The sequence below is a fragment of the Clostridium sp. N3C genome, from assembly GCF_900095445.1.
In the GTDB taxonomy this organism is placed as follows: Bacteria; Bacillota; Clostridia; order Clostridiales; family Clostridiaceae; genus Clostridium_AU.
Genome location: NZ_FMJL01000011.1, coordinates 1 through 57,671, shown reverse-complemented (window position 1 = coordinate 57,671; position 57,671 = coordinate 1). Strand labels below are relative to the sequence as shown.

The 57,671-nt window shown below is 32.5% G+C and carries 61 protein-coding genes and 3 riboswitches (1 of these 64 running past the window's edge); of the genes, 43 read left to right on the top strand and 18 right to left on the bottom strand.

Going from position 1 to position 57,671, the window contains the following annotated elements:
- Positions 1-431, top strand: the 3' portion of a protein-coding gene (locus tag N3C_RS05335; protein ID WP_074365030.1) for a DUF438 domain-containing protein. 781 nt of this gene lie to the left of the window's left edge; only the last 431 of its 1,212 coding nucleotides appear in the window; its start codon lies beyond the left edge, outside the window; the stop codon is at positions 429-431.
- 241 nt (positions 432-672) lie between these two features.
- Here the strand turns inward: N3C_RS05335 and N3C_RS05330 are convergent, their stop codons facing one another.
- A complete protein-coding gene (locus tag N3C_RS05330; RefSeq protein WP_242944046.1) occupies positions 673-1,323 on the bottom strand; it encodes a Crp/Fnr family transcriptional regulator in 651 nt (216 codons plus the stop codon).
- A 213-nt stretch (positions 1,324-1,536) separates the two neighbouring features.
- Between N3C_RS05330 and N3C_RS05325 the strand changes: the two genes are divergently transcribed.
- Positions 1,537-3,057 carry a DUF445 family protein gene (locus N3C_RS05325; RefSeq protein WP_074365028.1) on the top strand — a complete coding sequence of 507 codons (1,521 nt, stop codon included), beginning with the start codon at positions 1,537-1,539 and terminating at the stop codon, positions 3,055-3,057.
- Between the two features lie 42 nt (positions 3,058-3,099).
- Here the strand turns inward: N3C_RS05325 and panD are convergent, their stop codons facing one another.
- From panD to panB, 3 genes are read right to left on the bottom strand one after another with little or no spacing between them, the layout of a single operon-like run.
- Entirely contained in the window at positions 3,100-3,486 is a 387-nt protein-coding gene (gene panD / locus N3C_RS05320) for an aspartate 1-decarboxylase (RefSeq protein ID WP_074365027.1), read from the bottom strand.
- A 14-nt stretch (positions 3,487-3,500) separates the two neighbouring features.
- The gene (panC, locus tag N3C_RS05315) at positions 3,501-4,346 is read right to left on the bottom strand and encodes a pantoate--beta-alanine ligase (RefSeq protein WP_178377775.1); all 846 of its coding nucleotides are present in this window, start codon (positions 4,344-4,346) and stop codon (positions 3,501-3,503) included.
- Between the two features lie 8 nt (positions 4,347-4,354).
- The gene (gene panB, locus N3C_RS05310; protein ID WP_074365025.1) at positions 4,355-5,182 is read right to left on the bottom strand and encodes a 3-methyl-2-oxobutanoate hydroxymethyltransferase; all 828 of its coding nucleotides are present in this window, start codon (positions 5,180-5,182) and stop codon (positions 4,355-4,357) included.
- Between the two features lie 240 nt (positions 5,183-5,422).
- On the opposite strand from panB, the gene N3C_RS05305 reads away from it, so the two are divergent.
- Positions 5,423-5,836, top strand: a complete 414-nt coding sequence (locus N3C_RS05305; RefSeq protein WP_074365024.1) for a starch-binding protein — start codon at positions 5,423-5,425, stop codon at positions 5,834-5,836.
- A gap of 34 nt (positions 5,837-5,870) precedes the next feature.
- Here N3C_RS05305 and N3C_RS05300 read toward each other — a convergent pair whose 3' ends face one another.
- Entirely contained in the window at positions 5,871-6,068 is a 198-nt protein-coding gene (locus N3C_RS05300) for a cold-shock protein (protein ID WP_074365023.1), read from the bottom strand.
- A gap of 236 nt (positions 6,069-6,304) precedes the next feature.
- On the opposite strand from N3C_RS05300, the gene N3C_RS05295 reads away from it, so the two are divergent.
- The 9 genes from N3C_RS05295 to N3C_RS05255 all read left to right on the top strand — a co-directional run bounded on the left by N3C_RS05295 (position 6,305) and on the right by N3C_RS05255 (position 14,062).
- Entirely contained in the window at positions 6,305-7,078 is a 774-nt protein-coding gene (locus N3C_RS05295; protein WP_074365022.1) for a TatD family hydrolase, read from the top strand.
- 265 nt (positions 7,079-7,343) lie between these two features.
- A complete protein-coding gene (locus N3C_RS15415; protein WP_178377772.1) occupies positions 7,344-8,384 on the top strand; it encodes a 3D domain-containing protein in 1,041 nt (346 codons plus the stop codon).
- 91 nt (positions 8,385-8,475) lie between these two features.
- On the top strand, positions 8,476-9,030 hold the full coding sequence (gene rnmV / locus N3C_RS05285) for a ribonuclease M5 (protein ID WP_074365020.1): 555 nt from the start codon (positions 8,476-8,478) through the stop codon (positions 9,028-9,030).
- A gap of 1 nt (position 9,031) precedes the next feature.
- A complete protein-coding gene (gene rsmA / locus N3C_RS05280; RefSeq protein ID WP_074365019.1) occupies positions 9,032-9,868 on the top strand; it encodes a 16S rRNA (adenine(1518)-N(6)/adenine(1519)-N(6))-dimethyltransferase RsmA in 837 nt (278 codons plus the stop codon).
- Between the two features lie 75 nt (positions 9,869-9,943).
- The gene (locus tag N3C_RS05275; protein ID WP_074365018.1) at positions 9,944-11,344 is read left to right on the top strand and encodes a DUF7922 domain-containing protein; all 1,401 of its coding nucleotides are present in this window, start codon (positions 9,944-9,946) and stop codon (positions 11,342-11,344) included.
- An 83-nt stretch (positions 11,345-11,427) separates the two neighbouring features.
- Entirely contained in the window at positions 11,428-12,018 is a 591-nt protein-coding gene (locus N3C_RS05270) for a PsbP-related protein (RefSeq protein WP_074365017.1), read from the top strand.
- 122 nt (positions 12,019-12,140) lie between these two features.
- Entirely contained in the window at positions 12,141-12,974 is an 834-nt protein-coding gene (locus N3C_RS05265) for a YhfM domain-containing protein (RefSeq protein ID WP_074365016.1), read from the top strand.
- Between the two features lie 15 nt (positions 12,975-12,989).
- The gene (locus tag N3C_RS05260; protein WP_074365015.1) at positions 12,990-13,826 is read left to right on the top strand and encodes an Mrp/NBP35 family ATP-binding protein; all 837 of its coding nucleotides are present in this window, start codon (positions 12,990-12,992) and stop codon (positions 13,824-13,826) included.
- Between the two features lie 47 nt (positions 13,827-13,873).
- On the top strand, positions 13,874-14,062 hold the full coding sequence (locus N3C_RS05255; protein ID WP_074365014.1) for a ferredoxin: 189 nt from the start codon (positions 13,874-13,876) through the stop codon (positions 14,060-14,062).
- Between the two features lie 43 nt (positions 14,063-14,105).
- On the opposite strand, the gene thiT is transcribed toward N3C_RS05255, so the two are convergent.
- From thiT to N3C_RS05240, 3 genes are all read right to left on the bottom strand, one after another.
- A complete protein-coding gene (gene thiT, locus N3C_RS05250) occupies positions 14,106-14,816 on the bottom strand; it encodes an energy-coupled thiamine transporter ThiT (protein WP_083604432.1) in 711 nt (236 codons plus the stop codon).
- Positions 14,817-14,884: 68 nt separating this feature from the next.
- A riboswitch (TPP riboswitch) is annotated at positions 14,885-14,988 on the bottom strand.
- A gap of 35 nt (positions 14,989-15,023) precedes the next feature.
- Entirely contained in the window at positions 15,024-15,203 is a 180-nt protein-coding gene (locus tag N3C_RS05245) for a hypothetical protein (RefSeq protein WP_074365013.1), read from the bottom strand.
- Positions 15,204-15,273: 70 nt separating this feature from the next.
- Positions 15,274-16,365, bottom strand: a complete 1,092-nt coding sequence (locus N3C_RS05240; protein WP_074365012.1) for a DUF3048 domain-containing protein — start codon at positions 16,363-16,365, stop codon at positions 15,274-15,276.
- A gap of 291 nt (positions 16,366-16,656) precedes the next feature.
- On the opposite strand from N3C_RS05240, the gene nrdD reads away from it, so the two are divergent.
- From nrdD to N3C_RS05225, 3 genes are all read left to right on the top strand, one after another.
- A complete protein-coding gene (gene nrdD / locus N3C_RS05235; protein WP_074365011.1) occupies positions 16,657-18,765 on the top strand; it encodes an anaerobic ribonucleoside-triphosphate reductase in 2,109 nt (702 codons plus the stop codon).
- Positions 18,766-18,784: 19 nt separating this feature from the next.
- Complete coding sequence (gene nrdG, locus N3C_RS05230) at positions 18,785-19,300, top strand: anaerobic ribonucleoside-triphosphate reductase activating protein (RefSeq protein ID WP_074365010.1); 516 nt, start codon at positions 18,785-18,787, stop codon at positions 19,298-19,300.
- 215 nt (positions 19,301-19,515) lie between these two features.
- Entirely contained in the window at positions 19,516-21,423 is a 1,908-nt protein-coding gene (locus N3C_RS05225; protein ID WP_178377771.1) for a peptidoglycan D,D-transpeptidase FtsI family protein, read from the top strand.
- A gap of 173 nt (positions 21,424-21,596) precedes the next feature.
- Here N3C_RS05225 and asnS read toward each other — a convergent pair whose 3' ends face one another.
- Positions 21,597-22,988: an asparagine--tRNA ligase gene (gene asnS / locus N3C_RS05220; RefSeq protein WP_074365008.1), complete on the bottom strand. Its 1,392-nt coding sequence runs from the start codon at positions 22,986-22,988 to the stop codon at positions 21,597-21,599.
- A 157-nt stretch (positions 22,989-23,145) separates the two neighbouring features.
- Between asnS and N3C_RS05215 the strand changes: the two genes are divergently transcribed.
- From N3C_RS05215 to N3C_RS05190, 6 genes are all read left to right on the top strand, one after another.
- Positions 23,146-24,060, top strand: a complete 915-nt coding sequence (locus N3C_RS05215; protein ID WP_074365007.1) for a permease — start codon at positions 23,146-23,148, stop codon at positions 24,058-24,060.
- A gap of 11 nt (positions 24,061-24,071) precedes the next feature.
- Positions 24,072-24,839, top strand: coding sequence for a TIGR03943 family putative permease subunit (locus N3C_RS05210; RefSeq protein ID WP_074365006.1), 768 nt, complete (start codon positions 24,072-24,074; stop codon positions 24,837-24,839).
- A gap of 76 nt (positions 24,840-24,915) precedes the next feature.
- Positions 24,916-25,395 (top strand): PTS sugar transporter subunit IIA, encoded by a 480-nt coding sequence (locus tag N3C_RS05205; RefSeq protein ID WP_074365005.1) that lies wholly within the window; start codon positions 24,916-24,918, stop codon positions 25,393-25,395.
- An 86-nt stretch (positions 25,396-25,481) separates the two neighbouring features.
- Entirely contained in the window at positions 25,482-26,222 is a 741-nt protein-coding gene (locus tag N3C_RS05200; RefSeq protein ID WP_074365004.1) for a tRNA1(Val) (adenine(37)-N6)-methyltransferase, read from the top strand.
- Complete coding sequence (gene rsmI / locus N3C_RS05195) at positions 26,200-27,072, top strand: 16S rRNA (cytidine(1402)-2'-O)-methyltransferase (RefSeq protein WP_074365003.1); 873 nt, start codon at positions 26,200-26,202, stop codon at positions 27,070-27,072. Before N3C_RS05200 ends, rsmI begins: the two co-directional genes overlap by 23 nt.
- Positions 27,073-27,278: 206 nt before the next feature.
- Positions 27,279-28,445 (top strand): C40 family peptidase, encoded by a 1,167-nt coding sequence (locus N3C_RS05190; protein WP_074365002.1) that lies wholly within the window; start codon positions 27,279-27,281, stop codon positions 28,443-28,445.
- Between the two features lie 103 nt (positions 28,446-28,548).
- Here the strand turns inward: N3C_RS05190 and N3C_RS05185 are convergent, their stop codons facing one another.
- A complete protein-coding gene (locus N3C_RS05185; protein WP_074365001.1) occupies positions 28,549-28,794 on the bottom strand; it encodes an AbrB/MazE/SpoVT family DNA-binding domain-containing protein in 246 nt (81 codons plus the stop codon).
- Between the two features lie 812 nt (positions 28,795-29,606).
- Between N3C_RS05185 and N3C_RS05180 the strand changes: the two genes are divergently transcribed.
- Both N3C_RS05180 and N3C_RS05175 read left to right on the top strand, forming a co-directional pair.
- Positions 29,607-30,290: a DUF624 domain-containing protein gene (locus N3C_RS05180; RefSeq protein WP_074365000.1), complete on the top strand. Its 684-nt coding sequence runs from the start codon at positions 29,607-29,609 to the stop codon at positions 30,288-30,290.
- A gap of 114 nt (positions 30,291-30,404) precedes the next feature.
- Positions 30,405-30,998, top strand: a complete 594-nt coding sequence (locus tag N3C_RS05175) for a DUF1836 domain-containing protein (protein WP_074364999.1) — start codon at positions 30,405-30,407, stop codon at positions 30,996-30,998.
- Positions 30,999-31,081: 83 nt separating this feature from the next.
- Here the strand turns inward: N3C_RS05175 and N3C_RS05170 are convergent, their stop codons facing one another.
- Complete coding sequence (locus N3C_RS05170) at positions 31,082-31,372, bottom strand: iron-sulfur cluster assembly accessory protein (RefSeq protein ID WP_074364998.1); 291 nt, start codon at positions 31,370-31,372, stop codon at positions 31,082-31,084.
- A 112-nt stretch (positions 31,373-31,484) separates the two neighbouring features.
- Here N3C_RS05170 and N3C_RS05165 point away from each other — a divergent pair, with 112 nt between their 5' ends.
- The 5 genes from N3C_RS05165 to asnA all read left to right on the top strand — a co-directional run bounded on the left by N3C_RS05165 (position 31,485) and on the right by asnA (position 37,064).
- Positions 31,485-33,869, top strand: a complete 2,385-nt coding sequence (locus N3C_RS05165) for an ATP-dependent DNA helicase (protein ID WP_074364997.1) — start codon at positions 31,485-31,487, stop codon at positions 33,867-33,869.
- A 98-nt stretch (positions 33,870-33,967) separates the two neighbouring features.
- Positions 33,968-34,705, top strand: a complete 738-nt coding sequence (locus tag N3C_RS05160) for a polysaccharide deacetylase family protein (protein ID WP_074364996.1) — start codon at positions 33,968-33,970, stop codon at positions 34,703-34,705.
- A 14-nt stretch (positions 34,706-34,719) separates the two neighbouring features.
- The gene (locus N3C_RS05155) at positions 34,720-35,337 is read left to right on the top strand and encodes a DNA-3-methyladenine glycosylase (RefSeq protein WP_074364995.1); all 618 of its coding nucleotides are present in this window, start codon (positions 34,720-34,722) and stop codon (positions 35,335-35,337) included.
- Between the two features lie 83 nt (positions 35,338-35,420).
- Complete coding sequence (locus N3C_RS05150; protein WP_074364994.1) at positions 35,421-35,954, top strand: hypothetical protein; 534 nt, start codon at positions 35,421-35,423, stop codon at positions 35,952-35,954.
- 93 nt (positions 35,955-36,047) lie between these two features.
- On the top strand, positions 36,048-37,064 hold the full coding sequence (asnA, locus tag N3C_RS05145; RefSeq protein WP_074364993.1) for an aspartate--ammonia ligase: 1,017 nt from the start codon (positions 36,048-36,050) through the stop codon (positions 37,062-37,064).
- Between the two features lie 74 nt (positions 37,065-37,138).
- On the opposite strand, the gene ispF is transcribed toward asnA, so the two are convergent.
- Both ispF and N3C_RS14985 read right to left on the bottom strand, forming a co-directional pair.
- On the bottom strand, positions 37,139-37,615 hold the full coding sequence (ispF, locus tag N3C_RS05140; RefSeq protein WP_074364992.1) for a 2-C-methyl-D-erythritol 2,4-cyclodiphosphate synthase: 477 nt from the start codon (positions 37,613-37,615) through the stop codon (positions 37,139-37,141).
- Positions 37,616-37,794: 179 nt separating this feature from the next.
- The gene (locus N3C_RS14985) at positions 37,795-37,968 is read right to left on the bottom strand and encodes a hypothetical protein (protein ID WP_178377770.1); all 174 of its coding nucleotides are present in this window, start codon (positions 37,966-37,968) and stop codon (positions 37,795-37,797) included.
- 230 nt (positions 37,969-38,198) lie between these two features.
- Between N3C_RS14985 and N3C_RS05135 the strand changes: the two genes are divergently transcribed.
- The 3 genes from N3C_RS05135 (at position 38,199) to N3C_RS05125 (ending at position 39,970) form a co-directional block, all read left to right on the top strand.
- On the top strand, positions 38,199-38,810 hold the full coding sequence (locus N3C_RS05135) for a class D sortase (RefSeq protein WP_074364991.1): 612 nt from the start codon (positions 38,199-38,201) through the stop codon (positions 38,808-38,810).
- Positions 38,811-39,263: 453 nt separating this feature from the next.
- Positions 39,264-39,461: a hypothetical protein gene (locus tag N3C_RS05130; protein ID WP_074364990.1), complete on the top strand. Its 198-nt coding sequence runs from the start codon at positions 39,264-39,266 to the stop codon at positions 39,459-39,461.
- 65 nt (positions 39,462-39,526) lie between these two features.
- On the top strand, positions 39,527-39,970 hold the full coding sequence (locus tag N3C_RS05125) for a hypothetical protein (RefSeq protein WP_074364989.1): 444 nt from the start codon (positions 39,527-39,529) through the stop codon (positions 39,968-39,970).
- Positions 39,971-40,096: 126 nt separating this feature from the next.
- Here N3C_RS05125 and rluF read toward each other — a convergent pair whose 3' ends face one another.
- Positions 40,097-40,903, bottom strand: a complete 807-nt coding sequence (gene rluF / locus N3C_RS05120) for a 23S rRNA pseudouridine(2604) synthase RluF (RefSeq protein ID WP_373432797.1) — start codon at positions 40,901-40,903, stop codon at positions 40,097-40,099.
- Between the two features lie 185 nt (positions 40,904-41,088).
- Here rluF and N3C_RS05115 point away from each other — a divergent pair, with 185 nt between their 5' ends.
- Complete coding sequence (locus N3C_RS05115) at positions 41,089-41,316, top strand: glutaredoxin family protein (RefSeq protein ID WP_074364988.1); 228 nt, start codon at positions 41,089-41,091, stop codon at positions 41,314-41,316.
- Between the two features lie 56 nt (positions 41,317-41,372).
- Here the strand turns inward: N3C_RS05115 and N3C_RS05110 are convergent, their stop codons facing one another.
- The gene (locus N3C_RS05110) at positions 41,373-42,392 is read right to left on the bottom strand and encodes an anti-sigma-I factor RsgI family protein (protein WP_074364987.1); all 1,020 of its coding nucleotides are present in this window, start codon (positions 42,390-42,392) and stop codon (positions 41,373-41,375) included.
- A gap of 260 nt (positions 42,393-42,652) precedes the next feature.
- Here N3C_RS05110 and N3C_RS05105 point away from each other — a divergent pair, with 260 nt between their 5' ends.
- Positions 42,653-43,849, top strand: coding sequence for a zinc ribbon domain-containing protein (locus N3C_RS05105; RefSeq protein WP_074364986.1), 1,197 nt, complete (start codon positions 42,653-42,655; stop codon positions 43,847-43,849).
- 31 nt (positions 43,850-43,880) lie between these two features.
- Here the strand turns inward: N3C_RS05105 and N3C_RS05100 are convergent, their stop codons facing one another.
- Both N3C_RS05100 and metA read right to left on the bottom strand, forming a co-directional pair.
- On the bottom strand, positions 43,881-44,327 hold the full coding sequence (locus N3C_RS05100) for an RrF2 family transcriptional regulator (protein WP_074364985.1): 447 nt from the start codon (positions 44,325-44,327) through the stop codon (positions 43,881-43,883).
- Between the two features lie 184 nt (positions 44,328-44,511).
- Positions 44,512-45,417: a homoserine O-acetyltransferase MetA gene (gene metA, locus N3C_RS05095; protein ID WP_074364984.1), complete on the bottom strand. Its 906-nt coding sequence runs from the start codon at positions 45,415-45,417 to the stop codon at positions 44,512-44,514.
- A gap of 139 nt (positions 45,418-45,556) precedes the next feature.
- Positions 45,557-45,652, bottom strand: a riboswitch (SAM riboswitch).
- Between the two features lie 235 nt (positions 45,653-45,887).
- On the opposite strand from metA, the gene N3C_RS05090 reads away from it, so the two are divergent.
- The 5 genes from N3C_RS05090 to N3C_RS14980 all read left to right on the top strand — a co-directional run bounded on the left by N3C_RS05090 (position 45,888) and on the right by N3C_RS14980 (position 50,420).
- A complete protein-coding gene (locus N3C_RS05090; RefSeq protein WP_074364983.1) occupies positions 45,888-46,427 on the top strand; it encodes a hypothetical protein in 540 nt (179 codons plus the stop codon).
- A 281-nt stretch (positions 46,428-46,708) separates the two neighbouring features.
- On the top strand, positions 46,709-47,644 hold the full coding sequence (cysK, locus tag N3C_RS05085) for a cysteine synthase A (protein ID WP_074364982.1): 936 nt from the start codon (positions 46,709-46,711) through the stop codon (positions 47,642-47,644).
- Between the two features lie 167 nt (positions 47,645-47,811).
- A complete protein-coding gene (locus tag N3C_RS05080; RefSeq protein WP_074364981.1) occupies positions 47,812-48,945 on the top strand; it encodes a cysteine desulfurase family protein in 1,134 nt (377 codons plus the stop codon).
- A 1-nt stretch (position 48,946) separates the two neighbouring features.
- On the top strand, positions 48,947-50,095 hold the full coding sequence (gene thiI, locus N3C_RS05075; protein ID WP_074364980.1) for a tRNA uracil 4-sulfurtransferase ThiI: 1,149 nt from the start codon (positions 48,947-48,949) through the stop codon (positions 50,093-50,095).
- Between the two features lie 178 nt (positions 50,096-50,273).
- Positions 50,274-50,420 carry a hypothetical protein gene (locus N3C_RS14980; protein ID WP_178377769.1) on the top strand — a complete coding sequence of 49 codons (147 nt, stop codon included), beginning with the start codon at positions 50,274-50,276 and terminating at the stop codon, positions 50,418-50,420.
- Between the two features lie 94 nt (positions 50,421-50,514).
- Here the strand turns inward: N3C_RS14980 and N3C_RS05070 are convergent, their stop codons facing one another.
- The gene (locus N3C_RS05070) at positions 50,515-51,357 is read right to left on the bottom strand and encodes a hypothetical protein (RefSeq protein ID WP_074364979.1); all 843 of its coding nucleotides are present in this window, start codon (positions 51,355-51,357) and stop codon (positions 50,515-50,517) included.
- A 2-nt stretch (positions 51,358-51,359) separates the two neighbouring features.
- Positions 51,360-51,484: riboswitch (cyclic di-AMP (ydaO/yuaA leader) on the bottom strand.
- Positions 51,485-51,690: 206 nt separating this feature from the next.
- Between N3C_RS05070 and N3C_RS05065 the strand changes: the two genes are divergently transcribed.
- From N3C_RS05065 to hcp, 5 genes are all read left to right on the top strand, one after another.
- Positions 51,691-52,953, top strand: a complete 1,263-nt coding sequence (locus N3C_RS05065) for a DNA polymerase Y family protein (RefSeq protein WP_373432796.1) — start codon at positions 51,691-51,693, stop codon at positions 52,951-52,953.
- Between the two features lie 111 nt (positions 52,954-53,064).
- Positions 53,065-53,967, top strand: a complete 903-nt coding sequence (locus N3C_RS05060) for a DUF2156 domain-containing protein (protein WP_074364977.1) — start codon at positions 53,065-53,067, stop codon at positions 53,965-53,967.
- A 17-nt stretch (positions 53,968-53,984) separates the two neighbouring features.
- Positions 53,985-54,530 carry a GNAT family N-acetyltransferase gene (locus N3C_RS05055; RefSeq protein ID WP_074364976.1) on the top strand — a complete coding sequence of 182 codons (546 nt, stop codon included), beginning with the start codon at positions 53,985-53,987 and terminating at the stop codon, positions 54,528-54,530.
- A gap of 103 nt (positions 54,531-54,633) precedes the next feature.
- The gene (locus N3C_RS05050) at positions 54,634-56,007 is read left to right on the top strand and encodes a citrate/2-methylcitrate synthase (protein ID WP_143312601.1); all 1,374 of its coding nucleotides are present in this window, start codon (positions 54,634-54,636) and stop codon (positions 56,005-56,007) included.
- A gap of 323 nt (positions 56,008-56,330) precedes the next feature.
- Positions 56,331-57,626, top strand: a complete 1,296-nt coding sequence (gene hcp / locus N3C_RS05045) for a hydroxylamine reductase (protein WP_074365056.1) — start codon at positions 56,331-56,333, stop codon at positions 57,624-57,626.
- Positions 57,627-57,671 lie beyond the last annotated feature (45 nt).

Here is a 57,671-nt window from a genome sequence, read left to right as displayed (position 1 = left end):
AACATAAAATAGGAGAAGAAAATGATAAGGGATATATAAAGTTTGACACAGGAATTTTAAAGGTTAATGAATTAAGTTCTATGCTTAATACCTTACCCTTTGATATAACCTTTGTAGATAAGAATGGGATTGTTAAATATTTCTCTAACAGTAGTGAAAGAATTTTTGCTAGAACTAAGGCGGTTATAGGAAGAACCGTAGCTAATTGTCATCCGCCAGCTAGTGTTCACGTAGTAGAACAGGTGGTGGAAAATTTACGCAGTGGTAAAAAGGACCATGAGGATTTTTGGATTAAAATGGGGCCTAAGTATGTGTTGATTAGATACTTTGCAGTAAGGGATGAAAAGGGTGAATTTTTAGGGGGTTTAGAGGTAACTCAAAATATTCAGCCTATACAAGAGATAAGCGGAGAAAAACGTTTAGTTGATTAAAAGGAAAAGGATGTTCTGGTGAAGTATGCGAATGAACATCCTTTTTTTGATAAAGCATGCAGAAAAGTTTACACTTATTTCATTAGGAATGGGGTGAAACAATGAAATGCTTAACTGCATGACCTTATAACTAATAATGGTTTAAAAAAATGTGAGATTGTTAAAAAAAAAACTATCCTTACAGATAGTTTAGCATAATTTAATGAAAATTAAAAGGAAGATTGCTAAATTTTTTGAAAAATCACATCTTTTTTAAGGCGGAAAAATCTAAAATGGATATGGTATCTTTATCATAATCTATAATTCCTTCTTCTTTCATTTTTATTAATTCCCTAGATAATGAAGGCCTTTGTACACCTAGCTTATCAGCCCATTCTTTTTTTGACATACCCAATTTTATGGTGCTTTCACCACTGCTTATATATTTATTGTGTAAAAATTCACAAATTTGCTGTCTAATAGTTTTTAAAGTTACTTGCTTTAGTTTTGAGCTTAAATTAACTGCTCTATTAGAAAGAGTTCTCAAATATTGATATAAAAAGGAAGAACTTTTTTGACATAATAAGGCTACAGAATCTTTAGGAATATGCAATACAGTAGATTTGGTTTTTGATATCACTGTCATAGGGTAGGTATTTTTATCACCAAAGATCAGATTTTCGCCAAAGGTATCACCTTTTTTAAAATGAGCCACTGTAAGAACCTTTCCATTGGAATCTATTTTTTGAATTTCTACTTCACCTTCTAATACAATGCTTAGATTAGTGCAAGTTTCATCTTCTACAAATATAATATCTTCTTTTCCGTAAGGCTTTATAGAATAGTCGGTGGAGGAAAAAAAGTCTACTAATTCATCTCTATTAAAGTCTCTAAATAAATGATGTTCTACCAAGTAATTAATATATATTTGAATACTTATATTAATCCACTCCTATCTATTAAACTAATTGAAAATAATTATTATTTATAATACAGTATTTTTTAATATATTACAATAGAAGTGCTATAAATCTAATATTCACCATTGTAAATTTGATTTAATATTGATAATGTATATGTGTAAAAATATAATAAAATTAATTAGGGAAAGTGAAGGGAAAGAAAGATGGAATATATCATATCGATTACCGTTGGAGCTATTATAGGTTATGTAACAAATTGGCTAGCAATAAAGATGTTATTTAGGCCACGAAAGGAAATAAGGATTGCAGGAAAAAGAGTGCCCTTTACGCCTGGACTTATACCTAAAGAAAGGACACGAATTTCTGCCAGTGTGGGAAAGGCTATTGGTGAACATATATTGACCAAGGAAACCTTAATAGAAGCACTAGATAATGATAGAGTAAAAAAACATATAAATGATTGGATTGGGGAAAAGGTTAAGGAGTTTCAAAGTAAGGCTAATTCTTTAGAAGAATTATTAAAAAAACTTTTAGCTCAAAGATATACTAGAGTTAAGGAAAAGGTAAGAAGTATATTAGTAACTAACATAGTACAGTTCATTAAGGCTGAGGAAAATAAAGATAAGTTCACAGAAATTACTAGGAGATTTATTAAGAAGTCCTTAATGGCAGCGCCAGAAAGTTTAGTTAGTAGTGAATACTTAATAAAGACGAAAGAATTTACTATAAGTAAGTTAAAGGAGCTTAAATGTTCTAAAGGTTTTAAGGCTAAGTTACACATTTATATTGAAAAGAACATCGGATTATTAGAGCAGTCGGAAAAATCTTTGCAGGATATATTGCCTAATGGAATTATAGCTTCAGTTAAGTCCTACATATATAACTCTAGAGAAGAAATTTGCCAGGGAATAAGCAAGATTTTAAAAGAACCCAATGTAAGTAATAGGCTAAAAGTTGCAATAGGATCTATGATAAGCAATAACCTTAATCCTTTAGTGGCGGCCTTTATAAAAACAGATACAGTTTATAATAAACTTACCGTTGCTATGGATGATTATTTTAAGGAAGATGAAAATCAAAAAAATGTTGCTATGATATTAAATGATAGTATACAAAGGCTTTTAGAAGATAGGATAGGAGATCTGTTAAAGAAGATATCTGAAGAAGATAGGGCTACCTTAACCAAAGCATTAGTTGATATGTTAGCAGAAAATGTTCTTACAGATACTGTAATAGATAATGTTTTTGAGGAATTGGAAAAGGGCTTTTTAAAATATGCTTCCTTGGATCAAATGCTTACTAATATTAATGAGGAATATGACGGCAAGGTTGCGGAGTTTATTATAGATAGATTTTTGGAATATGTTTCAGGAGAAAATTTTTTATTATTTGTAGATAAATTAACAGGTTGGGCTTTAGATGAAGTTGGGAAAACTATACCAGCAGCAATTATGGGAGAGGATCTGGATAAAATAACTGATGCAATAACAGAAGCTTGGGAAGCTTTATTCCAGAGATTTCTTAATAATGATGCACAGAAAATCATTGCAGCTATGGATATATCAAATGTAGTAGAAGAAAGAATTAATAGCTTTGACGTTGTATATACGGAAGAAATAATACTATCTTTAGCTAAAAAAGAGCTAAGTGCTATTACTTGGTTAGGAGCTTTACTAGGAGCAATAATGGGAATTTTATCACCTTTGCTATCTAATCTTTATTAGTAAATCCCTCACTTGTAAAAGTGAGGGATTTATATTTCTTAATTATACACTTAGTTCACCGTGTTTTTCGTAGTGGGCTACCTGTTTTATAGAGTTATCTTCATTTACAAAGACCACTGTAGGCTTGTGTTCTTTTGCTTCCATCGGTTCCATTTGGCAGTAAGCCATGATTATAATCTTGTCTCCTTTTTGAGCACATCTAGCTGCTGCACCGTTGAGGCATATTATACCGCTACCGGCTTCTCCTTCTAGGGCATAGGTTTCAAATCTTTCACCGTTATTAATATTAACAATAGCAACCTTTTCATATTCTAAAATTCCTGAAGCTTTAAGTAAAAGGCCATCTATAGTAATACTACCTACATAATTAAGATCTGCTTGAGTCACTGTAGCTCTGTGAATTTTTGATTTAAGCATGTCTAAAACCATGTAAATTCCTCCAATTATACATTTATCGTTATATTATCTATTAGTCTTGTTTTTCCGAAAAAAGCCGCTAGAGCTATAAGCACAGGCTTGTTAACTTTTTCAACAGGCTTTAAGTTAACACTATCTACGATTTCTACATAGTCAATCTTACATAAGGGTTCTTTTTCCAAAATGCTTTTTATGTATGTAATTATGGTTTCACTGTCTCTATTACCTTCAAGTATAAAGTCCTTTGCCGCCAGTAGACTTTTACTAAGTATGACAGCCGCTTCACGTTCTTGTGGATTAAGATGAACGTTTCTAGAGCTTTTTGCAAGACCATCCTCTTCGCGGACTATAGGACAAGCAATGATTTCAATATCCATATTTAAATCTTCTACCATTCTTTTTATAACTGCTAACTGCTGTGCGTCTTTTTCGCCGAAATAAGCCCTGGTTGGTGTTACAATATTAAAAAGCTTAGTAACTACTGTGCATACTCCTCTAAAATGTCCAGGTCTACTTCTTCCGCATAGTTCATCTGTTAAACCTTCCACTTCTATAAAAGTAGAAAAATTGCTAGGATACATTTCTTCTACGCTAGGATTAAAAATTAAGTGTCCGCCAGATTCTAAAACCTTCTTTACATCCCTTTCTAAATCTCTTGGATATGTATCTAGGTCATCCTTTACATTAAACTGAATAGGATTTACAAAAATACTTACTACTACCTTGTCATTTTCCATGCTAGCTCTTTTTATAAGGGAGCAATGACCTTCGTGCAAGTATCCCATAGTTGGTACAAATCCTATTGATAAGCCTGCCTTTTTCCAACTATTAATTTGATCTTTAACTTCTTCTATTCTATGAAAAATCATTATTTAACCTCCTAGTAGAGTTTTTCTATTATAGAATCATCTATGCTAAATTGATGTTCTTCACCTGGGAAAAGTCCTTCTTCAACTTCTGTTTTATAGGATTTGATGGAGCTTTTTATTAACTCTCCTACTTGACTGTACTGTTTTACAAACTTAGGTTTGAAGTTATTAAACATACCTAGCATGTCTTGATAAACTAAGATTTGCCCATCACATCCCTTTCCAGCGCCAATTCCTATAGTTGGAATAGTTAGCTTGGAGGATATTAACTGAGCTAATTTGGCTGGTACACATTCCAAGGTTATAGCAAAGGCACCAGCAGCTTCAATAGCTAAGGCATCCTCTATAAGTTTTTTTGCAGCAGCTTCTGTTTTCCCCTGTACCTTAAAACCACCAAAGGCATTTACAGATTGGGGAGTAAGACCTATGTGACCCATTACAGGAATTGAAGCTTTTACAATTGCCTTAATATGCTCTACAAATTCAGCGCCACCTTCAAGCTTAACGGCTTGGGCGCCGCCTTCCTTTATTAATCTACCCGCATTATAAACGGCATCATATACAGAAGTTTGATAGGACATAAAGGGTAGATCGCTTATTACCATAGCTTGCTTTGCAGCTCTAGTCACTGCCTTAGTATGGTGTATCATATCTTCCATAGTTACACTAAGAGTATTTTCATAACCAAGACATACCATGCCTAAGGAGTCTCCTACTAAAATACCGTTTATTTCACATTCATCTATTAGTTTAGCCATTGAGTAATCGTAAGCTGTAAGCATAGTTATTTTTTTGCCTGCTTCCTTAGCCTTTTGGAAGCTTATTGTAGTATTCTTCATCTAATTCACTCCTTGTTGAATCTTAAACCAAAATGCAGCTTTTCTCTAGCTGCCTATAAGGAAAATTTAACATACTGAATTTAGTAAATCAAGGAATAAATTATTATTTTGGATTTTTTTCTAACAATATGTTTCAGTTATAAATTTGAAAATCTATAAGCTTAATGCTAAAATGTAAGAAAGATTTTTGAAGAGTTAGTAGATTATAGATAAGAATCTTATAACTTTTGAGGTGTAATAATGAGAATTTCTAAAGGTAAGATATTAGGTTTATTAATAATTTTTATCTTGGTTTTTATAGTTATTAAAAATAATAGGTATAGTGGTTATAGGCTTGTACCTGTTACTGATAAAGTGACAGTACACTTTTATAAGCCAGATAATTGGCAGTCTGCCTACATATATTACTATAATGGCGAAGTGACAGGGCCTATTAGACCTGGAATGGAAATGACTCATGAAGAGGGTAACTGGTACTGCTTTATCATTGCAGATTGGCCCTGTGCAGATGTATTTTTTTATAGCCATGATGGAGAGCAGATACCAGAATTGGGCAAATCAGCACTAAGAGTTAGTGGAGAAGTTTGGTATAAGGATGGAGTTTTGTACTCAGAAAAACCAGAAGATTATCAAAAGAAAGGAGGCGAGAAGTAACTTTTTGCCTCCTTTAATGTGTCAAGAAATAAGCCTATAACTTTTTCACATTTGTGGCCTGTTCGCCCTTCTCACCTTGAGTGATATCAAAAGTTACCTTTTGGCCCTCCTCCAGGGATTTAAAGCCATCACTTTCTATGCTGGAATAATGAACGAAAACATCCTTTCCATCATCGGTGGTGATAAAACCAAATCCTTTTTGAGCGTTAAACCATTTAACTGTACCTTCCATCTAAAAAACCTCCTAGAAATAAGAAAATGCATGGGTTGATATATTCCCCAGTTATAGTGTAACTAAAAATATGATAATTATTCTTTCTAGTTATAATTAAAAAACAATGAAAAGGGCTATAAAAGCTATATAAAGGGCAGCTGTAAAAAATTTACTTGTTTTTTTAAGTGATTAAAGGTATTATAGCATAAGCGCAAGATTCAAAGTTTAATATAAATAAAATCGGGGTGATAGTCATGGAACTTAAAATTTTTGATTCTCATGCACATTATGATGATGATCAATTTAATAATGATAGAGAACAGGTGATAGAGGAAATTCACAAAGCTGGTGTAGTTGGAGTGTTAAATTGTGGATCAAGTTTAGAAGGAGCCAGAACTTCTTTTAAGTTAGCAAATCAATATGATTTCTTTTATGCGGCAGTAGGCATCCATCCTGAGAATGCTTATGAATTAGACCTCAACGCCTTGCAGGAAATTGAGAACATGGCTATTAGTAGCGATAAAGTTAGGGCTATAGGAGAAATAGGTTTAGATTATTATTGGGATGAAAATCCACCAAAAGATGTGCAAAAAGAAGTTTTTCGAAAGCAGATGGCCTTAGCAGAGAAGCTTGATTTGCCAGTAGTTATTCATGATAGAGAAGCTCATGAAGATACTTTAACTATAATTAAGGAATATCCAAAAGTAAAAGGTGTAGTTCATTGTTTTTCTGGTAGTGTTGAATTTGCAAGACAATGCTTAAAGGAAGGTTATTATATTGGTGTAACTGGTGTAGTAACTTTCAAAAATGCTAAGAAAATAGTAGATGTAGTAAGAGAAGTTCCGATGGATAGATTGTTGGTAGAAACTGATTGTCCTTATATGGCACCTACACCTTTTAGAGGGAAAAGAAATAGATCAGATTATATTCCTTACATAATAGAAGAAATAGCTAAAATAAAGGGATTATCAGCCTTAGAAGTCTGTGAAAAAACTAGACAAAATATAAAGGACTTGATAAATTTATAATGTTGGTTTAAAATGTAAAAGAAACATTTAAATGGAAAAAATAATAAAAAGTGTATATTTTTTAGAATGTGGGCGTATAATTTAATGTATTCACTTTAACCGGGTGAATATTCCCGCTGTATGAAAGACTGTAAGTTAATAAATTGGAATCATATATATTATTTTATATTATATGCACAAATGTGTTTTATGACAGTCCAAATACAGACAGAAGCAGCGAGAGTTTTTGAGTCTTCTTTTGCTTCTGTAAAAAGGGAGGAAAATGATGAAAGAAATAAAAAACAGAATAGTGAAATTCATTTCCTTTGGTCCCAAGTCAACATTTTTGTTGATTCTATTGATAATTGGATGTCTATCAATAATTTATAACTTAAGAAAAGAAGTTACAGTTATTGTGGATGGGGAAGAGAAAAAAATCATAACCTATTCATCAAGCTTAAGAAATACTCTTAAGAGGAATGCAATAACTGTAGGACCAAAGGACAAAATTACACCCGGTTTAGACAGCAAAGTAAAAGATGGAGATAAAGTTATAATAACTAGAGCTGTTAATATCAATGTAATAGTCGATGGAAAAACGTTGCAGATACAAACTGCAGAAAAAAACGTTGAAGAAATGCTTGTAGCTGAAGGAATTACAGTAAATGAGTCCGACAAGGTTAATCCTCCAAGGACTCAGGATATCGCCGATGGAATGACAGTAAAAATCACTAGGGTTACTACTCAACTATTAAAGGAATCGCAAAATATTGAATATTCAACAGAGGTTAGAAAAGATCCAGATTTAGCAAGCAATGTAACAAAGACTATTCAAGAAGGACAAACTGGTGAAAGAGAAATTACTACAAGAGTTGTTTATGAGGATGGGAAAGAAGTTTCCAGGGAGGTTATTAGTGACGTAGTTACTAAAGAACCGGTTAAAAAAATCCTACTACAAGGAACTCTTGGAGTATTAGCTCTTGACCGTGGTGGTACTCAAATTACTTACAAAAGCGTTATAAGAGTTAAGGCTACAGCCTATTGCCCATGCAATATCTGTACTGGTAAGTATAGTTCTAGTGCTGGTTATAACAGAACTGCAATGGGAACTCAAGCAAAAAGAAATGCTAACGGCTACAGTACTATAGCTGTAGACCCAAGGGTTATTCCCCTAGGTACAAAGGTATATGTAGAAGACTATGGATTTGCCATAGCTGAAGATACCGGTGGAGCTATTAAAGGAAATAAAATAGATGTCTATTTTCCAAGTCATAGCCAAGCTCTACAGTGGGGAGTAAAGTATAAGAATGTTTATATCTTAAAATAGAAGCCATTAGGCTTCTATTTTACTTTTTCTGAGAAAAGCATATAATATATTTATAGAAATTTAAGTATTGCCATACTAATTGGAGGAAAATATGATTAAGGAAGTAATAGTAGTAGAAGGAAGAGATGATGTAACTGCCGTTAAAAGAGCTGTGGATGCAGAAGTAATAGCAGTAGGTGGTTTTGGTATAAATAGTAAAGTTATTAATAAGATTAAAGAGGCACAAGAAAGACAAGGGGTAATAGTGCTTACAGATCCGGATTTTGCTGGTGAAAAAATAAGGAAAATTATATCTAAGAGAGTTCAAGGAATAAAGCATGCATACATATCTCGTGAAGAAGGGAGCAAAGATGGAGATATAGGTGTAGAGAATGCCTCTCCTCAGGCCATAATTGAAGCTCTAAATAAGGCCCACTGTGAGACTAAAGAAAAAAGAGAGGAATTTAATATGCAAGATATGTTTTTCTTTAAGCTCACCGGTAATGAAGAGGCAAGTAATAGAAGAGCTAAACTAGGAAAGTTATTGGGTATAGGTTATGGTAATGCTACAGCCTTTTTATCCCGATTAAACAATTTTGGAATAAGTAAAGAGGAGTTTGTTCAAGCTATTAAAAAAATAGATAATATAGAAAGTGGAGAAAGATAGTATGGATAATTTTAGTACTAAAGAAATTGTAAGAAAATATGGTTTTAAATTTACAAAAAGTTTAGGACAGAATTTTTTAATAGATAATTCTGTGGTTACAGATATAGTAGAGGGAGCTCAAGTAAGTAAAGAGGATTTTGTAATAGAAATAGGTCCAGGAGTAGGGACCTTAACTAGAGAACTTCTAAAGAGGGCAAAGGCGGTATGTGCTATCGAATTAGATAAAAGCTTAATACCAATTTTGCAGCAGGAGCTAAAGGACTTTGATAATTTTCAGCTTGTTAATGAAGATGCGCTGAAAGTTAATTATAATGAAATCATAGGAGAAGAAGAAAGTGTAAAGCTAGTAGCAAACCTTCCTTATTATGTGACTACTCCAATTATCATAAACTTGCTTACTGGAGGATATTCCTTTAAGTCCTTAACAATAATGATTCAAAAGGAAGTGGCGGAGAGAATGAATGCAGTTCCTGGAGGGAAGGATTATGGTTCCCTTTCTTTATTAGTGCAGTACTACTGTCGTACAGAAATTATTAGAAAGGTACCGCCAACTTCTTTTATTCCTCAGCCTAAGGTAGATTCTATTGTTATTAAATTAGAAAAACTAGACACTCCTAGGGTACAGGTACAGGACGAAAAATTATTTTTTAGCATTATAAGAGATGCTTTTAATATGAGAAGAAAAACTCTTTCTAATGCTTTGAAAAATATTAGCATAGGAAAAGAAAAGCTAATGAAAGCCTTTGAAGAAGCAAGCATTGATCCTAAAAGGAGAGGGGAAACTCTTTCTATTGAAGAGTTTGCCAAACTATCAAATAAAATAAAAGCTTATGAATAAAATTTTACATATATGTTCACTTTTAGCACCCTTCCTCATATATTATATTGAATAATATTGTGGAGGGATAATACGGTGGCTCATAAAAAAGGATATAGTAGATATTTTATAATATTACAGCAGGACGAGAACGGCTATTCAGTATCTTCAGATAAGCTGCCTTCCGGTTATACTAAATTGGAGACGAAAAGTGATAAGTGCAAAATAACCTATTATGTACAGAATATAAAAAAGGAGTTAGAGCCTTATTATATGGTTCTAATCTGCAACAAGAAGGACACTAAAAAGATTATCAATCTTGGGGAAATGAACATAGATGAGCATGGTAGAGCAGAGATAACATATGAATATAACACAAGCAACATTGCTGGTACAAATTTGCCTATAGATGTAGTAACGGGAGCAGCAATAGTCAAGCAGGATGGCAGTAATCTTATTTCCGTAATGAGCGGTTTTGCTTCGGCGGATCCACCATCAGATTGGAGAAGCTTCCAGTTGATTAATGAAAATAGAAAGGAAAGTATATCTGAAGAAAGGGTAGAAAAGGCCGAAAAGATTGAGGGAAAATCTGAAGAATCTAATAAGGAAGATAATATATTAGAAAAATCTCTAGAACAGAACAAGGTTTTTGAGGAGTATGAAAGAAAAATTGAAGAATTAAAGCAATTGCAGGATAATAAGGAAGAAAGTGAAGCAGTAAAGGCTGAAGAAATCCTTGAGCCAACGGAAGAAGTTAAGGAAAGTGCTAGTCAAAATATAGAAGAAGTAATTAAGGAAGAAAAAGTAAGACAAGAAATAGAGGAAAAAATTAAAAAGGAAATAGAAGAAAAAGTAAGACAAGAAATAGAAGAAAGAGTTAAGAAGGAAATAGAAGAAAAAGTAAGGGAAGAGTTAAAAGAAAAAATAAGTCAGAATGAAAATGTAAAAACTGATACTTCTAAAGTAGAAGAAAATACTGAAATAAAAGGTGACTTAGATAGAAGTGAAGAGATAAAGGATGAGCAAAGGGCTCTGGAAGAGAAAGTTAATGAAGAGATAGAATATCCTTTAGGTACTGTAGGAGACTTCTTTAGAAAATTAGCTCAGGACTTTGAAGAAGTAGATGGTATATGCACAGAGATAAAGAGATGTAAATGGTATAGAGTTAATGTTGAAAGCTTGCAGGATATGAATGCTGTGGAAGACTATAATAAGTATACCATAATATATTATCCTATGACGAGCTATTACCAATATATAAGTAAATATAAGCACTATCTATTAGGTTACAAATACGATAAAGATGGAAATATGAAATATATTGTTTATGGTATACCTGGCACAAGAAATATTTATGATCAACCTTATGGTGGAAAAACTGGATTTGTTACTTGGGTATCAGAAAACGAAGGGGATACTAGAGGGGAACAATTAGGTTATTGGCTAATGTTCTATGACTTTAAGTCATCAGCGGTAGTAGTCCCAGTTAGAAAATGATAAATTGATCACTAGCTTAGGTTATATTTTTCTCCCCATTCTAATATAATTTACCAATAGTACTGGGAAGGGGAAAGTTTTATATGAGTATAATTATATTAAATAGAAAGAGGTTGGGAGTAACTATAATAGTATTAGGCCTAATGCTAGTGCTAGTAGGAATAGAAATAAGCTTAAGCCACAGATTGAAAACCACAGTACTAATTCAAAATGGTTTTGCAAATTTAAAGCAATATACTATTGAAGATAGTGGTTTAACATATAAGCTTCCTGATAGCTGGGAAACATCGCGGCAGGATTTAGGTGGCGGAGATATAATTTATCATAATAATTTCATCTATACCGATGGAAATGTCCATGGTTTTATTCAACTTTGGAATTCAAAAGGAAAAGACTTAAAGAGCTTTATAGATAGCGGTAAATCTAGTGCTTATAAATCAGATCAAATAAGCAATTATGAGTATAAGCCTATTACTATAAAGGATAATAAGGCCTATTTGCTAACCTATAATGCAAAAACTTCTTCAGGAAAGGATATGAAGGCTATTGAATACTTTATAGATAGTGGAAAAGACTTCTTTAGAATGGCCTTCTTTGTTCCTAGCGACAAATATAAGGAAAATATGCCGGCCATCTTTGATGCTATTGTTAATACTTATGAAAAAACTCAATAATGTTGATTAAATATTCCTCAAGTATTATAATTTTAATGTGAGAGTAGAGAAGCATTATGCTTCTCTTTTATTTTATCAGATTAATTGAAAGGAGAGGGGTTGTACATATACAACCGTAATTTATGAAAAGAGTATATAAAAATATATCTGCATTTATATTGTTGATAATTATGATTTTTTCAACCACTGGCTGTCAAAAAATAAATGACTTAAAACTAAAAATGGGGTTAATTAACAATGACTTTGAGTACATTAAGGAAGGTAAAGCGGATAAAATTATTATTCAAAGCACTAGAGATCTAGGCTTTAGATTTGTTGTAACAGATAAGAGTACCATAGGGGATTTGTATGATATACTTTCTTCTGCTAAAAAGGTTGATCAAAAGTCTGAGTTACAACCAGACTATATATTTGAAATACATGAAAATGGTATGGTACATAAATTTAATTATATTACTGGATTGGACAAAAATGATTATGGTAATTTATATAGTGATGATGCCATTTACATCGTTTCAAAAAGAATAGACCATGATATTATTAGAAACCTATGGAATTATAGAGCACCTAGAGAGTTTAAGGTGACCTATTATGGTTCAATAATACAATTTTTAAGGAATTATACGGAAAAGTTAACTGCAAATGGCAATAAGGTTGGTATAGATCTATCCCAAGATGTAGAGGGAGCGAAGTATTTATTGTCCACAGAAATAGAAGAATTTAAAGAGAATTTATCGAAGACTATAAGTACTGCGGAGCTTGTTGATAATAATAGTGAGGAATTTGATGTATTAGTTACTATAAAGACGCAAGGATATAAGACAACAGTGTATAAAGCCATAATTACGGTAAATGACAAGATAGACAAGAGTGAAACTAAGTATTATATTTATAATAAATATGAAAATGGAGAATGGGAAATTAATGTTACAGACACTAAACCCAATAAGTTTTAGAAAGGACGTGACTTCATGGGAAATTGCGACACTTGTGCCAGCAAACAAAGCTGTAGTAGTAAAAATCAAAACTCTTGTTCCAAACTAGTTCCAAGCCATGGGAAAATTAAAAATATCATTGGCGTAATCAGCGGTAAAGGGGGAGTAGGTAAATCTACAGTAACAGGTCTTACTGCTTTAGAGTTAACTAAAAAAGGTTATAAGGTAGGAGTGCTAGATGCGGATATTACTGGTCCTTCCATGCCAAGATTCTTTGGTCTACAGGAGGAAAGAGCTACTGGTATTCCAGGAGAAAAAGAGAATCAGGTTATATTCCAACCTGTTATGAGTAAAAGTGGAATAAAAGTTATGTCTCTAAACTTTTTAACAGAAGTAGAGGATGAGCCTGTTATTTGGAGAGGACCTATAATCACTAGAGTACTTGGCCAAATGTTTTCTGATACAGACTGGGGAGAATTAGATTACTTATTAATAGATATGCCTCCAGGAACTGGTGATATTGCTCTTACCGTTATGCAAAGCTTCCCTTTATCATCAATAATGATAGTATCAACACCACAGGACATGGTGTCTATGATAGTAAAGAAAGTAGTAATAATGGCTCAAAAGCTTAATATTCCTATACTAGGAGTAGTAGAGAATATGTCATATGTTCAATGCGGTAACTGCCAAGAAAAAATAAGAATTTTTAGCAAGAAAAGTGCAGAAGAACAAGCGGACTATCTTGGCATACCATTGATAGCGGAATTGCCAATAGATATAGATCTAACGGAAAGTATGGAAAATGGAGAAGTTGAAAGATACGTATTTAATATTTCTAAATATGAGAATATAATTAGTAAAATTGTATAGAATATTATTTGTAAGCAATGAAGATGGAAGCTTTGGAGGTGTTGTTAATGATTCCTAAGGTGGATAAGGATACTTGTATAGGATGTGGCTTATGCCCTTCTATATGTCCAGAGGTTTTCGAAATGCAAGATGATGGTAAAGCAGGTACAATAGTTGATGAAGTTCCTTCAGAATTTGAAGATAGTGCTAAGGAAGCAGAAAGCAGCTGTCCTGTAAATGCAATCGAAGTAGAGTAGATTAAAAAAAGATAACCCAATTTTTTAGGGCTATCTTTTTTTATTATTTATTACTTGTTACATGGTAGCTGCTATTAGCTACTTTAGTTAGCTTTTCAAAGGGAATAAGTGCTAGTAATACTATGCATATAGCTGAATCTATAATTAAGAAACTACCGTTATATACAATAGAATACAATAGGGCAGAAGAATAACCACTTTCTGCAGCGTATTCAGCAAAGAATACCACACCAGATACTATATGACAAATAAATCTTAGAATTATGCCTATAGTAACACCTAAATACTTATTTTTTCTAAAGTAGCCAGCGATACCTAATGCTAAATAAGGGAGAGGATAATCTAGAAGTAATTGTACAGGATGGATCACATAAGGCCCTAAAATAAGGGAAATGATACCGAAGATGAATCCTGTTAACATACCTATTTCTGGACCGTACCAAAGAGATATAAGGAATATAGGTAACATACTTCCTAAGGTAACACTACCTCCTTGAGGTAATCTGTAGATTTTAAAGGTATCTAAAATTATAGTAAGTGCTAACATTATACTAATTTGTGCCAATAGTCTTGGCGTGAACTTGATTTTTCTTGCTCTGACCATAACAAACATTATTATAAGTAAAGCTACTACAGTTAAAATTCCTAGCGGTTGAGAGAATATATCCTTGAAATTTTCTAGGATGTTAATCTCTTTTACTCCCTCCCAGCTATTTTTAAGACTGTCTACGATTTTTTGAAAAAAACTAGACATATTGAAACCCCCTTTATTAAAATAAAAAAACCGCAACCCATAGGTGCGGCAATATGATCACATTAAAAAAAGTTCATATCTTGCTTCCCTACGCTGGTACTAACCAGATCAGGTATGAGGGTTAATGGTTTCAATAACCATTTCTCAGCTCATGGCACCCCTAGCATAAACCGATATTAAATTGACAATTTAATTGTAGACTAACCATTAGAAAAAGTCAACCAACCTATCATTATTATTTATTGAAGAATTATTTTTAGGTATATCTATCTTATCTCCTAACTTTACGTCCTTTGGAAGGCGACTTATTGAAATATCTATGGTATCTCCATTTTCTAGAGCAATAAAAGCTTCTGTTAGGTTTTTATCTATTATTTTTCCTTTCATCTGTTATCACCTCGGAATTATTGTGCATTTAATGTAACACAATTATTCCTGGAATTATTTCATAAAGGGATTATTGAAAGTTAATTTGCAATTTACTATCTGCTATATGCCACCAGGTATTTCCTGGGGAAAGGCTTACAATATTTCCTTCAGAATCCTTCAAAATAGTAGGAGAGTTTTCATCAGCCTTTAGCCAACTAATCTCAATGTATTTGCCAGCACTTATCACATAACCTTTACCTTGACCTAGAAGCTTTATTTCAAGACGACCGTCACTGAGAGTTTTTATATCAGTGAGTTGCACTACAATGTTTGAAGCAGTTATATTGGCACCAGTAGGTCTATCTGTTGAAGCTTCATTATCCATATATTTATAATACAGATTATCCTTAAATTCATAAGATGTACTGTAGTATGTACTGAGTTTCATGCTTACTTTTTTAGCAGGGCTAAGATCTTTGTCCCAGTAGCTCTTATTAAATTTTAAGGAAGCAATAGCTGGTTTTGTATATTTTTTGTTCATTATTAACCTTCTAAGTTTATCAGCAGAAGTATATAGGTTGTGAGGTGCTTTTCTTGAATTGTCTCTCCAATAGTATCCTCCATAGGCAAATTCATTCATGCTCATAAGCTTTTCCTTTTCAATAGATTCTAAAGCAGCAGGACTGCCACCACAATGACCAAAAGGAAGATCATATTCCTTTGCTATGGTTAAAAAATAAGGGCGGGCACTTCTTACCGGACCTATCTCTTTAGGGCTATTGGAATGAAATAAGGCTATAAATCTAGGTATACCACCTTCAGCCATGGTTTCATAAACAATATCTGCTTCTGATAGGCCGGACTGAGGTCTGGCAGGTTTAGAGTTTTCTACTATAACCATGAAAGGTATGTTATTATAAATCTCTTTTGTAACTTGAAGCCCTGTATAAGGAGATATATACTGCTCTGTTGGGCTTACATCTACCGGTTCTACAGCTTCTTTATTCTTATTAATTGAGTCTTCTCCTTCTTGCTGTTCTGTTTTGGGTAGATTTGCATTTATTTTTGGATTTTCTCTATTAAAGGTAGCATAACCGATTGCAGAGCCAACAAGAAGGAGGCATATTGTACCTAAAAGTCTTTTTCCCATGTTTCTTTTTCTTGGATTTTTGCCATACATAATTATTTAACCACCTTCATCTTATTATTTATTTAGCAGAATCCTCTTTGGATTATTAATACAAAAAAGGAATTAACTACAATATTATACTATATATCCTATAGTGGTTATACCAAATAAATAAATTAATATATGTCAACAAGAGAAAAAGAAAAAGAAATGAAAAAAAATAAAGGTGAATTGAAGTAATAGAGAATTATCAGATGGAAAGGAATATTTAATAATTGATAATAATATCTAATAGGAGTATAATAGCGTGGTACAATATATTGTGTAATGGGGGTCGTATAAATGCTACATGTTGTGAAGAGGGACGGTAGAAAGGACTCTTTTAATTCCGTCAAAATCACTGAAGCTATTAAAGGTGCAGCACAAGAGATTACCTTTAATTTGAAAGAAAGTGAGGCAATAGAATTAACTCAAAAGGTTATAAAAAAAATAGAGTCTTTGGGCTTTGATTATATAACTGTGGAAGATATTCAAAATTTAGTGGAAAAGACATTGTTTGAAAATGGTTACCACGAAATAGGTAATTCTTACTCAAATTATAGAAAAGAGAGAACAAAGATAAGAGAAATTAAATCCGACTTAATGAAAGCTATTGGAAGAATCGGTGTTGAAACAGACAGAGATAATGCTAATGTAGGAAATAATTTCAGTTCAAAACTATTGAGAATTGCCAGTGAATCTAATAAGTGGCACAATCTTGCAACAATGCCTAAGCATTTAGCCAAAGCTCATGAAAACGGTGATATATATTATCATGACTTAGATTCTTATAATCTTACTATAAATTGCTTACATATTCCTACAAAAGAGGTCTTAGAAAGAGGATTTAATACAGGTTATGGTACTATAAATAAGCCTAAAAGAATAGAATCTGCGGCAGAATTATCCTGTATACTATTACAATCCACTCAGAACGATATGTTTGGAGGTCAGTCCCATCCGGATTTTGACAATGATTTAGCTGCCTTTGTAGGACCCACCAGAGCAGAAATAAGGAAAGAATTAGAGGAATTAGGACTTAGTCAGGATCAAATTGATGCGGTAATAGATAAAAAATTAAAAAGGACTATTTCCCAGGCTATGCAGGGTATTGTTTACAATTTAAACACTATGCACTCAAGAGCAGGTTCCCAAGTGCCTTTTAGCTCAATAAATATTGGTATACCTAATTCTGAGGATGCAGCGTTAATTTGTGAAATATTCCTTTTAGAATATGAAAAGGGACTAGGAAAAGGTGAACAACCTATATTTCCTAATATAATTTTTAGAGTAAAAGCTGGAGTTAACAGAGAGCCAGGAGATCCATATCACTATTTGTTTAAGCTTGCCTGCAGAGTGGCAGCAAAGCGAATGAATCCTACCTTTATGAATATGGATGCGGACTTTAATAAAGAATATTTTGATAGAGGCATCATACCTGCAACTATGGGCTGTAGAACCTATATTATATCAAACATAAATGGAGAACCAGGAACAAAGGGTAGAGGAAACATAGCTCCAGCAACTATCAACTTACCTAGATTAGGAATTTTAGCTAAGGGCGATATAGACAAATTTTTTGAATTACTGGATAATAGATTAGCTTTAACTAGAGAAGCTTTACTACATAGATATAATGTATTAAAGAATTTAAAAGTAAAAGATTTACCTTTCGTTGCAGGTCAAGGTTTACTTAAAGGATCAGAAAATCTTCAGCCGGAAGATTCTATAGAACCAATTTTAAGACAAGGAACTTGGGGAATAGGATTTATAGGATTGGCAGAAACTTTAACTGCCTTGACAGGTAAACACCATGGACAGGACACAGAGGCAAGAGAATTAGGTTTAAAGATAATTAGTCATATAAGAAACTTTACAAATGAAATGACTAAGAAAGATAAATTAAACTGGAGCACCTATGCAACACCAGCAGAAGGTTTAAGTGGAAGGTTTATTATGCAGGATAAAAAAGTCTTTGGTATAATAGAAGGAGTTACAGATAAAGATTATTATACAAACAGCTATCATATCCCTGTAGGCTTCCCTATATCTATAAAGGATAAAATAGATATAGAAGCACCATACCATAAGCTATGTAATGGTGGTCATATTTCTTACTTGGAATTAGATGATACTCCTTCAGAAGAAGTTATTATGGATATATTAAATTATGCTTATAAGTGTACTAATATCAGCTATTTAGGGATCAACTTCCATATAAGATACTGCAAGGACTGTGGAACTCACTTACATATAGGACAGAGCAAATGTCCAAAGTGCGGAAGTCATAATTTACAGGGTGTATCTAGAGTAACAGGTTACTTAAGCTTAGACGAAAGATTTGGACCAGGTAAATCTGCAGAGAAAGCTGATAGAATATCACATACTTCTAAAAAACATAACTACGTATAAAAATAAGAAGGAGAATGTTATGGAAGAAAGGGTATATGTTAGGCTTTCTGGAATAGCTTATGAAAGTTTAGTAAATGGACCAGGTATAAGAAGAGTGCTTTTTTCACAAGGATGTAAACATAATTGCAAAGGTTGCTTTAATCCAGATACTCATTGCTTTGATGGAGGTAAAGAATTTGCTGCTGATGATTTAGTAAAAGATATTTTACAAAATCCTATGTTAAGGGGAGTAACCTTTAGTGGAGGAGACCCACTAGAGCAAGCGGATAAATTTGCTTACATAGCTTCAAAATTAAAAAGTAAAGGTCTAAATATTTGGTGTTATACCGGATATACCTTTGAATACATAATAGAAAACTCTCATAAGCACAAAGGGTGGAAGGAACTTTTAGATAACATCAATGTATTGGTAGATGGAAAGTTTCAAATAGAAAATAAAGTAGAAGGACTAAGATTTAGAGGTTCTAGTAACCAAAGAATAATAGATGTAAAAAAGAGCATGGTTTCTGGTGATGTGATAACTTTAGACTATTAAGATGATTTAATTATAAGCTTTTAATACATAAATTAGAAAATATTGATGATCAAGATGTCCCTTGTTCATCAATATTTTTTTGTAAATATTTTATAGTGGTATAATTTGGACTATCAATTTGCATCGAAATTTAGTAGCATTATGGTATAATTACTTATAGAAAAAAGAGGACAAGCATTTAATTTTGTATAAACAAAAATGGGGTGAGAGTAACCTTGAAAAAGAGGAAAAAGTTGATTAAGAAAAGTAGGATGTTAATTGTTGCTTTAATTTTTTCTGTAGTATTTATTTCCCTTATAGGTAGGTTAATATATTTAATGGCCTTTGAAGGAAATGTAGATTTAAAGCTTAAGGCCTTACAAAGGCATACTAAGACTATTGAAATAGCTCCACAAAGAGGCACAATTGTTGATAGAAATGGTTCTGAACTAGCTATTAGTATTAAGGTTTTCAGAATAGATGCAGACTTAAAAACCTTAAAAAAATATATTAAAAAGAAAAATTTATCGGAGGCTGATGTAACAAGGGATTTAGCCAGTGCGCTGGAAATGGATCTTTCTGAAATGGAAAAGATAATGAGTACCACAGATGCCGAGGGTAAGCCTTCTCAATTTGTATCTTTAAAAAGAAAAGTAGAAAAAAGTGTTGTAGATGCGGTAAAGGCTTTAAAGCTGGAAGGCATAATAATATCTGATGATGTAAAGAGATATTATACTAATGGGTCCTTCCTTTCCCATGTTTTAGGCCATATAAATATGAATGGAGATCCGGTAACGGGAGTAGAACTTAGTTATAATGATGTTCTTACAGGTATTCCAGGAGTAAAAGTGGTGGAAACAGATGCAGCAAATAATAGCTTACCCTATACTGAATCCACTGTTATAGAACCGGTAGACGGAAAAAATCTCATGCTTACCATAGATGAGAGAATTCAAGAGCTAGCGGAGAGAGTTGCCAAAGAAACCTATGAAGAGACTAAGTCCCATTCTGTTAGCATTACAATAATGGATCCTGATACTGGCGAAATTTTAGCTTTGACCAATTATCCAAGTTATGATCCTAACAATCCTAACACAGGAGCTGAAACAAAGGAAGAGATTCTAGAGATGTGGAAAAACAGAGCAGTAACTAATGTTTTTGAACCTGGTTCTATTTTTAAGGTTATAACTGCAGCAGCAGGCTTATACAATAATGCCCTTCAAGGAGGAAAAGAATTTTATTGCAGTGGCAGCATAACTATAGGAGGTACAACGCTATACTGTGATAAACGAGAGGGACACGGATATGAGGATATTTCAGACATAATAAAAAATTCATGTAATGTTGGCTTTATTCAGTTAGCTGAAAAAATTGGTAAAGAAAATCTATATAATTATATTCAGCTTATGGGATTCAGTCAAAAAAGTGGTGTAGATTTACCAGGAGAATCTGATGGATTAGTAACAAGCTTGCAAAATATGGGACCAGTAGAATTTGCAACAACATCCTATGGTCATGGAATTGCAGTAAATCAAGTTCAATATTTGGCTGCCTTTAACGCTGTTGCCAATGGTGGAACTTGGATAAGACCTCATGTTATGAAGGAAGTTTACTATTATAGGGATGGCAATAAAATAGTAGATAAGACCTATGATAACCTAGCCATGAGGACAGTCCTTTCCAAGGAAAAGGCTGCTGAGCAAAGAAAATATATGGAGAAGGTTGTATTAGAGGGAACTTCTAAGGCTACAATTATACCGGGATATAGCATTGCTGGTAAGACAGGAACCGCTAGTAAGGCTGAAAACGGAAGGTATTTAACTGGTAGATATGTATCATCCTTTGCAGGTATGGCTCCCGTTGATAATCCTAAGGTTACTTTAATAGTAACAGTAGACGATCCGGATTCATCTAATTATTATGCATCTTCTACCGCAGTACCTGCAGCCAAAAAACTATTTGAAGAGCTTTTTGTAATAATGAATATACCTCCTGACAAGCCAGAAGAACTAACTACAACGCAGGAGAAGAAAGAAGGCCAGCAGGATGAGCAAAAGAAAAGTGAAGAAGGGACAAAAGCCAGTGGAAATGAAGAAGCAAAGGCTACAAAAAGTACAAATGCTGGCAATAATCCAGAGCAATAGGCAGTAGATAGATTTCTGTATCAAAATATATAACTTTAAATATATAGCTATGTTTAAGAAAAGTGTTGATGGACAACCTTCTTTAGGTGTCATTAACACTTTTTTAAACAAAGATAAATAGTGAAGATAAAAGATAAAAAAGCTATTGAAGCTTAAGCTCCAATAGCTAAATTCTAGAACAATGCATTTTTTGTTGTTCTTGGGAAAGGTATAACGTCTCTTATGTTGCCCATACCAGTAATGTACATTATTATTCTTTCAAAACCTAAACCAAAGCCGGCATGCTTGGTGCCACCATATTTTCTAAGCTCTAGATACCACCAGTAATCTTCTTTCTTAAGGCCTAGTTCATCAATTCTCTTTTCTAACATATCTAATCTTTCTTCTCTTTGGCTTCCGCCTATTATTTCACCAACACCTGGAACAAGAAGGTCCATAGCGGCTACAGTCTTGTTATCGTCATTTAATCTCATATAAAAGGCCTTTATTTCCTTTGGATAGTCTGTTACGAAAACAGGCTTTTTAAATACTTTTTCTGTAATATATCTTTCATGTTCTGTTTGAAGGTCACAACCCCATTTTACAGGATAGGTGAAATTCTCACCGGATTTCTGCAATAATTCAATAGCTTCAGTATAAGTTATTCTTGCAAAATCTGAAGAAACTACATTGTTTAATCTATCTAGTAATTCCTTATCTATAAAGTTGTTAAAGAACTCCATTTCCTCTGGAGCATTTTCCATTACATAATTGATGATATACTTAATCATGTCTTCTGCTAAACGCATGTCATCTTCAAGATCTGCAAAAGCAATTTCTGGCTCTATCATCCAGAATTCTGCTGCGTGTCTTGTAGTGTTTGAATTTTCAGCTCTGAAAGTAGGACCAAAAGTATATACATTTCTAAAAGCTAAAGCATAGGCTTCTGCTGCTAATTGACCGCTTACAGTTAGGTTAGTTTCCTTGCCGAAGAAATCTTCTGAGAAATCAATGCTTCCATCTTCTTTTCTAGGAGGGTTGTCAAAATCCATGGTGGTTACTCTAAACATTTCACCAGCACCTTCACAGTCGCTACCAGTTATTATTGGAGTATGGGTATAAATAAAGCCTCTTTCCTGGAAGAACTTGTGGATAGCAAAAGCTGCTAAGGAACGAACTCTAAACACTGCTGAAAAGGTGTTGCTTCTAGGTCTTAGATGAGCGATTTCTCTAAGGAATTCAAAGCTATGTCTCTTCTTTTGAAGAGGATAATCAGGAGAAGATTGACCTTCAATAACTACTTCAGAAGCTTGAATTTCAAAAGGTTGCTTTGCCTGAGGAGTAGCTATTAACTTTCCTGTAACCCTTAAAGAAGCGCTTACATTTACCTTTGATATTTCTTTAAAATTATCTAGATTCTGATCGAAAACTATCTGTATATTTTTAAGGAAACTTCCATCATTTAATTCAATAAAACCAAAAGCATTAGAAGCTCTAAGAGTCCTTACCCATCCTGATACTGTTATGATTTTATCTAGGTATTGGGAGGTGTTTCTATACAACTCCTTTACTAATATATTTTCCATGCTAAAGTACCATCCTTTCCGTTTATAGCTTAATTTTAAGTATACCTCAAAATGTGTATTTTGCAAGTTTTTTTGCTGTAAAGAAATACTTAAATGGAAAGAATCCTCATACACTATTATGGACAAGATTCTTTATTAATTGATAAGAGGGGTAATAATGGATCAACTAAAAAATTTTTCTACAATATTTATGAGTTTAATACTTGAAGGATTTCCTTTTTTAATTTTAGGAGCACTAGTATCTTCATTAATTCAATTGAAGATATCCGAGGAGAAAATAAGTAGTTTTAAGTCTAAAAGTAAAATATTATCCTTGCTAGTTATGGCGGTGGCCGGTGTCTTTTTCCCCGTTTGTGAATGTGCTATGGTGCCTATTGTTCGGAGGCTTGTAAAAAAGGGCATGCCTATAGGTATGGCCATAACCTTTATGACAGCAGTACCTATAGTTAATCCTATAGTATTTATGTCTACATACTATGCCTTTTTAGGTCATTCATACATAGCAGTTTTGAGGTTTGCTTTAGGAATAGTATGCTCTATTATTATTGGCTATTTGATGCAAGAGCTTACAGATAAGAATCCGCTAAAAGAAGAAAAAAGTCATCATGATCATCATTGCTGTTGTGGACATAGTCATCACCATGGTAATCATAAGAAGGAAAGTACAATAAAAGTTATAGTAGGTCATGTTAGCGAAGAGTTTTATGAAATAGGTCGATTCTTTATATTAGGAGCTTTATTATCTTCTCTTTTTCAAGGGATGATACCGAGGCATGTTATTTTAAAATTAGGCAGTGGACGAGTATCCTCTATATTAATGATGATGCTACTAGCCTTTGTATTATCCATATGCTCCGAGACCGATGCCTTTATTGCTAGAACCTTTTTTAATCAATTTACCGGCAGCTCTGTAATGGCTTTTTTAATATTTGGTCCTATGATAGACATAAAAAACACCATTATGCTATTATCAAATTTTAAATTGAACTTTATAATAAAGCTTATTTTTGTAATCTTTGCTGTATGTTTTCTTATTGCACTACTTTTGCCTATGCTTGGCTTGGGACTATAGGAGGTGATAAGATGAAAAGGACTTTTAATATTGATACTGCCCTATGGTCTATTGTGCTATTACTGCTCTTTTATACTTTTATAAAAATTATATATAGTGGGGAAATTAATAACTTTATTCATCCGGACATGATTAAGTATTCTATCTTTGGAGCTATATCAATTGGCATTATGCTAATCTACAATATTGTTAATATCTTCAGTGAAGCTGAGGAGGAAAAAGTAAGGTATGGATATTTTTTATTTCTTATACCGGTTATTATATATATGATTATAAAACCTTCTGGTTTAACTGAAAGAGCAGTTATTAATAGGGGAATAAACATGGAATTTTATAAGGCTCTTATGGCAGATGAAGAAGTTAGTGAACATCACCATGATCATAAACATAGTCACAGTCATGGTGATGGAGAAATAATAAGAAGAAATGGAGAATTAGTTGTAAGTAATGAAAACTTTTTTACTACCTTTAAGGAGCTATATAAAAATCAAGAAAAGTATCAGGAGGAAATTGTAAGAATTAAGGGGTTTGTGGTGAAAGAAAAAGGCGAAAGTGAAAGTTTCATATTATCAAGAATGGTTGTTTCTTGCTGTGCAGCAGATATGGAGGTCATAGGTATAAGATGTAAGTATAAAGATACTCCGTTACTTTATAATGGGCAGTGGGTAGAAATAAGGGGGAAACTGCAGGTGAAAGAAGCAGAAAAAGGGCCTATGCTTATGATAGAAAGCTTAACTCCTATAGAAAAGCCAGAGGACAGCTATATCTATAGGGACTGAAGATTGACAAGATATGTTAGCAGACTTATAATGACTTTATATTTAGTTTATTTATGTAAAATGGGAGGAGCATTTTATGTTGGACTTTCTAAAAAGGGGCTTTAAGCTTGTTGCGCCAGTCAGTGGAAAAGTTATAGATTTATCAGAGGTACCTGATGATATCTTTGCAGATAGAATGGTTGGAGAAGGAGTAGCTATTGATGCCACTGATGATATTGTAGTGGCTCCTGCAGATGGTGAGATTAGTTTAATATTTAAAACTAATCATGCCTTTGGAATGCTTTTGGACAACGATATTGAAGTTTTAGTTCATATTGGCTTGGACACTATATCTCTTGGAGGAGAGGGATTCAAAAGATTAGTGGAAGAAGGGCAGAGAGTAAAGGCTGGTGATCCCATATTAAAGGTAGATAGAGAATATATTACTTCAAGAAACTGTTCCTTAGTGACGCCGGTTTTGATAACTAATCATGATATGGTAACTTTTACTTCCTTTAACATAGGCAAAAATGTTACCGCTGGTAGTGATGTAATATTTGAATATAAATTGAAATAGGAAATAAAATAGTATATTATATTTTTAGTGATATGTTTTTTCATATCACTTTTTATTTTGTATTGAAAAATTGAAAGAGTGATATAATGGAAAAGTGGATTAAAGAAGATGAAACTTTGGATGATTTACAGCTGAAAGGTCTACATATAATTCAAAAAAAAGAGGGCTTCAGATTTGGAGTGGATGCAGTGCTGCTAGCTAACTTTGCTAGAGTAAAGAGAGGTATGAAGGTAATAGATTTATGCTCTGGAACAGGAATAATACCCTTAATACTAGCAGGTAAGACAGAAGCAGCCAAGATAACAGGATTAGAAATACAAGAAGATATGGTGGAAATGGCTTTAAGGAGTGTTAAATATAATAAGTTAGAGGAACGGCTTGATTTTTTAGCAGGAGATTTAAAGGATGAAAAACTTCTAAAGTCTATGGAAAAGGCGGATGTAGTAACAGTAAATCCTCCCTATAAGCTAAAGGGTTCAGGTATAGTAAATCCTGAAGATAAAAATGCTATAGCTAGACATGAAATTTTGGCTACCTTAGAAGATGTAATTAAGGCTAGTCGAATATTGCTAAAGGATAATGGACGCTTATACATGGTACATCGTCCAGAGAGAATTGCTGATATTCTCTGTCTTATGAGAAAATATAAAATTGAACCTAAAGCTATTAGAATGGTTCATCCTAATACTAAAAAAGCACCAAACATTGTTTTGGTAGAAGGACAGCGTGATGGAGGAGCTTTCTTAAAATGGCATCCACCTCTTTACGTTTATAAAGATGAGGGTGGCTATAGCGATGAAATAAATGAAATATACGGAAGAAGGTGAGCTTGTGTCGGAAGGTAAATTATATATGGTTCCTACTCCTATTGGTAATTTGAAAGATATTACTTTGAGAGCCTTGGAGGTTTTGAAAAGTGTAGATTTGGTAGCAGCGGAGGATACTAGACAAACATTAAAACTATTAAATCATTTTGAAATTAAGAAACCTTTAATAAGCTACCATCAACATAATGAAATGGTAAAAGGTGATGATATAATTCAAAGACTTAAAAAGGGTGAAAGTATTGCGGTAGTGACAGATGCTGGTACACCGGGAATTTCAGACCCAGGAAGTGTAATAGTTAAAAAATGTATTGAAGAAGGTTTGTCCTTTGAAGTGCTACCGGGAGCAACGGCTTTTACCACTGCATTAGTATGCTCCGGTTTAGATACAACTTCCTTCATATTTAAAGGTTTTATACCGAGGGAGAATAAGGAGAGGGTTAATCTTACAAAAGAATTAAAAGATCGTAAGGAAACTTTGATTTTCTATGAAGCACCTCACAGGTTAAAGGAAACCTTAGGTTTTCTACTGGAGGCCTTTGGAGATAGGAAAATATCTATTTGTAGAGAACTTACAAAGCTTCATGAAGAAATACTACGTTTGAACTTAAGTGAAGCTATAAAATATTATGAGTCAAATTCTCCTAGAGGGGAATATGTACTTGTACTTGAAGGTAAAAGCGAAGAAGAAATTGCAAAGGAAGAAAAGGCACTGTGGGAAAACTTGACTATAGAAGAGCATATTTTGAGCTATATGGAAAAAGGAATGACCAAAAAAGAAGCAGTAAAACAGGTGGCTAAAGATAGAGGTGTTTCTAAGTCTGAAATATATTCATATTCAATAAATCTATAAAATTTAAAAAAAAGTTACAATTTTGTTGTAGCTTTTTTTATTGTGATGGTATATCATTAGATATGTGGTAGGACAAGCATTTATTTGGTAAAAAGCTGTCTTAAAATACAATGAAATTGTTGACAATTACAATTGGATATAAAAAAGATTACACAAAGGAGGTGGAACCACTCTAGGCTAGTTAGCATAAGTTTGGGTGGGGTGTTTTGAAAAAGAAGATATTTACAGCACTTTTATCGCTGGGATTAGTTTTTTCAATGAATGTAACTGTATTAGCTGATACTATAGAGGAATTAGAGCAACAAAAGCAACAAATAATTCAACAACAGAATGAAGCAAAGGCACAAAGGGATGCATTTTTAAGTTCCTATAATAGTGTTAAAGAAACGGTAGAAAATTTAGAAACAGAATTACAGAAGATGGATTCTAAAATCGAAACTCTTATTAATGAAATAAATGAAAATGAAAGAGATTTACAAAATACTAAAGAAGAGATAGAAAAGACTCAGAATGAAATTATTAAAAAAGAAGCAGACATAAAAGAAAAGCAAGAAATACTTGATGAAAGAATGACAGCTCTATATAAGAGCGGAGCTAATGGATACATATCCGTGATATTAAAATCTAATGGTTTAGGAGATTTGATATCAAGAATAGAAGCTGTAAACAAGATAGCTGATTACGATAAAAAGATAATAAATGAAATGAATGAGCAGAAGAAGGAGCTAGAAGAGCAAAAAGCTGCCTTGGATTTACAAAAAGCAAAGATAGAAAAATTAAAGGAAGAAAATATACAGAAAAAGGTTGAATTAGACAAGTCTAAGAGTGAACAACAGGCAATTTTAGCTGAAAATCAAGCTAAGATGAAAGAGTTTGATGAAAAGGTAAACTATTACTATGATCTTATTAGTAAGTTAGAAGCACAAAAGAAGGAAAAGGAAAGACAGATAACTAATTTAAAAAATAGGACAATCAGTACTGTTTCAAGCTCATCAAGAGGAAGTGGTTCCTCAGCTAATTATTCAAGCGATGCCCTAGTTCAATATGCTTTAAGCTTTAGAGGAGTACCATATAAGTGGGGAGGTACTAGTCCATCAGGCTTTGACTGTTCCGGTTTTGTACAGTATGTATATGCACACTTTGGAATTAGGTTGAGTAGAACAACTTATACTCAGGTTAATGAAGGAACATCAGTATCAAAAAGTGATCTTCGACCAGGAGATCTAGTATTCTTTGGTACAAAAGGATCCCCTCATCACGTAGGTATATATATAGGAGATAATTCCTATGTTCATGCACCTCAAACTGGAGATGTAGTAAAGATATCTCCATTAACAAGAAAAGATTTCTGTGAAGCAAGAAGAGTAAGATAGTAAAAACCGAAGGTATAATCCTTCGGTTTTTTTATGGTGAATTAAATATAAAAAAAGATGCAAAGGTATTATAACCTTTACATCTTAACATATTAAAGAAACATTATTTTTCGCTTTTTATATCATCTAAGCAATGCTTACAAATGTTTTTACCTTTGTAGTTAATAACATCTCTTGCATCTCCGCAGAATATACAAGCTGGTTCATATTTCTTTAATATAATCTGCTCTCCATCTACGTAAATTTCTAATGCATCCTTTTCAGCAATATCAAGAGTTCTTCTTAATTCTATAGGAATAACTATTCTTCCTAATTCGTCTACTCTTCTTACTACACCTGTTGATTTCATTTTTGTTCCTCCCTTTTTTACATGCTTCGACGTATTTGTGATTATATTATAGCAAATATGTAATTAACAGTCAAATACTGTTTATTTATTAACCTCATTAAATTGCAAATGATTTGCTAATTTTTTGATGAAGTTTTCTCTATTCATTAATATACTACCATATAATTGAAAAGTCAATATCTTTTTGCAAAATATATGTTTTTTTGACAAAACCCTAAACACGTTGAAAAAACATGGTTTGTAAAAATATTTTAAAAATTTTTACAAAAATTAATTATATATTTATGTAAAAAAGTAAAATTATGCAATGGAAAAAAATGAATTTTAAAAAATAGTAATAATATGGATTAAGTTTGAGGTATTTGTCGAAATATCAGTTTTTATCTCTGTTTTTTACTTTATTACTCATACATTTTTGAAAAAAATTTGATCTAAAAAATATGCTAGCAAAAATATAAGTAATAAATTATGGAAAATTTATAGATTATTATTTTTATTCTCTCTATATATAATATGAAGTTGTAAAAAAAAGAGAATTTTATTTTTAACTTTTTTTGCTTTTTAACTTATTTACTGTATATCATATAGACCTTATTATAATTTTTATTTCTATTCGTAATTATTTACATTTTTTAAAATAATTATACTTAGCTTTATAAATATTTGAATTGATTAATCTGAATTAATATTCTACAATATGTAGTGGCGTATATATCCACTTTCATAAATTTGCTATTCCCATATTTTTATTGTTAGTATATTATATATCTACGGCTTTTATTTTTAATAAATAGATGATTGGAGGAAATCATATGGCTAAGAAGAATATTATAGAAAGTCCTATATATGTAGCTATGTGTTACTTTAGTTGGTTTGTTATCTCAAATATATATTTTATGGTATTAAATATATTACTAATATTTTTTTTATTTGCTATTCAAGTAGATCTAGACAATATTTTTTATTACATAATGCTTTTTGTGGCTCTTTTACCAGTGGCTCCATCATTTACAGCCTTGCTTTCTGTTATGGGTAAACTGGTGAGAGAAGGGGATATAAACTTAACAAAGAATTATTTTAAAGCTTATAAGGAAAATTTCAAACAAGCTTTTTCTATAGGGGCTCTACTTTCTATCATAATAGTAGTTTTGCTGATAGATATTAGAATTGTTAAAACTAGCTCCCTTGCTTCTTTCTTAGTTCCGATTTTCTATGCTTGTATTTTTTCAATTTTGCTTATTACATTAAATGCCTTACCTATAGTATCTAGATTTTATTTGAAAACAAAAGATGTTTTAAAATTATCAGCTTTCTACATTGTGAAAAAGTTCAAAAACACTCTTCTGAATATATTGGGTATAGCTGCTGTGTTCTTTTTAGCCGATTATGCTCCTTCTTTTGCCTATATGTTTTTTGCTAGCATAATAGCCTATATTATTATGTTTAACGTGAAAAGCATATTACAGGAAATAGAAGAAAAAATAATTAATAATTAATAACATATTTTAATGGATAAATAGAATGTTTAACTTGTAATAAGTTTATATATACCGTATAATATAATTAGCAAAATGCATATAGCTTTTACAATTTAAAAGGAGATGTAGCAAATGGAACGTAAAAAGTTTGATATTAATCGTATTAGACAGCTAGCAGAGGAAGTGTCTAAAAATAATTTGGTTCCATATGAAGATTTACCTAAATATGATCTGTTTTTATCCCAAGTTATTGATTATTTAAATGATAAGTTTTCTGATGAAAAATACACCAACAATATAGTTCAGAATTATATAAAGAGCGGCGTTATAAGTAAGCCTGAAGATGGTAAGAAAAGAGGTTATACAAAGCTCCATTTAGCTCAGCTAGTATTGTTAAGTTATATGAGACCAGTACTTACCACTGAAGAGATTAGTAAGGTTTTTAGGCTGGCTTTTAATGAAATAAATGACCGCAGTGATGATATAATATCTTGGGAAAATGCTTATAAAATATTTGCAGATATTCAGCAACATAGTTTTGATGAATTTCTTAAGGTGGAATACTTTAATGATAACAAACTTCAAAAGTTTATTAAGGAAAGCAACCTATCATCTAAGGATGAAGAGAGAATATTTGTTTTTTTAACGGTAATGACATTAATAGCTCAAGCTAGTGCGATTAAAAAGTTAGCTCAAAAGATAGTTTCAGAATATGAAAGTGAATAGTTTGATTGGAAAATAGATAACAGTTTCTTACACTAAAGTAAATGTCGGTAAAATGGCATTTACTTTTTGTATTATTTTCTTTGCTAGCAGCCTAAATGGGCTCCGCCCTCTACGGTATAATAAATTCCAAAAGGACCCTTATCATGAACTATTTTTCCTTCATCTAATAGGGAAGCAAAGTCCTTGTCTGCCACTATTTTAATACCATCTATTATAAGCACTTCATCCCTTTCCTCTTCCTTATCCAAAACTACTCCAAAGGCTGGACCAGAACAGCCAAAGCCTCTTAAAACTATTCTAGCAGCGGATTTATTTTTCTTTTTAAGGTCATCTCTTAAGATTTCCTTAGTTGATTCTTCTATGCTTAGATTCAATTAATCACCCCTCACTTATATTGCTTTTACATAAGTATGATATAATATAGTATATTTAATTAGTAAAAATCTAAACACATTTTAGAAGTCACAGACAAAAAGGTTGATTATGATGAATAATAATGCTCATAGTGTTAAGATTTCTGTTCGAAATTTAGTGGAGTTTACCCTAAGAAGCGGTGATTTAGATACTAGATTTACTACTTCTTCTAGGGCGGTGGAAGGAACTAGACTGCATCAAAAGCTTCAAAAGCTTAATAAGAAAAAGTTTGCCGAAATGAATATGGAATATATGTCAGAGGTGTTTCTTTCCTATAGCTTTGAAAGGGAAGGAATTTCATATATAATCGAAGGTCGAGCGGATGGAATAATTGTACCCTTGGAAAATAGCTTATATAAAAAGATAACCATAGATGAAATAAAAACTACTAGTCAGCCTTTAGAAAAGATTCATGAAGATTATAATGAACTTCATTGGGCTCAGGCTAAGTGCTACGGATATATTTATGGTTTGCAGCAGCATCTTGTAGATATAGATATTCAGTTAACCTATTGTGATGTGGAGAATGAAGATGTAAAGGTCTTTGTAAAAAACTTTTCTATGGATGAATTGGAGTCTTATTTTTTAAATATCATAGATAAATATCATAAATGGGCATGCCTATTGGAGCAGTGGATTGACGATAGAAATCTATCCATAAAGTCCTTAGTCTTCCCCTTTGCTAGCTATAGAAAAGGTCAGAGGGAGTTAGCGGTTTCTGTTTATAAGACTATAAGAGAAGGAAGAAGCATCTTTGTTCAAGCACCAACGGGGATAGGTAAGACTATTTCTACCATTTTTCCTGCGGTGAAAGCTATGGGTGAAGGTTATGTATCAAAAATATTCTACTTAACCGCTAAGACAATCACAAGACAAGTAGCAGAAGAAGCTATAAATAAAATGAGAGAGAGTAATTTAAGCTTCAAGGCCATTACCCTTACTGCAAAGGATAAAATATGCTTTAACAAGGGATCTGCCTGCAATCCTGAGAAATGTAGTTACGCTAGTGGACATTTTGATAGAGTTAATGATGCTATAGAGGATATACTTATAAATGAAAATCAATTAACTAGAGATAAAATTGAAGCATATGCTAGAAAGTATAGCATATGTCCCTTTGAATTTTCGCTAGATTTAACCTTATGGGCTGATTGTGTTATTTGTGATTATAATTATGTCTTTGATCCAAGGGTAAGTTTGAAAAGATTTTTTGAAACTAGGGGAGACTATGCTTTTCTTATAGATGAGGCACACAATTTGGTGGATAGGTCTAGGGAAATGTATTCGGCACAACTAAATAAGGCTACATTTTTGAAGCTAAAAAAGCTTATGAAGAATATAGAAAATAGTATTTCGAAGAGCTTGGGAAAAATTAACGACTACTTTCTTACAAGGAAAAAGGTTCTGGAAGGAAAGAAATTTAGTAAAGAAAAGGCTTTGCCAGAGGATTTATATCCTCTGTTAAAAAAGTTTGTTAAGCTATCAGAGGATTGGCTTGCTAACAATGAGGGCTGTGAAGGACATGAAGATTTATTGCAGTTATACTTTGATGTTTTATCTTTTCTTAGGGTTTGGGAACTATATAGTGATGATTATATAACCTATGTAGAAGATACTGGTGTTGATCTTATTATAAAATTATTTTGTCTTCACCCAGGGAAGCTTTTAAGGCAAAATATAAATAAGGGAAGGGCAGCGGTGTTTTTTTCAGCTACCTTGACGCCTATGAGCTATTTTAAGGATATATTAGGTGGTAAGGAAGAGGATTACTTTATGAGATTACCATCCCCTTTTCCTAGAGAGCGACAATGCTTATTAATAGCAGATAGAGTTTCTACTAGATATAAGGATCGAGATAGAAGTATAGGCATTATTACTAGATATATATATGGGCTAATAAGTGCAAAAAAGGGAAATTATATGATTTTTTTTCCTTCTTACAAATATATGCTGGATGTATATAATTACTTTGTGGAAAAATATTCAGAATTTAAGATACTGCTTCAGCAGGGAGATATGAATGAAGATGAAAGAGATGAATTTTTGAAATCTTTCGTAGAAGAACCACAAGAAACTCTCATAGCCTTTGTGGTTTTAGGAGGAATATTTTCGGAAGGTATAGATTTAAAGGGCGATAGACTTATTGGAGCAGCTATCGTAGGCGTAGCACTTCCTCAGCTATGCTTAGAGAGGGATATAATAAAGGATTATTTCGATGAACTAGGGCAAAAGGGATATGATTATGCCTATACCTATCCTGGAATGAACAAGGTTATGCAAGCAGCTGGTAGAGTAATTAGATCCTTAGAAGATAAAGGGGTTGTATTGCTTTTAGATGATAGGTTTTCATCTTATCAATATAGACCTTTATTTCCTGAGAACTGGCAGCATGCCAGAATAGTAGCTTCACCGTCTGAATTAAGTAACATTGTGAAGCACTTTTGGAGTGAAAAATAGTCTATATAACTTTCGATAATTTCATAGAAGAGTGTGCAATTTTTCCTATAGGATGGGTAATATAAATTTGTAAGAAAGATATAGGGGGCGAACTATCTATGAAATTGTATAGAACTTATGATAAAGTAATAATAGTGGCTTTGATTATTATTTCTTTTCTATTTAATAATTTATCCTACTCTGCTAAAGCTTCTAATTTTCAAGACAGCGGTGATAAGGTGATATATCTTACCTTTGACGATGGACCCATTCCTGGAATAACGGAAGATATTTTAGATATATTAAAGGAATATAATGTGAAGGCAACATTTTTTGTTGTTGGTAAGGAAATTAAGGAAAGGGAACATATATTGAAAAGAATACATGAGGAAGGTCATGGTATAGGCTTACATACCTATAGTCACAAATTTTCTTCTATTTATAAAAGCCAGGATGAATTTATTAGAGAGATGGATGAAACAAGGGCCTTGGTGGAAGAAGTTATAGGCCTTGATACCGGCGCTATAAGATTTCCAGGTGGTAGTGATTTAATGTTGTCTCAACGGCTTTTAAATAAACTTCATGAAAGAGACTATAGAGTTTATGACTGGAATGCTAGCTTGGAAGATGGGGTAAAAGGTGGAGCTAGCGTAAAGACTTTACTGGAAAATGCAAAGAAGATTAAGGGAGATAAAAACAGGGTTTTCTTATTAGCTCACTGTAACTCTAATAACCGTAATACCTGCAAGGCTCTTCCTTCAATTATAGAATATTATAAGGAACAGGGTTATATCTTTAGTGTTATTGATGAAAATACAGAAGAATATTACTTTAAGATTAGGAAAAATAATAAATAAAGGAAAGATAGATTATGAAAAAGTTAGAGCGAAGTTTTTACAGTAGAGATACTTTACAGGTGGCGGAAGAACTTTTAGGCAAGTACCTAGTTAGGAAGATAAATGACAAATTCCTAATAGGTAAAATTGTAGAGGTGGAAGCTTATATGGGAGAGCAGGATAAGGCTGCTCATTCCTATGGAGGTCGAAGGACTGAAAGAAATGAAGTGATGTACGGTGAAGCAGGACATATTTACGTATATTTCATATATGGTATGCATTATTGTTTTAATGTCATCACGGAGAAGGTGAATGTGCCTAGAGGAGTGCTTATTCGTGCTCTAGAGCCTATGGATGGTATGGAAATCATGGCTTTAAATAGGTATAAGAAAAGCTTAGAGGAACTTACCAGTAGAGAAATAAGGAATTTAACCAATGGTCCTGCTAAACTTTGCTCTGCCTTAAATATCACTAGAGAACATAATGGAATGGATATATGTAAAGATGATTTTTATATTGGCCAAGATGAAAAGAAAAGAGAAAACTTTGAAATAGTTAAAACCACTAGAATAAACATAGATTATGCAGAGGAAGCTAGGTTTTATCCTTGGAGATTTTACATTAAGGATAATCCATATGTATCTAAAAAATAGTGTTTTCTAGTAAATTTAATTAATATATAATATATTTAACATCAAAAGATTATATAACCAAATTTGGATTAAGGGGGATGTGTATGGATAAAAGTTACTTAATGGTAGGCCTAATGGTCTTGGCTCTTATACTAATTGTAATAGGATTAGTAAAAAAAGCAATTAAATTTGCTTTGACCATTGTTGTAATATTGATAGCTATTGCTTTAGTAGATATTATTGCTTATGGTGTGTCACCGGTGGATGAATTTAATGCCTTTGTAACAAATATAAAGTATGGAAAAACCATTGCTACAATGACAGGTGATATAAAAGATTCCGTTGGTAATATAACAAAGGTTCTAAGTGATGATAAATTAGAAAAAGCAGATATAGAAATCTTAAAAGAAGAAAACCAAAAACTTCATAATTATAAAGAGCAACTAAGCAAGCTAGAACATAGCAAAAGACTTAATGATTTTCATAATACCTATATGGGATACTTGGATACAATAATTAATATTACCGATGGGGTAGTAAAAGAAGCTTCTGGTGGTGAAACAGTAATTACAGGTGCTAGTGAAAAGCTAGATAAAATAAAGGAAACTATCAATAATCTTACAGGTTTAAAGAAGTAAATATTTTAGAAATTTAGTGCTTTTTTTTACACTTGTATGTTAAAATATCATAGGGGTTTTAACTAGGATATAAAATTTAAAGGGGGCAATAAATTGCATCAGAAGAAATTATATACTGTTCCTGATAACTATTGCAGTGTATTTAGTTTAAAGGAAACAGAAAAAGCTATAAAATACGTCAAAGATTTTTTTGAAAGGGAATTGGCTAAGGAGCTTAATCTAATAAGAGTTTCTGCACCCTTATTTGTAAAGAGAAATTCCGGTATGAATGACAATCTTAATGGTACTGAAAGACCAGTAAGTTTTGATGCTCTTGATATAGATGGAGAAATAGAAATAGTTCATTCTTTAGCTAAGTGGAAGAGAATGGCCTTATATAGATATGGTTTTGAACCTGGCGAAGGTTTATATACGGATATGAATGCTATAAGAAGAGATGAAGAATTAGATAATATTCATTCTATTTACGTGGATCAATGGGACTGGGAAAAGGTAATACATAAACATGAAAGAAATTTGGATACCTTAAAGTCCGTTGTAAGAAAAATATACAATGTCTTTAGAAGAACAGAAGACTATGTAATGGATTTATATCCTGCAATTGAAAAGATATTACCGGAAGATATTTTCTTTATAACATCTCAAGAGCTAGAGGATCTGTATCCTGCTTTAAGTCCAAAGGAAAGGGAAACAGTTATCACCAAGGAAAAAGGGGCAGTGTTTATAATGCAAATTGGTGATAAATTAAAATCAGGTCAAAAACATGATGGTAGGTCACCGGATTACGATGATTGGAAGTTAAACGGAGATTTATTATTATGGTATCCTGTACTGCAGTGTGCTCTAGAACTATCTTCTATGGGGATAAGAGTAGATGAAGAGGCTTTAGCTTATCAGCTAGAAGTTAGTGGTTGTACTGATAGAAAAGAATTAGATTTTCATAAGAAACTTTTAAACGGAGAGTTACCTTACACCATAGGTGGCGGTATAGGTCAATCAAGAATATGTATGTTTTTCTTAAGAAAAGCCCATATAGGAGAAGTACAAGCTTCTATGTGGCCTGATGAAATGATAGAAGCATATAAAAAGCACAATATAATATTATTATAAATATGAAAATCCAGGAGACTTTGCAAAGTCCCCTGGATTTAATTATGTTACCAAGTTCGAATGAATTTTAATTGCTAACCTATTTCCTTTAGAAGGCAAATGCTTTGTGAAGAAATGCCTTCTCCATTTCCTGTAAAACCTAAACCTTCTTCTGTGGTAGCCTTCACATTTATTTGATCTACATCTATATTTAAGGTTTTGGCTATATTTTCACGCATATTTAATATGTAAGGAGCCATTTTAGGACGCTGGGCAATAATTGTAGCATCTATATTAACTATTTCAAAGTTTTTTTCTTTGATTAAGGTTCCTACGTGCTTCAGAAGGGAGAGGCTAGATATACCTTTATACTGAGGATCAGTGTCTGGGAAGTGCTTTCCAATATCTCCTAAAGCTGCAGCACCAAGAATACTATCCATAATTGCATGCACTAAAACATCAGCGTCGGAATGGCCGGATAAGCCCTTTTCAAAGGGAATATTTACTCCTCCTATAATGAGATCTTTATCCTCTACCAGTCTATGAACATCGTAACCCATACCGATTCTCATATTAATATCAACTCCTAACTTTTGATCTTATTTTTGAATAAGGCCTTTGCATAAACAGGCCGTATTTATCAATAGTATAGCATTAATAATATAAGTGTAAAGCAAAAAAATACTCTGCATCCTAAGGATAACAGAGCATTGATTATATAGATTATTACGAAATAGGAGAAAATCGTAGCTTACATCATTTCTTTGAAAGGAGAAACTTCGTTAACGGGCTTACTGCCGGAGGTAAAGGTGAAAAAATTCTTAAGTCTATAATAACAGGATTTTAGCAGTCCAGGATTTGATTTTTTGCTGCTATATTTTTTTGCCTGCTTCTTAAAGTCCACATAAATAACTTTACCACTCATAAAAGTCACTCCTTTGATAATAAAAGTAAGGAACTAAGCGAAATGTAAACCTTTAAATTTCAGAATATTCCTTCTCTAATTTCATTCTAGCATACTTTTGTGAAAATGTTAAGGGGGCTAAAAAAATATATACTAAAAGTATATCCTTATTTTTACCTTATATATGATATAATATATAATTAATTAGTAATATTTACATATTTACCGTAAAATTTATGGGGGAATAATTAATGAAAAGTAAGGTATTTGGTATTTTATTAATATTAGTTGGAGCATCTATAATAGGGTGGGGAGTTTATATAAATTATCAAGGAAATAAGGTTAAAAATGATTTAATAGAAGGTTTCGAGAGAGAGCTAAAAGCCATGGAGCAATGGGAAGAATTAAATGAGAATTCTACAGACTCTTCTGAAGATAAGGACAACCCTTCAAGGTTGACAACAAATAGTAAAGCCATAGCTATGCTTGAAATACCAAAAATAGATTTACTGGTGCCTGTAGTAGAGGGGACAGATTCACAAGACATAAAATACGCTGTAGGCCATTTTAAAAATACAGATATGCCTGGTACTACCGGAAATTTTGCTGTAGCGGGTCACAGGAGTTATACATATAATGAGTATTTTAATAGATTGGATGAATTGATAAATGGTGATATTATAAAAGTTAAAACAAAAGATGGAAAGCAATATACCTATGAGGTTTTTGAAAAGATTGTAGTAGAACCAGAGGAGACATCGGTATTAATGAGTACAGAAGAACCAATAATAACATTAGTTACTTGCACTCCAATAAGAGTAGCTACCCATAGGTTAATTGTAAAGGGTAAATTAATGGAATAGTATATTTTTAAGGTTCCAATTAGAAAACTTAACTTATATATGACGGTGGTCTTTGCATTTATAAGTTTATAGTTGAAATTGGAACCTTATATTATTATGGTTCATATTTATTAAAGTTATACACAGGTTATCAACAGTATTGTGAATAATGTGGGTAAAAGTTAGATCGCTAATAACTAAGTTAATTTTAAATATGACTAATTTATGTATAAATAATGAATAAGTTGTGAATTTAAACAAATATTACATAACTTATTAACAAGATTAATGTGGATAATGTGAATTAGTTCATTAAAATATAATAAGTTTTAAAAATTATAATTTAAAAAAGGAATAAAAAGTTATTAGTTTTATAAAGAATTTTCGCAATGTTATGGAATTAACAGGTTTTCCACAGGATATTGAATAATATCAACACAACTTGTGCATAATTTCATCAGGAGGATTAATTAATTGTTAAAGGAGACTGGTGTTATGGAAAAGAAAACTGTTAATATACCCTTTATATTTTTAATGGTAGTCTTACTGATTTTTTTCGTGGTAGCTTTTTTGTTTAATAGATATAATTATAAAAAAATGTATAAAAGCAATATGACTAATGCAGAAGAAGTTAGATTATTTCCACCTTCTCCTAACAATTGCAATTCCTAACCTCTATTCAATAGGGGAAAAATGACATATAGCATCCGCTAGCGGGCAGATAGAGGTGATAAGCTATGCTAAAGAAAATGATAACTATATTATTATCCTTATTATGTTTTTTAACAGAAGCAATGGAAGGTAAGCCTCTAGAAAATATCGAAGTCTTTGATATAAATCAACAGACTGTAGTAAAAATAGTGCCTAACGATTATGAAATTCAAAAGTTAGTGCAAAACTATATACAGGGAATTGATGGAGTGTATAGTAAATTTAATCCGATCCCAGAGAAAGGTTACGCAGTAAAAATTCCATTAGCCCCAGCGGTGAAAGTAGATAATAAAGAAATTAAAGTTCCTATAGAGCAAGTGATTTTAATGTGTCCGGAAAATGAGAGACCTTTCTTAATGCTTATGCAAGATGAAAATAAGTTAAGCTGCTTTACTTTTAAAGGAAGTTCCCTCGTCCTTTTAGAAAGTATAGGCTATGAACCCTCCTGTAAAATAACAGATATAGTATAAGAAAAAAGCTCCACAAAGAAGAGAACAGATACTTGACTCATAAAAACATGAATCTAGTATCTGTTTTCTTTTATCTAATATATGTTTTTAGATACCTGATATCTGCTATATGTCCTCAGTTGCTGCTTATCTGGCTTCTAGCTCTGATCCTTCTTTGGTTTTTACTGAAGTAGAAATAAGCTTATTTATTGTACGCAACTCATCTATCGTTAAATGACGCCATTTTCCTACAGGTAAATCTCCTAGTTTAACATTCATAATCCTCACTCTTTTTAGCTTAACTACTTTATAACCAAAGACTTCGCACATTCGTCTAATTTGCCTGTTCAAACCTTGAGTTAAAATTATTCTAAATACATTTTTACCTTCTTGTTTAACGGTGCATTTCTTGGTGATAGTTCCAAGAATTCTTACACCGGAAGACATTCCTTTAATAAAATTCGGAGTTATAGGTTTATCAACAGTAACTACATATTCCTTTTCATGATTATTACCAGCTCGAAGAATTTTGTTTACAATATCTCCATCGTTAGTAAGAAAAATAAGGCCTTCAGAATCCTTATCCAAGCGACCTATAGGAAAGATTCTTACAGGATAATTGATATAATCTACTATGTTATCCTTATCTCTTTGATCAGTAGTACAAGTGATTCCTACAGGCTTATTAAAGGCTATGTAAATAAATTTATTTTTTAAAGTTATTACCTTGGTATCAACTTTAACGATATCTTTTGCAGAAACCTTATCTCCCTGCTGGGCCTTGACGCCGTTAATGGTTACTCTGCCTTGCTCAATAAGCTTATCCCCTTCTCTCCTAGAGCAAAAGCCGCTTTCACTAAGATACTTATTTATTCGTGTAAATTCTCCTTTTTCCTTATGTTCAATAATTGCCTTTGCTTTTTTCAATTTTTTCACCTCGAGCAGTCCCTTTATAACTAAATTTTTTGACTTATTCCATAAAATTATACAATTTTCATCATATGATGTGAAGAAAAATTTAATTGCTAATGGAAAACTTGAAATAAGATGTAAATAATATTATAATTGATTATACCGTATAAGGGTATTAAGATACTTGATTAATAGTTTCTTGCAAAATAAATTTTAGGAGGAAACATATGGAGAAAGTTATAGTATATACATCAAATTCCTGTACTTATTGCACAGCAGTAAAGAATTATTTAAAGCAGAATGATGTTGAATTTGAAGAAAGAAATGTATCTAAGCCTGAATATCGAAAAGAGTTGATAAATTTAGGTTTTATGAGTGTACCAGTATTAAAAATAGGCGATGAAGTTATAAAAGGTTTTGACATAAATGCTATTAACAACAGTTTAGGACTTTAATAAATAAAAACAGAGAATTTTTTCTTATTCTCTGTTTTTATTTATTAAAATCTTTTTTATTCAGAAGAAAGAGTTCTACCGTTGTAATTTATTGTTACAGATAGCTCATTATCTTTTATATATTTTTGGCTTTTACTTAAGTTAATAGAAGAGTGATGGTCACCAGATATATATATATTAATAGACTCTGATTTATCTAAATAAGATCTGCTCACAGCGGTCTCCAATATGGAAGCTAAAGCTGAATCTATGTTTTTATTAAAGGTTGACGCTTCTTTTTTCAGAGTATTTGATCTCTGATTCATTGCAGTGACTTTAATAACTCTATTCAGTTTATTAATTTCAATATTCATAGAAAGACTACTAGAATCAATTATTATAATCTGATCTTCCTTGAAGTATATAGATATGGCAAAAAATAAAGCTAATACTGTAATAAATATAAAAAGTTTTCCAGGAGCATTATAATAATCCCGTTGCTTTTTAATTTTCCCTGAGCAAAGCTCTCCTATAGAGTATTCATCATCTACAGAAATCAGAGCAAAGTCCCCAGTGGAAGTAAGAATGTAGCAGCATTTTGAAAGGCTTTTCAAAACTATACCTATAAGTTTATCTTCTCCATTATTTATATTCATAATTTCCTTTGATTCGCTTTTTTCATTAACGAAGGCATCCATGGTCTTGATATTAAGGAAAGAGGATAGGTTACTGTAATTATTGTTGAATATTATGAATAAAGTTATTATATATTCTGACCATCTCTCAAAGAATTTCTGAGGCTTACCACTAATTGCACACAGCTCCTTGTAAGGAAGGGTATGGCGTATCTTTATCCAGTTGCTAAGCTTCTCATTTTCTGTGCAAATTATTGCTATATTAAGTAACTCATCCTTGATAATAGGACGGGGATTAGATTTTGCAAGGTTTTTAAAGCTAATATTATATATGTATAATTCCTTTTGCAAAAGAGAGATTTCTTTTTTATAAGACTGTAGAATGGATGCATCATATAATGGAGTTTTATCATCATAGCTAAATTTATACCTGCTTTTCTGCATTATATATTTTATATTCAAGTTGAAAACCCTCCTATGAAACGAAAGTAGGAATCTTTTGTATCTTTATTATTCTCTATTTCTTGTACTTTTCCTTTTTATTTCTTTTGTATTATTCATGGATTTATTGATTTTCTTATATATGATATCAAATTTAGGACTAATAGTACAGGTAAAGAAGGAATTTACAAGGTTCATAAATAATAGTAGCAAAGGTAGAGATTAAGAAGGAAATTTCATGATAATTATCGAATAATTAATAACATGAAGGAGATGAAAAAATGTTAACCTGTGAAAAATGCGGCGCTGATATCAGTGAAAATGATAAATTTTGCAACAATTGTGGAAACGTTATCACTGCAACTGAAAATAAGGAAAGTAAAAAAATAGAGGATTCAGACAACATAACAATAAGAATTATGGATGATAATTTAGAAGAAAAATCTAGTGTAACTGTTAAGACTAAGAAAGAGGTTATGTCTATAAAGGTGTATCTAGCTTTTCTTATACTAGTCATACTTGCCTTTATGCTGTTTTATATAGCTACCAAGGAGAAGGAAAATAGAATAGGAAACAGTTTTTATAATTATGCATCTGGAGGAAAAGCTACCCAACAGGGAGACTGGATATACTATTCAAATAATGGAGTTATTTATAAGACAAGAATACAAGGTGGAGGAATTGAAAAGGTAGTAGATGAGCCTAATTGCAGGAATTTAAGTGTTATAGGAGATTATATTTATTGCAATGGATATGATGGTAATATATATAAAATTGAGATAAATGATAAAAGTATTACTAGGCTGATTGATATGAAGGACATTCCAGTGAAGAATAAATTTACTAATGGAGCTATCAGACTTATTAATACAGTAACAGATAAGGAAATTTATTATAGTGTTTTTACAGTTGATGGTACTACTCTATACAGGATGGACTTAAATGGTGGTAATATTAAAAAGATAGCATCTGGATATTACCGAATATTAAGTGTTGATGAAAAATATATTTATTGCATAAGTTTTTCTGAATGGTTAGGATGTAGTAATATTGCAAAATATAGAATTGTTAGGTTAAAAAGAGATGGTTCAGAAAATGAAGTATTATATGAAGATGCAATGGATAATTTAAATAGTGTATGTATAGATAATAATATTTTATATTTTGTATCAGAAGGATCAATACTTTACCAATATGACTTTAGCAGTAAAAAGAAGAAACTAGTCTTAGAAAAGGTTCCATCCTTAGATATGCCTGTTAAGGATGGATGGATATATTATTTAGAAGACTATAACATATATAGAACAAAGACTGCTTCAAATAAATCTGAAAAAATTACAGATGATTTAGTGAGTTCGGTAGATGTAGGCTTTTATATTTTTGATAACCATATTTTTTATACAAATGATAAAAATGATTATATAATAATGAAAACTGATGGTAGTGAAAAAGTAACAATTAAAAGCTCTGAGCATTGATTATAAAATGCTCAGAGCTTTTCTTTTAGGTTTAAATTGTGTAATCCAAGATATATTCAGAATTTAATTTTTTATATTGATTAACTAAGTCTTCTAAGGTTATGGAATCTACTACATCATTTATAGCTTTAGTTACTTCTTGCCAGACCGTTACTCTAATACAGTCCTCAATACTTTTTTCGAAGGTAGAAGTTTCCGGATCATCGTTGATTATATTAAGCTCCCCTTCTAAGGTTCTTAAAACATCACCTACCGTTATAGCTGAAGCACTTCTTGAAAGACAATAACCGCCTTGAGAACCCCTTATACTTTTTACTAAGTCGGATTTTCTTAGAGTAGAGAAGACTTGTTCTAAGTAATTTTCTGATATATTTTGTCTTTCTGCAATTTGCTTCAGTGGTATATAATCACCATTGGAATTTAAGGCTATATCAACCATAGCTCTTAATCCATAGCGTCCTTTTGTAGAAATTTTCATATCATAATCACCTTCTGTAATTAAATAATTAATATATAGTATTCCAATTCGTTATATAAGATAATACTACTATATTAGTATATTTTAGTCAACTTCCTGGCACAGAGAGGCTAGTAAGGATACTTTATATAAGTTAAAAAAGACGCTGTATCCAAAAGTATACAGCGCTTAGATAACTGATCTCTTATAGTTCATAAGGAGTTTCCTGATAAACATAATAGTTTAACCAGTTAGAAAATAGTAAATTACCGTGGCCTCTCCAAAGCACTATTGGCTTTTGGCTAGGATCATCTCCCGGAAAATAATTTTTAGGAGGCTTTATTTTTAAACCTCTAGCTAAGTCTCTATCGTATTCGTATTTTAATGTATAAGCGTCATATTCAGAATGTCCCATAACAAAAATTTGCTTTCCATCCTCTGTAATAACAATGTGTACACCACATTCCTCTGACTCTGTTAATATACGTAAGCCTTGTACCTTTTCTATATCTTCTTTTCTTACTTCTGAATGTCTAGAGTGAGGTACATAAAAAAGATCATCAAAGCCTCTTAGAAGTTTTTCATTTTTATAGTTGAGCTTATGAGGAAATACACCAAACATTTTTTCAGGTAAAGGATACTTGGGTATTCCATAATGATAATACAAGCCAGCTTGGGCAGCCCAACATATATGAAGGGTGGAAGTTACATTGTGCTTACTCCATTCCATAATCTCAGTTAATTCTGGCCAATAATCTACATCTTCAAAGGGCATATGTTCAACTGGGGCTCCAGTAATTATAAGTCCGTCGAATTTTTTATCCTTTACTTGGCTAAAGGTACTGTAAAAGGTTGTAAGATACTCCATTGGTGTATGTTTGGATTTATAAGTTTCTTGATAAAGTAAAGTTATTTCTATTTGCAATGGACTGTTACTTAAAAGTCTCAGCAATTGAGTCTCCGTAGTAACTTTTATAGGCATAAGATTTAATATAGCTATACGCAAAGGTCTTATATCTTGATGAAAGGCTCTGTCTTCATCCATAATAAAGATATTTTCATTATTTAATATCTCTCTTGCCGGTAAAGCATTTGGGATTTTTATAGGCATATGTACCCCCCTATCTTTAAGAAATTATCAAATATAAATTAATGAAGTGAGATATTTATTTGGATGAGAAATTAACCAAAATTATTAATATTTATGCAAAAATAAAAAACCTACTTCGATAGAAGAGGTTAATATTTCACTTCTATCTTTCAGCTTATGGCTGTTGGATTTAGCACCTTGATGTACAGGTTGCCGGGTTTCATAGGGCCATTCCCTCCACCACTCTTGATAGAAAAATTATTCATTTTTATATGTATAATACATTAATAAAAATTAATTGTCAATAAAAAAATAAATTACAAAGATTTCAACTCAAGTATATTAAAAGGAGAAATAAAGGCGAAAAAAGGAAGTTAAAATTGGAAGGAAAATATTGTAAAATATATTATTTGATGGTAATATTTAGATATAGCAAACAAGGTTTAGTAATATGTATATTAGCATACTTTTGAAAACAGGGGGGAATACATATGACAAAAAGGTATTACATCATTTTCTCTGTGATATCTCTTATTATTGTCATAATAACTACTTCTATTAAGTTGTCAAAAAATAAAATGGCCACTGCTGCAGGGGGAACTTATACTGTAAACAATATAGATCAATTAATAAGTGATTCGCCTTTAATTATTGTTGGGGATGTGGGTGAAGAAAAAGAAACAATAAAGGAAGATGGTGTGAAATATAAAGTTTCACAAATAAATGTAGTAGAGATATTGAAGGGGGATATCATGGTAAATAGTGATGGCATAAAGCTTATGCAGATGGACATACCTCAAGACCCCGCTGTTGAAAAAGGAAAAAGAGTACTTCTTTTTTTAAAGCAGTATAAAAGTAAAAACTTCCAAGATGGATATATATGTGTAGGATTAGGACAAGGATGCTATGTTATAGAAAATAAAAAATTAAAACCTTCCTCATCAATATCAAATTCATTAAAGAATAGCATTGAAGATCAAAAAGATGTATTAGAATATATAAAGTTGAAGGCTGCTGTAGGTTTAAAGTAAATAGAGCTGTTTTATAAGGTTATGGCAAAGGAAGAGGGGAATAACTCTTTGTCATAACCTTTATATATTTTTGTTTTTACTACCAATTTGAATAAATATTTATTATGAAGCTTTATGTATAAAAAGTTTTACAATTAATCAATATAATAAATGTAAGAAAAATATAGATATTGTTGACAAATTGTACACTTTAGTATATAATAATAGTATAAAAACATAGTAATCCAATAGGAATTCTACATAAATCAAATGTTTATTATAAGTATTAAGGAGGACAAACAATGGCTAAGATAGCAAAAACCCTTACTGATTTAATAGGAAATACACCATTACTAGAATTACAATCATATGGCAAAAAGAATAATTTGGGGGCAACTCTTATTGCAAAATTAGAATATTTCAATCCCATGAGCTCTGTAAAGGATAGAATAGCTTATGCAATGATCACTGATGCTGAGGAAAAGGGAATTTTAAAGAAAGATTCAGTAATAATTGAACCAACTAGTGGAAATACCGGTATAGGCTTAGCATTTGTATCCGCGGCAAAGGGATATAGATTAATTTTAACAATGCCTGAAACAATGAGTATTGAAAGAAGAAAATTATTAAAGGCTTTAGGAGCGGAACTAGTTTTAACTCCAGGTACGGAAGGTATGGTGGGAGCTATAAAGAAGGCTCAGGAATTAGCAGAAAGCATTCCTAACTCCTTTATTCCTCAACAATTTGAAAATCCAGCAAACCCAGCTATCCACAGAAAGACAACTGCTCAGGAAATATTAAGAGATACTGATGGAAAGATTGATATTTTTGTGGCTGGAGTAGGTACAGGAGGTACTGTTACTGGTGTAGGAGAAGTGTTAAAGGAAGCAAATCCAAATGTAAAGATTGTAGCGGTAGAACCTTTTGATTCCCCTGTACTTTCTGGAGGAAAACCAGGTCCTCATAAAATACAAGGAATCGGCGCAGGATTTGTACCAGATATATATAATTCCAAGGTGATTGATGAAATAATAAAAGTTAAGAACGAAGAAGCCTTTGAAGCTTCAAGAGCTGTGGCAAAAGCTGAAGGTCTTCTAGTAGGTATATCCTCTGGAGCAGCATTACATGCAGCTACTGAATTAGCAAAGAGAGAAGAAAACAAGGGTAAGAATATAGTAGTATTATTACCAGATACCGGTGAAAGATATCTATCTACTGTTTTATTTGGTGAACAATAATTTTATGCAGGAAAGAATGAACACCTGTTGAAATTCATATATAGATTTGTTATAAAAAAAGTGTTTATGGATAAAAATTTTATCTATAAACACTTTTTTTAAAACCCTGTTGCTGAAAAGGCATTATTTGATATAATAAGTTAGATAATATAATAGGAAGTGGTTTTATGCAGGTGTATTTTGATAACGGTGCTACCACTCAGCCCTTTGATGAGGTAGTAGAGCTTGTGGCCCAAACAATGAAAAATAATTTTGGTAACCCTTCTTCCGCTCACGGTCTAGGACTTAAGGCAGAAAAGGCCCTTAATGAAGCTAGGGATGTAGCGGCCAAAACTATTAACTGTACCAGAGATGAAATAATATTTACTTCCGGCGGCAGTGAAAGTAATAACTTTTTAGTAAAGGGATTTACATCAGCTGGAGCTCACATAATAACTACTGAAATTGAGCATCCAAGCATTCTAAATACCTTTAAGGATTTAGAAATGGTTGGAGCAAAAGTTACCTACTTAAAGGTTGATCAATATGGACGCATTTCTTTAAAGGACCTAGAAAATAGTATAAGCAACCAAACTAGATTGGTAAGCATCATGCATGTTAACAATGAAATAGGGACTATTCAGGATATAGAATCTATAGGGGCCCTAATAAAAGAAAAGAGTCCTAGGGTCAAGTTCCATGTTGATGCAGTTCAAAGTTATGGAAAGCTTAAAATAGATGTGAAAAAGGCTCAAATAGACCTACTATCTGTCAGTGGACATAAAATTCATGGTCCTAGGGGAGTTGGTTTTTCTTACATAAAAAAAGGTTTTTATCCCAAGGCCTTAATAAGTGGTGGCGGACAAGAGAGAAACTTTAGATCCGGTACGGAAAACTTGCCCGGCATTGTAGGTATGGCAAAGGCTGCGGAAATCATGTATACTAATATTGAAAAAAATTACTTAAAGGCAAAAGAGCTAAAAGAATATTTTATAGAATCTCTTAAGAGTCTAAAAGATATAAAAATAAACAGTCCTAGTGAGGAATTTTTTAGCCCTTATATTTTAAGTGTATCCTTTCTAGGGGTAAGAGGTGAGGTGCTCTTGCATCTTTTAGAGGAAAAAGGGATATATGTATCCACCGGCTCTGCTTGTTCTTCAAATCATAATGCTGATAGCCATGTGCTTAAAGCTATAGGCTTGAGCACTGCACAGACAAAGGGAACTATAAGATTTAGCTTTAGTGAGTTTAACACTAAGGAAGAAGTGGACTACACTATGGAAGTACTAGAAAAAAGTTTGAAATTTTTAAGGAGAAAGTAGTATGAGAAAGCTTTTACTTATAAAATATGCATCAGAAATATTTTTAAAAGGATTAAATAGAAACAGTTTTGAAAACAAACTAAGAAGCAATATAGAAGCAGTACTTAAAGGTTGCCAATATGAATTCACCTATGATCAAGGTAGATGGTTTATCTACAGTGAGGATTTAGAGGATGTAATGTCAAAGGTTAAAAAGGTCTTTGGGGTTTCTGAAGTATGTATAGTTACAGAAGTAGAACCTACTGTAGAGGCTATTGGAGCTCAAGCTATTAAGGAAGCCCAGGACTTTGGAGAAACTACTTTTAAGGTTGTATGCAACCGTGCTAACAAGAAATTTCCTATAAACTCCATGGAGCTTGGCCGACAAATAGGAGCTATAGTTTTAAAAAATGTAAAAGGTTTAAAGGTTGATGTACATAATCCTGAAAAGGTAATAAATGTAGAAGTAAGGGAAAAAGCTTATATATATTCCAAGAAAATAAAAGCTGTAGGAGGATTACCTTACGGCACCAATGGTAGTACTATGCTTATGCTTTCCGGTGGTATAGATTCTCCAGTAGCAGGCTATATGATGGCTAGAAGAGGGGTAGAAGTAAGTGCTATATACTTCCACAGCCATCCTTATACTAGCGAAAGAGCAAAGGAGAAGGTAAAGGACCTAGCAAGAATATTAAAAGGCTACACCGGGAAGATTAATCTTTATGTAGCACCCTTTACCGATATTCAAATGGCTATAATAGATAAATGCCCAGAAAACGAGTTAACTATAATAATGAGAAGATTTATGATGAGACTAGCCTGCAAGGTGGCAGAAAAGTATAATATAGACTCAGTAACTACCGGTGAAAGTATAGGTCAGGTAGCCAGTCAAACTATGCAAGGATTAGTAGTTAGCACTGACGTAGCAGATAGACCAGTATTCAGACCTCTCATTGCTATGGACAAAACAGATATTATGGATATAGCAAGAGAAATTGGTAGTTACGAAACATCAATACTACCTTATGAAGACTGCTGTACTATATTTGTACCAAAACATCCAAAAACAAAGCCAAGATTGGATATAATAAGAAAATCTGAAAGTGTACTAGATATAGATAAATTAGTTCAAGATGCTATGGATAATTTGGAAATATATGAAAATCTTTAAGAGATAAACATCAGGATTATTATAGAAGTAGTGGGTATCAAACTATTGGAAAAGTAGTTTGATACCCACTATTTTTGTCTTATAGTATAGGAAAAGAATAAAGAGTTAGCGGCTCTTGCCAATGGGACTTTCATATAATAATAAGCTTACAGCTCATTACAAAATGCTATAAGCGCATATGTTCATAACAGCAAAGGATAAGGATAAAATTTATGAATATGCTATTGAGTTTCAGACAGCCTTTGATAAGGATATTGCTATAAGAATTTTCAGATACAGCTTTGAAAGAGCCTTAAGAATAGAAAACATTAGTTCCAAGCTATAAGCCAAGAACAAGGAGGCAAGGCCGGAGGCCAAAGCCCTAAGCACACAGCTCAGATCCACAGGCCCCATGGTGGTTGCCGCTGGCCATCTGACTTCTATTTTCCTGCTGCCACCTTAATAGCAGCTTGATGCTGAGGATCTGGTTTTCCATCCATATGACGAGTGCTATTAAGGAAATGTATATCAAAGTGACCATCCATACCGTTATTCTTTACCACATCCAAGTTGGAACCAGCACCGTATCCTTGAGACCTATTTTCAACATAAGCATAAGCTGGTTGTGAGTCAATACCTGCATGGGGCATAGCACTCATAGAAGCTGCTAATACTCTGCCTTTAATGTATATATGTATTGGCCTTCTTTCCCAACTAAAACCACCCCATATACTTTTAATGATTTCTGTATCCTCTAAAGTAAGAGCTTCAGTATCTGCATGGTTGGTGCCCATGGTTCTTTTTACTTTAAAAGTTTTACCGGTATAAATATCCTCAACGGTAGCTATTTCCCCTATAGCAAAGACTGAACTAGCGGAGTCCCACCAATCTAAAAGTTCAATTTCTTGCTTAGTCTTAGCATATGTATTTTTCTCAGGTGATGATTTTTCACTTTCCTCATCATTACTAGAATTTTCTACATAGGAGTAAGGATTTATACCACCTCTAGAAAAAGTAGTAGCCTGTTTTGTTGTATCTGTAGCCCTATCAGTTTCAGCTGCTTCTTTAATAGTACTTTCAGTACTTTCTTCCGAAGTCTTTTTTTTATCCTTTGCAGCAAAGGTATTACTGTTTTCTTTTGTTAATGTATCTGTAATAGTAGAATTTGTTGAATTTTTCTCATTTCTTTGAGCATGTCCCATCATTCCTAAAGCAACAGTGGAAGAAAGGATAAATAATGAACTCATGGTAAAGGAAACTATATTACTTATACTTTTTTTCATTTTACACCTTTTTTTTATGCCGACGAAGTTAGTTGACGGGTTCAGGAAAGAGAACCTTACCTTTATGGATTCACCCCAAAATAGAATTCCTCCGTTGTCAAAGAATGACATTAGGCAAATTATAGCTTGTACACATCGTAAATTATATAATGGATGTCCAAGACACTTGTTCATTATAGCAAACTATTTTATATATCCAAGAGGTAATTTGTCCCTATAAGTAAATTTTAAAATAGGTTTTACCCTTGAACATTCGTTCGAATACAATTAAAATATAAGTAATATACTATAGATAGCCATATTTATAGAGTAAAAATCTAGGAGGAGTTAATGGTGAATTTTTATAATGATAGGATTATATTTCATGTGGATGTTAATTCTGCCTTCTTATCTTGGAGTGCGGTAGATGCAATTCAGCATGGTAGCTCCTTGGATATAAGGGAAATACCTTCTGCAGTAGCTGGAGATATAGAAAATCGTCATGGTATAATTCTAGCAAAATCAACTCCTGCCAAAAAATATAAAATACAAACAGGAGAACCTATATATACAGCAAAACAAAAATGTCCTCAGCTTTACTTGGTGCCACCTAATTATGCTTTATATGTACAGTGTAGCGATGCTATGGTAAATATATTAAGGGAATATAGTCCTTTGATAGAGAGATACTCGATAGATGAATGTTTTATGGATATGACAACAGTAATGGATATATATAAGGATCCAGTGGAAACTGCTTTTAAATTAAAGGAAAGGATAAAAAAAGAGCTGGGATTTACAGTGAATATAGGGGTATCAAACAATAAGCTCTTAGCAAAAATGGGATCGGAGCTTGAAAAGCCGGATCGTTTACATACTCTATTTCCAATAGAAATGAAAGAGAAGCTATGGCCCCTACCAGTAAGTGAACTCTTTATGGTAGGAAGAGCAACAGCCCCAAAACTTAATGCTATGAACATATACACTATAGGAGATTTGGCTAATTATAATCTAGATATGCTCAAGAGAAAATTTAAAAGCTATGGTGTAATGATATGGAATTATGCTAATGGTATAGATTCTTCTCCTGTTATAGATAATAAGTCCATAGAAATGAAAAGCATAGGAAATTCTACTACCATTCCCTTTGATGTAGATGATAGGCACACTGCCCACATGGTGATTCTATCCTTAGCGGAAACAGTAGGAATGAGATTGAGACATTCTAAAAACCTTTGCCAACTTGTACATGTATACTATAAAAATAATCTTTTTATGGGTAAGGCAAAGCAGAGGAAGCTAAAATACAAAACAGATTGCACAGATCACATAAACAAGGAAGCTTGCATTCTTTTTGATGAAATATGGGATGGAAGTCCCATAAGGCAATTAGGAATTGCAGTATCCCATCTATCTACAGCTTACATAGATCAAATTTCATTTTTTGATGAAGGTAATATGGAAAAAAAGCAGAGATTAGATAAAACCATAGATGATATAAGAAGGAAATATGGTCTGAATTCTGTGGTGAGATCTATATTTTTAAACTCTGGTTTGAAGCCATTAAATGGAGGTTCCCCCTTAGAAAAGGGAGAGGAAAGAACTACAATATTTTAAGTTTATAACATAGTTTTATAATTTGCCTCTCTTGATATTCTATATTGATATGGTAAAATAAAAACATTATGAAATAATAATTATACTCTACAAGTAATTAGGGAGGAAAAAATGACGGAATTTAAAGCAATAGAGCTGGAGGATAAGGAACTTTTTAATAAGTTTTTTGAAAGATATACATTTAAAACCTATGAATATGCTTTTTCTACGCTATATTTATGGAGAGATATGTGTAAAACCAGCTTGGCAGTAATTAATGATGCTCTTATAATTAGAAAGGAAGAGAGAAATAAAGGCCAATATTTTATGGCACCAATAAAGGCGGAAAGGCAAAAGTTAAAGGATATTGTGCAAGAGCTTATGGAATATAAAAAAGCAAGCACCAATATGCCTTTTCTTTTTAGAGACATAGAAGAAGAGTTCTTATTGGAGCTAAAAAGCTTATTTGGTGATAAAGTGGAATACGAAGAAGATACTAATAACTTTGATTATATATACAGCACATCAGAACTTATTGAGCTTTCTGGAAAGAAATTTCACGGTAAGAAGAATCACTTTAATAGCTTTGTTAAAAGTTATGATTATGAAATTAAAGATATTAAGGAAGAAAATATAGGAGAGCAATGTATCTTCTTTGCAAGACAGTGGCTAGAAAATAAAGAAGATGCTAATTATCAATTGCAATATGAACTAAAAGTTATAGAAGACATGATTTTAAATTTTCATAAGCTTGATCTTGAAGGTATGGCGGTAAAGGTTAATAATGAAATTGTAGCCTTCACTCTAGGAGAAAAATTAAATGAAGATATGGCAGTAATACATATTGAGAAAGGAAACAATGATTATAAAGGGGTTTATGCCTTCATAAATAAGATGTTTTTAACTAATTATTTTAGCGATGTAACTACTGTTAACCGACAGGAGGACTTAGGTGTAGAGGGATTGAGAAAAGCAAAGGAGTCTTATAATCCTATTAGATTAGAGAAAAAATATAATGTTAATATTAATATATAAAGTCGAGGGAGAACAAGATGAGAAAGTTACTTCAAGGTAAAAATGTTAAAATAACAGCCTTAAGAGAAGGAGAAGAAAAACTTCTAGAACAGTGGTTTGATGACCTTGAATTTATGAGATATTATGATGTGGAAGCAGCTATCCCAAAGGGCCAAAGAGGGGTAGAAGATACCAAGGACTACTACAATAACAGTAATGAAAGGCTTATTATGGCTATTAGGCTAACAGAGGGAGATAGGTTAATAGGGGTATGTGGCTTTGACAACATTATTTGGACAAATGCCACTGCATTTTTATTCATAGGTATAGGAGATAAGGAATTTAGGAATAAAGGATTGGGAAAGGAAGCCTTAAATCTTCTACTAGATTATGCATTTAATGAAATGAATTTTTATAAGGTCCAACTGCACGTAATTGAATATAACAGGCCAGCTATAAAGCTATATGAAAGTGTAGGCTTTATAAGAGAAGGATTGTATAGAGAGTATGTTTATAGGGATGGAACAAGATATCATATGTTTTTATATGGAATGTTTAAAAATGAATGGGAAAGAGATGATTAATTATACACAATTTTGCATAAGTTTTTAATTCCATAAGTAAATTTTTTGTGATAAAATAATATTATACATTTTTTTGGGGACAAATAATTTGGGGGGATATGAATTGGATGTTAACACTTATCTTGACAAAATAGATAACCTTGCGAATTTATCAAAGGAAAATAGTTTCATAGAACAGGAATACTATAATATATATGATGTAAAAAGAGGACTTAGAAATAACAATGGAACTGGAGTTTTAGTAGGGCTAACTAAGATTGGAGAAGTATGTGGTTATGTTGTTGAGGATGGGAAGAAGATTCCTGTAGATGGTAAACTTTATTATAGGGGGATAGATGTAAAGGAAATTGTAGATGGTTTCCAAAAAGATCACCGATTTGGTTTTGAAGAGGTATGCTTCTTACTTTTGTTTGGAGTACTTCCCAGCAGCCAAGACTTACAAGAATTTAAAGAACTAATATCTGAAGTGAGAAAATTGCCCTATGGCTTTGTTGAGGATATGATTTTAAAGGCTCCAAGTAAGGATATTATGAATAAATTAATGAGAAGTATTCTAGTATCCTATTCCTATGATAAAAATCCAGATGATACTAGCGTAAAAAATGTTTTGAGACAAAGTATTGAGCTTACAGCCAGGGTTCCTAGTATGTTAGCCTATGGATACCAGGCTAAATCTCATTACTATGACTATAATAGTTTATACATTCATGCACCACAGCCAGAATTAAGTATTGCAGAAAATATTTTATATATGATACGACCAGATAATGCATATACTGCAAAGGAAGCAGAGCTCTTAGACTTGGCTATGGTTCTACACGCAGAACATGGTGGAGGTAACAATTCAGCCTTTGCAACCCATGTTGTTACTTCTACAGGAACAGATACTTATTCTGCTATAGCAGCAGCAGTAGGTTCCTTAAAGGGGCCAAAGCATGGTGGAGCCAACATTAAGGTAATGCAAATGATGGATTATATAAAAGCAAACCTAAAAGATTGGCAAGATACCAATAACATAAGGAACATATTAGAGAAAATACTAAGAAAAGAGGCCTTCGATGGTAGTGGTCTCATATACGGAATGGGACATGCTATTTATACCAAGTCAGACCCAAGAGCACAATTGCTTAGAGAAAAAGCAAAGGAACTTGCTTTAGAAAAAAATCGTATAGAGGAATACAATCTCTATAGAAATATAGAAAAGATATCCATAGATATCTTCCGAGAACAACGAAATCGTGTCATTGCAGCAAATGTAGACTTCTACTCTGGCTTTGTTTATGATATGCTAAACATTCCAAGAGAGCTTTACACTCCAATTTTTGCAGCAGCCAGAATTCCAGGTTGGTGTGCTCACAGAATTGAGCAATTAGTAAGCGAACCTAAAATTATTAGACCGGCTTACAAGAATGTAAGTGCTAAAGCTCAATATGTACCTATGAATAAGAGAAAGAATATTTTTACTAAAGAAAAATAGGTTAAAACAACTTAAAAATTAAGTAGGAAAAATTAATAAGTATAAAGAAATGCTAATAGATCAAAGAAGAAATAGGTCTATTAGCATTTTTTATTTTAAAAAGTAAAAACATTTTTTATAAACCGTAACATATATCACAGAATTTATGGCTATTATGAATTAAAATAAGAACTGTGGTCAAGCTGTTAAGAGCAGAAGCCTTAAAACAGAAGAGATAAAAGACCAATATTAAACACGAACATAATCAATTAAAAATAATAATTAATTACAATATAAGGAGAGATAGAAATATGTGTGGAACAACAAATAATAATGCAAACCCAATGTTTTGCTATCAGTGCGAACAGACTCCAGCAGGTGGATGTACAAAATTTGGTGTATGTGGTAAGAATCCTGATATTGCAAGCTTGCAGGATATAATGATATTAGGACTTAAAGGTGTAGCAGCTTATGCTACTCATGCTAGAGAGCTTGGACTTCATAGTGAGGAAGTAAATGCTATAACCCATGAAGCCTTATATACTACATTAACAAATTCAAACTTCAGTCTTGAAGAAAACATAAATATGGCCTTAAAGGTAGGAACTGCTACTGTTAAAATAATGGAAGTTCTTGATGGAGCTCATACTTCAAGATTTGGTACACCAACACCAGTTAGGGTTTCTCAAGACAAGATTGAAGGACATTCAATATTAGTAACAGGACATAACTTATCAGCTCTTTATGAACTATTAAAGCAGACTGAAGGCAAGGGCATCAATATATATACTCATTCTGAAATGCTTCCTGCCCATGGATATCCAGAATTAAAGAAATTCCCTCATTTAAAGGGGAACGTAGGTAAGGCGTGGTATGATCAAAGAAAGCTTTTTGAAGAATTCCCAGGAGCTATTTTAGGAACAACTAACTGCCTAATGCCAATAACTACAGGACACTATGGAGATAGATTCTGGACTTATGGAACTGCTGGACTTGAAGGTGTTCCAAAGATTAAAAATAATGACTTCTCCCCAATAATAAATAGAGCCTTAGAATTACCGGCTGTAAATATTGAATCTGATAAGACAGTAGTAACAGGGTACCATCATAGCACAGTTTTAAATATTGCTCCTGAAATTATAGAAGCAGTTAAAGAAGGTAAGATTAAGAGATTTTTCGTTATCGCTGGTTGTGATGCGCCAACTAAGGGAAGAGATTACTACAGAGAACTAGCTACAAGTTTACCAATGGACTGTGTACTCTTAACAACTTCCTGTGGTAAGTTCAGATTCAACGATGTAGATTATGGAACAGTGCCAGGAACTGATATTCCAAGATATATTGATCTTGGACAGTGTAATAACTCTGGTTCTGCCGTTAAGATAGCACTAGCCTTGGCAGAAGCTTTCCAATGTTCAGTAAATGAATTACCATTAAGCATAGTATTATCTTGGTTTGAGCAGAAGGCTGTTGCAATTCTTCTTGGATTGTTAAGTCTTGGAGTTACAAACATTCATATAGGACCAAGCGCACCAAAATTCATAAGCCCAGGAGTATTAAAGGTGCTTCAAGATACTTTCAACTTACAATTGATTAGTGGAGATGCAAAGGCTGATTTGGCTAAATTTTTAGGTGAATAATTAAGATACAACACCCATCCTAATGATGGGTGTTTTTTTGCTCTA

Excerpts from the sequence above, each read along its gene's own strand:
- thiI (WP_074364980.1), top strand. The coding sequence starts at position 48,947 with ATGAGAAAGCTTTTACTTATAAAATATGCATCAGAAATATTTTTAAAA.
- N3C_RS05255 (WP_074365014.1), top strand. The coding sequence starts at position 13,874 with ATGATTCCTAAGGTGGATAAGGATACTTGTATAGGATGTGGCTTATGC.
- N3C_RS05270 (WP_074365017.1), top strand. The coding sequence starts at position 11,428 with ATGAGTATAATTATATTAAATAGAAAGAGGTTGGGAGTAACTATAATA.
- N3C_RS05205 (WP_074365005.1), top strand. The coding sequence starts at position 24,916 with ATGTTGGACTTTCTAAAAAGGGGCTTTAAGCTTGTTGCGCCAGTCAGT.
- nrdD (WP_074365011.1), top strand. The coding sequence starts at position 16,657 with ATGCTACATGTTGTGAAGAGGGACGGTAGAAAGGACTCTTTTAATTCC.
- ispF (WP_074364992.1), bottom strand. The coding sequence starts at position 37,615 with ATGAGAATCGGTATGGGTTACGATGTTCATAGACTGGTAGAGGATAAA.
- panB (WP_074365025.1), bottom strand. The coding sequence starts at position 5,182 with ATGAAGAATACTACAATAAGCTTCCAAAAGGCTAAGGAAGCAGGCAAA.
- N3C_RS15415 (WP_178377772.1), top strand. The coding sequence starts at position 7,344 with ATGAAAGAAATAAAAAACAGAATAGTGAAATTCATTTCCTTTGGTCCC.
- thiT (WP_083604432.1), bottom strand. The coding sequence starts at position 14,816 with ATGTCTAGTTTTTTTCAAAAAATCGTAGACAGTCTTAAAAATAGCTGG.
- N3C_RS05165 (WP_074364997.1), top strand. The coding sequence starts at position 31,485 with ATGAATAATAATGCTCATAGTGTTAAGATTTCTGTTCGAAATTTAGTG.
- nrdG (WP_074365010.1), top strand. The coding sequence starts at position 18,785 with ATGGAAGAAAGGGTATATGTTAGGCTTTCTGGAATAGCTTATGAAAGT.
- N3C_RS05175 (WP_074364999.1), top strand. The coding sequence starts at position 30,405 with ATGGAACGTAAAAAGTTTGATATTAATCGTATTAGACAGCTAGCAGAG.
- N3C_RS05155 (WP_074364995.1), top strand. The coding sequence starts at position 34,720 with ATGAAAAAGTTAGAGCGAAGTTTTTACAGTAGAGATACTTTACAGGTG.
- N3C_RS05295 (WP_074365022.1), top strand. The coding sequence starts at position 6,305 with ATGGAACTTAAAATTTTTGATTCTCATGCACATTATGATGATGATCAA.
- N3C_RS05240 (WP_074365012.1), bottom strand. The coding sequence starts at position 16,365 with ATGTATGGCAAAAATCCAAGAAAAAGAAACATGGGAAAAAGACTTTTA.
- N3C_RS05260 (WP_074365015.1), top strand. The coding sequence starts at position 12,990 with ATGGGAAATTGCGACACTTGTGCCAGCAAACAAAGCTGTAGTAGTAAA.
- N3C_RS05100 (WP_074364985.1), bottom strand. The coding sequence starts at position 44,327 with ATGAAAATTTCTACAAAAGGACGCTATGGATTAAGAGCTATGGTTGAT.
- N3C_RS05125 (WP_074364989.1), top strand. The coding sequence starts at position 39,527 with ATGCTAAAGAAAATGATAACTATATTATTATCCTTATTATGTTTTTTA.
- N3C_RS05265 (WP_074365016.1), top strand. The coding sequence starts at position 12,141 with ATGAAAAGAGTATATAAAAATATATCTGCATTTATATTGTTGATAATT.
- panD (WP_074365027.1), bottom strand. The coding sequence starts at position 3,486 with ATGGTTTTAGACATGCTTAAATCAAAAATTCACAGAGCTACAGTGACT.
- metA (WP_074364984.1), bottom strand. The coding sequence starts at position 45,417 with ATGCCTATAAAAATCCCAAATGCTTTACCGGCAAGAGAGATATTAAAT.
- N3C_RS05200 (WP_074365004.1), top strand. The coding sequence starts at position 25,482 with ATGGAAAAGTGGATTAAAGAAGATGAAACTTTGGATGATTTACAGCTG.
- N3C_RS05115 (WP_074364988.1), top strand. The coding sequence starts at position 41,089 with ATGGAGAAAGTTATAGTATATACATCAAATTCCTGTACTTATTGCACA.
- N3C_RS05135 (WP_074364991.1), top strand. The coding sequence starts at position 38,199 with ATGAAAAGTAAGGTATTTGGTATTTTATTAATATTAGTTGGAGCATCT.
- N3C_RS05325 (WP_074365028.1), top strand. The coding sequence starts at position 1,537 with ATGGAATATATCATATCGATTACCGTTGGAGCTATTATAGGTTATGTA.
- hcp (WP_074365056.1), top strand. The coding sequence starts at position 56,331 with ATGTTTTGCTATCAGTGCGAACAGACTCCAGCAGGTGGATGTACAAAA.
- N3C_RS14985 (WP_178377770.1), bottom strand. The coding sequence starts at position 37,968 with ATGAGTGGTAAAGTTATTTATGTGGACTTTAAGAAGCAGGCAAAAAAA.
- N3C_RS05105 (WP_074364986.1), top strand. The coding sequence starts at position 42,653 with ATGTTAACCTGTGAAAAATGCGGCGCTGATATCAGTGAAAATGATAAA.
- N3C_RS05160 (WP_074364996.1), top strand. The coding sequence starts at position 33,968 with ATGAAATTGTATAGAACTTATGATAAAGTAATAATAGTGGCTTTGATT.
- N3C_RS05215 (WP_074365007.1), top strand. The coding sequence starts at position 23,146 with ATGGATCAACTAAAAAATTTTTCTACAATATTTATGAGTTTAATACTT.
- N3C_RS05080 (WP_074364981.1), top strand. The coding sequence starts at position 47,812 with ATGCAGGTGTATTTTGATAACGGTGCTACCACTCAGCCCTTTGATGAG.
- rnmV (WP_074365020.1), top strand. The coding sequence starts at position 8,476 with ATGATTAAGGAAGTAATAGTAGTAGAAGGAAGAGATGATGTAACTGCC.
- N3C_RS05245 (WP_074365013.1), bottom strand. The coding sequence starts at position 15,203 with ATGAAAGGAAAAATAATAGATAAAAACCTAACAGAAGCTTTTATTGCT.
- N3C_RS05180 (WP_074365000.1), top strand. The coding sequence starts at position 29,607 with ATGGCTAAGAAGAATATTATAGAAAGTCCTATATATGTAGCTATGTGT.
- N3C_RS14980 (WP_178377769.1), top strand. The coding sequence starts at position 50,274 with ATGTTCATAACAGCAAAGGATAAGGATAAAATTTATGAATATGCTATT.
- N3C_RS05090 (WP_074364983.1), top strand. The coding sequence starts at position 45,888 with ATGACAAAAAGGTATTACATCATTTTCTCTGTGATATCTCTTATTATT.
- N3C_RS05150 (WP_074364994.1), top strand. The coding sequence starts at position 35,421 with ATGGATAAAAGTTACTTAATGGTAGGCCTAATGGTCTTGGCTCTTATA.
- N3C_RS05185 (WP_074365001.1), bottom strand. The coding sequence starts at position 28,794 with ATGAAATCAACAGGTGTAGTAAGAAGAGTAGACGAATTAGGAAGAATA.
- rsmA (WP_074365019.1), top strand. The coding sequence starts at position 9,032 with ATGGATAATTTTAGTACTAAAGAAATTGTAAGAAAATATGGTTTTAAA.
- N3C_RS05305 (WP_074365024.1), top strand. The coding sequence starts at position 5,423 with ATGAGAATTTCTAAAGGTAAGATATTAGGTTTATTAATAATTTTTATC.
- N3C_RS05060 (WP_074364977.1), top strand. The coding sequence starts at position 53,065 with ATGACGGAATTTAAAGCAATAGAGCTGGAGGATAAGGAACTTTTTAAT.
- rsmI (WP_074365003.1), top strand. The coding sequence starts at position 26,200 with ATGAAATATACGGAAGAAGGTGAGCTTGTGTCGGAAGGTAAATTATAT.
- cysK (WP_074364982.1), top strand. The coding sequence starts at position 46,709 with ATGGCTAAGATAGCAAAAACCCTTACTGATTTAATAGGAAATACACCA.
- N3C_RS05300 (WP_074365023.1), bottom strand. The coding sequence starts at position 6,068 with ATGGAAGGTACAGTTAAATGGTTTAACGCTCAAAAAGGATTTGGTTTT.
- N3C_RS05210 (WP_074365006.1), top strand. The coding sequence starts at position 24,072 with ATGAAAAGGACTTTTAATATTGATACTGCCCTATGGTCTATTGTGCTA.
- asnS (WP_074365008.1), bottom strand. The coding sequence starts at position 22,988 with ATGGAAAATATATTAGTAAAGGAGTTGTATAGAAACACCTCCCAATAC.
- N3C_RS05055 (WP_074364976.1), top strand. The coding sequence starts at position 53,985 with ATGAGAAAGTTACTTCAAGGTAAAAATGTTAAAATAACAGCCTTAAGA.
- N3C_RS05070 (WP_074364979.1), bottom strand. The coding sequence starts at position 51,357 with ATGAAAAAAAGTATAAGTAATATAGTTTCCTTTACCATGAGTTCATTA.